The 57671-nt window shown below is 38.9% G+C and carries 40 protein-coding genes; 23 read left to right on the forward strand and 17 right to left on the reverse strand.

Annotated elements, in window-relative coordinates:
- Nucleotides 1-296 precede the first annotated feature (296 nt).
- Nucleotides 297-1049 (forward strand): hypothetical protein, encoded by a 753-nt coding sequence (locus ORQ98_RS19520; RefSeq protein WP_274690497.1) that lies wholly within the window; start codon nucleotides 297-299, stop codon nucleotides 1047-1049.
- Nucleotides 1050-1098: 49 nt separating this feature from the next.
- Here the strand turns inward: ORQ98_RS19520 and ORQ98_RS19525 are convergent, their stop codons facing one another.
- From ORQ98_RS19525 to ORQ98_RS19550, 6 genes are all read right to left on the reverse strand, one after another.
- On the reverse strand, nucleotides 1099-2049 hold the full coding sequence (locus ORQ98_RS19525) for a COG2958 family protein (protein WP_274690498.1): 951 nt from the start codon (nucleotides 2047-2049) through the stop codon (nucleotides 1099-1101).
- A 504-nt stretch (nucleotides 2050-2553) separates the two neighbouring features.
- On the reverse strand, nucleotides 2554-3186 hold the full coding sequence (locus tag ORQ98_RS19530; RefSeq protein ID WP_274690499.1) for a sarcosine oxidase subunit gamma: 633 nt from the start codon (nucleotides 3184-3186) through the stop codon (nucleotides 2554-2556).
- On the reverse strand, nucleotides 3179-6199 hold the full coding sequence (locus tag ORQ98_RS19535; protein WP_274690500.1) for a sarcosine oxidase subunit alpha: 3021 nt from the start codon (nucleotides 6197-6199) through the stop codon (nucleotides 3179-3181). Before ORQ98_RS19535 ends, ORQ98_RS19530 begins: the two co-directional genes overlap by 8 nt.
- The gene (locus tag ORQ98_RS19540) at nucleotides 6199-6492 is read right to left on the reverse strand and encodes a sarcosine oxidase subunit delta (protein ID WP_274690501.1); all 294 of its coding nucleotides are present in this window, start codon (nucleotides 6490-6492) and stop codon (nucleotides 6199-6201) included. Before ORQ98_RS19540 ends, ORQ98_RS19535 begins: the two co-directional genes overlap by 1 nt.
- Nucleotides 6493-6507: 15 nt before the next feature.
- Nucleotides 6508-7758 (reverse strand): sarcosine oxidase subunit beta family protein, encoded by a 1251-nt coding sequence (locus ORQ98_RS19545; protein ID WP_274690502.1) that lies wholly within the window; start codon nucleotides 7756-7758, stop codon nucleotides 6508-6510.
- A gap of 69 nt (nucleotides 7759-7827) precedes the next feature.
- Nucleotides 7828-8916 (reverse strand): FAD-binding oxidoreductase, encoded by a 1089-nt coding sequence (locus ORQ98_RS19550; protein WP_274690503.1) that lies wholly within the window; start codon nucleotides 8914-8916, stop codon nucleotides 7828-7830.
- A gap of 390 nt (nucleotides 8917-9306) precedes the next feature.
- Here ORQ98_RS19550 and ORQ98_RS19555 point away from each other — a divergent pair, with 390 nt between their 5' ends.
- From ORQ98_RS19555 to ORQ98_RS19575, 5 genes are all read left to right on the forward strand, one after another.
- Entirely contained in the window at nucleotides 9307-10575 is a 1269-nt protein-coding gene (locus ORQ98_RS19555) for an aromatic ring-hydroxylating oxygenase subunit alpha (RefSeq protein WP_274690504.1), read from the forward strand.
- A gap of 879 nt (nucleotides 10576-11454) precedes the next feature.
- Nucleotides 11455-13566: an amino acid adenylation domain-containing protein gene (locus ORQ98_RS19560; protein ID WP_274690505.1), complete on the forward strand. Its 2112-nt coding sequence runs from the start codon at nucleotides 11455-11457 to the stop codon at nucleotides 13564-13566.
- Nucleotides 13566-15083 carry a ferredoxin reductase domain-containing protein gene (locus ORQ98_RS19565; RefSeq protein ID WP_274690506.1) on the forward strand — a complete coding sequence of 506 codons (1518 nt, stop codon included), beginning with the start codon at nucleotides 13566-13568 and terminating at the stop codon, nucleotides 15081-15083. Before ORQ98_RS19560 ends, ORQ98_RS19565 begins: the two co-directional genes overlap by 1 nt.
- A 54-nt stretch (nucleotides 15084-15137) precedes the next feature.
- Nucleotides 15138-15902: an enoyl-CoA hydratase gene (locus tag ORQ98_RS19570; RefSeq protein ID WP_274690507.1), complete on the forward strand. Its 765-nt coding sequence runs from the start codon at nucleotides 15138-15140 to the stop codon at nucleotides 15900-15902.
- Nucleotides 15903-15966: 64 nt separating this feature from the next.
- Nucleotides 15967-16755 (forward strand): substrate-binding periplasmic protein, encoded by a 789-nt coding sequence (locus tag ORQ98_RS19575; protein WP_274690508.1) that lies wholly within the window; start codon nucleotides 15967-15969, stop codon nucleotides 16753-16755.
- A gap of 8 nt (nucleotides 16756-16763) precedes the next feature.
- On the opposite strand, the gene ORQ98_RS19580 is transcribed toward ORQ98_RS19575, so the two are convergent.
- Nucleotides 16764-17537 (reverse strand): N-acetylmuramoyl-L-alanine amidase, encoded by a 774-nt coding sequence (locus tag ORQ98_RS19580; RefSeq protein WP_274690509.1) that lies wholly within the window; start codon nucleotides 17535-17537, stop codon nucleotides 16764-16766.
- Between the two features lie 493 nt (nucleotides 17538-18030).
- Here ORQ98_RS19580 and ORQ98_RS19585 point away from each other — a divergent pair, with 493 nt between their 5' ends.
- Nucleotides 18031-18630: a hypothetical protein gene (locus ORQ98_RS19585; protein WP_274690510.1), complete on the forward strand. Its 600-nt coding sequence runs from the start codon at nucleotides 18031-18033 to the stop codon at nucleotides 18628-18630.
- A 112-nt stretch (nucleotides 18631-18742) separates the two neighbouring features.
- Here the strand turns inward: ORQ98_RS19585 and egtD are convergent, their stop codons facing one another.
- The 3 genes from egtD to ORQ98_RS19600 form a co-directional block, all read right to left on the reverse strand.
- Nucleotides 18743-19693 carry an L-histidine N(alpha)-methyltransferase gene (gene egtD, locus ORQ98_RS19590; RefSeq protein ID WP_274690511.1) on the reverse strand — a complete coding sequence of 317 codons (951 nt, stop codon included), beginning with the start codon at nucleotides 19691-19693 and terminating at the stop codon, nucleotides 18743-18745.
- 13 nt (nucleotides 19694-19706) lie between these two features.
- A complete protein-coding gene (egtB, locus tag ORQ98_RS19595) occupies nucleotides 19707-20987 on the reverse strand; it encodes an ergothioneine biosynthesis protein EgtB (protein WP_274690512.1) in 1281 nt (426 codons plus the stop codon).
- A 138-nt stretch (nucleotides 20988-21125) separates the two neighbouring features.
- Nucleotides 21126-22100 carry a zinc ABC transporter substrate-binding protein gene (locus tag ORQ98_RS19600; protein ID WP_274690513.1) on the reverse strand — a complete coding sequence of 325 codons (975 nt, stop codon included), beginning with the start codon at nucleotides 22098-22100 and terminating at the stop codon, nucleotides 21126-21128.
- A 171-nt stretch (nucleotides 22101-22271) separates the two neighbouring features.
- Between ORQ98_RS19600 and ORQ98_RS19605 the strand changes: the two genes are divergently transcribed.
- The 4 genes from ORQ98_RS19605 (at nucleotide 22272) to ORQ98_RS19620 (ending at nucleotide 25765) form a co-directional block, all read left to right on the forward strand.
- A complete protein-coding gene (locus ORQ98_RS19605) occupies nucleotides 22272-22781 on the forward strand; it encodes a Fur family transcriptional regulator (protein ID WP_274690514.1) in 510 nt (169 codons plus the stop codon).
- A 7-nt stretch (nucleotides 22782-22788) separates the two neighbouring features.
- Nucleotides 22789-23538 (forward strand): zinc ABC transporter ATP-binding protein ZnuC, encoded by a 750-nt coding sequence (gene znuC, locus ORQ98_RS19610; RefSeq protein ID WP_274690515.1) that lies wholly within the window; start codon nucleotides 22789-22791, stop codon nucleotides 23536-23538.
- A 45-nt stretch (nucleotides 23539-23583) separates the two neighbouring features.
- Nucleotides 23584-24417, forward strand: coding sequence for a zinc ABC transporter permease subunit ZnuB (znuB, locus tag ORQ98_RS19615; RefSeq protein ID WP_274690516.1), 834 nt, complete (start codon nucleotides 23584-23586; stop codon nucleotides 24415-24417).
- Nucleotides 24418-24823: 406 nt separating this feature from the next.
- Nucleotides 24824-25765 carry a hypothetical protein gene (locus ORQ98_RS19620; protein WP_274690517.1) on the forward strand — a complete coding sequence of 314 codons (942 nt, stop codon included), beginning with the start codon at nucleotides 24824-24826 and terminating at the stop codon, nucleotides 25763-25765.
- Nucleotides 25766-25825: 60 nt separating this feature from the next.
- On the opposite strand, the gene ORQ98_RS19625 is transcribed toward ORQ98_RS19620, so the two are convergent.
- From ORQ98_RS19625 to ORQ98_RS19640, 4 genes are all read right to left on the reverse strand, one after another.
- The gene (locus ORQ98_RS19625; protein WP_274690518.1) at nucleotides 25826-26914 is read right to left on the reverse strand and encodes an SO_0444 family Cu/Zn efflux transporter; all 1089 of its coding nucleotides are present in this window, start codon (nucleotides 26912-26914) and stop codon (nucleotides 25826-25828) included.
- A gap of 182 nt (nucleotides 26915-27096) precedes the next feature.
- A complete protein-coding gene (locus ORQ98_RS19630; protein ID WP_274690519.1) occupies nucleotides 27097-27621 on the reverse strand; it encodes a hypothetical protein in 525 nt (174 codons plus the stop codon).
- A 351-nt stretch (nucleotides 27622-27972) separates the two neighbouring features.
- The gene (locus ORQ98_RS19635) at nucleotides 27973-33963 is read right to left on the reverse strand and encodes a hemagglutinin repeat-containing protein (protein WP_274690520.1); all 5991 of its coding nucleotides are present in this window, start codon (nucleotides 33961-33963) and stop codon (nucleotides 27973-27975) included.
- 588 nt (nucleotides 33964-34551) lie between these two features.
- Nucleotides 34552-36171: a ShlB/FhaC/HecB family hemolysin secretion/activation protein gene (locus tag ORQ98_RS19640; RefSeq protein WP_274690521.1), complete on the reverse strand. Its 1620-nt coding sequence runs from the start codon at nucleotides 36169-36171 to the stop codon at nucleotides 34552-34554.
- 256 nt (nucleotides 36172-36427) lie between these two features.
- Between ORQ98_RS19640 and ORQ98_RS19645 the strand changes: the two genes are divergently transcribed.
- The 10 genes from ORQ98_RS19645 (at nucleotide 36428) to ORQ98_RS19690 (ending at nucleotide 51362) form a co-directional block, all read left to right on the forward strand.
- The gene (locus ORQ98_RS19645) at nucleotides 36428-40108 is read left to right on the forward strand and encodes a DUF2339 domain-containing protein (RefSeq protein WP_274690522.1); all 3681 of its coding nucleotides are present in this window, start codon (nucleotides 36428-36430) and stop codon (nucleotides 40106-40108) included.
- Between the two features lie 225 nt (nucleotides 40109-40333).
- The gene (locus tag ORQ98_RS19650; RefSeq protein ID WP_274690523.1) at nucleotides 40334-42580 is read left to right on the forward strand and encodes a purple acid phosphatase family protein; all 2247 of its coding nucleotides are present in this window, start codon (nucleotides 40334-40336) and stop codon (nucleotides 42578-42580) included.
- Between the two features lie 151 nt (nucleotides 42581-42731).
- Entirely contained in the window at nucleotides 42732-43937 is a 1206-nt protein-coding gene (locus tag ORQ98_RS19655; protein ID WP_274690524.1) for a HupE/UreJ family protein, read from the forward strand.
- A 200-nt stretch (nucleotides 43938-44137) separates the two neighbouring features.
- A complete protein-coding gene (locus ORQ98_RS19660) occupies nucleotides 44138-44662 on the forward strand; it encodes a GspH/FimT family pseudopilin (protein WP_274690525.1) in 525 nt (174 codons plus the stop codon).
- Between the two features lie 31 nt (nucleotides 44663-44693).
- On the forward strand, nucleotides 44694-45290 hold the full coding sequence (gene pilV, locus ORQ98_RS19665; RefSeq protein WP_274690526.1) for a type IV pilus modification protein PilV: 597 nt from the start codon (nucleotides 44694-44696) through the stop codon (nucleotides 45288-45290).
- Complete coding sequence (locus ORQ98_RS19670) at nucleotides 45287-46099, forward strand: PilW family protein (RefSeq protein ID WP_274690527.1); 813 nt, start codon at nucleotides 45287-45289, stop codon at nucleotides 46097-46099. Before pilV ends, ORQ98_RS19670 begins: the two co-directional genes overlap by 4 nt.
- A 23-nt stretch (nucleotides 46100-46122) precedes the next feature.
- Nucleotides 46123-46578, forward strand: coding sequence for a pilus assembly PilX family protein (locus ORQ98_RS19675; RefSeq protein ID WP_274690528.1), 456 nt, complete (start codon nucleotides 46123-46125; stop codon nucleotides 46576-46578).
- 59 nt (nucleotides 46579-46637) lie between these two features.
- Entirely contained in the window at nucleotides 46638-49706 is a 3069-nt protein-coding gene (locus tag ORQ98_RS19680) for a pilus assembly protein (RefSeq protein WP_274690529.1), read from the forward strand.
- Nucleotides 49707-49756: 50 nt separating this feature from the next.
- Nucleotides 49757-50182, forward strand: a complete 426-nt coding sequence (locus tag ORQ98_RS19685; protein ID WP_274690530.1) for a type IV pilin protein — start codon at nucleotides 49757-49759, stop codon at nucleotides 50180-50182.
- 241 nt (nucleotides 50183-50423) lie between these two features.
- Complete coding sequence (locus ORQ98_RS19690) at nucleotides 50424-51362, forward strand: pyridoxal-phosphate dependent enzyme (RefSeq protein WP_274690531.1); 939 nt, start codon at nucleotides 50424-50426, stop codon at nucleotides 51360-51362.
- A 215-nt stretch (nucleotides 51363-51577) separates the two neighbouring features.
- Here the strand turns inward: ORQ98_RS19690 and ORQ98_RS19695 are convergent, their stop codons facing one another.
- On the reverse strand, nucleotides 51578-52126 hold the full coding sequence (locus ORQ98_RS19695) for a gamma carbonic anhydrase family protein (RefSeq protein WP_274690532.1): 549 nt from the start codon (nucleotides 52124-52126) through the stop codon (nucleotides 51578-51580).
- 165 nt (nucleotides 52127-52291) lie between these two features.
- Here ORQ98_RS19695 and prlC point away from each other — a divergent pair, with 165 nt between their 5' ends.
- Nucleotides 52292-54322, forward strand: coding sequence for an oligopeptidase A (gene prlC / locus ORQ98_RS19700; protein ID WP_274690533.1), 2031 nt, complete (start codon nucleotides 52292-52294; stop codon nucleotides 54320-54322).
- Nucleotides 54323-54326: 4 nt separating this feature from the next.
- A complete protein-coding gene (locus tag ORQ98_RS19705) occupies nucleotides 54327-54593 on the forward strand; it encodes a YheV family putative zinc ribbon protein (RefSeq protein ID WP_274690534.1) in 267 nt (88 codons plus the stop codon).
- A gap of 148 nt (nucleotides 54594-54741) precedes the next feature.
- On the opposite strand, the gene ORQ98_RS19710 is transcribed toward ORQ98_RS19705, so the two are convergent.
- Nucleotides 54742-55383, reverse strand: coding sequence for a hypothetical protein (locus ORQ98_RS19710; protein WP_274690535.1), 642 nt, complete (start codon nucleotides 55381-55383; stop codon nucleotides 54742-54744).
- A gap of 773 nt (nucleotides 55384-56156) precedes the next feature.
- A complete protein-coding gene (locus ORQ98_RS19715; RefSeq protein ID WP_274690536.1) occupies nucleotides 56157-57470 on the reverse strand; it encodes an MATE family efflux transporter in 1314 nt (437 codons plus the stop codon).
- Nucleotides 57471-57671: the final 201 nt, after the last annotated feature.

Here is a 57671-nt window from a genome sequence, read left to right on the forward strand (position 1 = left end):
ATATTGTTGAGTCTTGTTGTGAGGCATGGAATGTATTTGTGAATAAGAAAAATAACATTAAAAGCTTGTGCTCCAGGTGCTGGGCTGTTTTAACAAGCTAATAAACAGGATTGGTATAAAGCACCATTTGTTTGGATAGGCGTTGTCAACAAGGTTACCTAACTCATTGAATGTAGATAAGTTTTATAGCAAGTTTCTTTCAGGTGGTTGCAAATTAAACAGTGTTGACATAATATGTCTCCGCCAGGGTCATGAATGGCCCTGTTGAAGCTGGATGATATGAAGGAGGTACGCCTGTGCGAACGAAAAGCTCAACTCATAAGTTGATAAACTGGTCTTTTTATATTTGTAGTATTTTATTGATAGCTGCTTTTTGGTTTCGAAATGATTTTGCGCCTCGTTCTGAATTTCAGTTTGTTAGTGATATTGATGAACCCCCAATACAACAGCGAACAAGCAAAGATTCATTTAATATTTATAAGAATGATGTGATGTATAAAGTGGAGCCTAAGTATGAATATGAATTAACTGGGCTAGTAGTTTCTTATAACCATCATGATGGTAAGTTTGGTTCCCATAAACGCTGGAGTGACCATATAAATGTTGCAGACTTATGTATGGTATGGGGTGATAATGCTAAAAAACTAGACTTAAATAAGTTTGAATTTTGGAATGGTGAATTTACTTGCAATATTCAAACAAATGATTATGTGCAATATAAGCTATTTAAAAATAATGAGTTATCCAATAATCATTTAATAGCTGACAATGAAATGATTCGTGATGCTATTAAAGATGTAAAAATTGGTGATCAAATAAAAGTTAAAGGCTGGTTGTCTGAATATTCTAATCATCTAGGTGGTTCGCGTGGTACTAGTACTACCCGTGATGATACTGGTAATGGCGCTTGCGAAACTATTTATGTTAGTGATTTTCAAATTATTAGTAGCATGAAAACGGGTTGGCGTACTTTATTGGATATTTCATTAATAGGTACAATTTTAAGTGCATTAGCTTGGTGTGTGGGCGTATTCCGAGGTGCATTTTAATCTTAAGCTCCTGGTTGCTCCTGATAGAATAACAGGAGCTTTTATTATTTTAAATTTTATTCCAATCTCTCGATCTTAAAATTCCTGTTTGATAATACATCGAAACCTGCTCGATAAAATCGCGAAAATCTTCATTTTCATCAACAATACGGTTAGCAGATTGCCAGTCAACTTCGGGTCTGGCTCTGGCGGGTAAAAGTATTTCACTTTCAAAAGGATTTTCTGTGACGAGCAAAATCACCCCAATACCATGCAAAGCTGATAACATTCTTAGCTCTTGTTCAACTAAAGTATCTGCAATACTGGTGGTGACCAGGTAACCTTCATTGGCCCAGCTGGAATTAGATACAGCCTGGAAAAATGACTTACGCACAGTAGCTCGGGTTAATTCGCGCTTTACCTCGAACGCCCAAAGCCGAACACTCTGGCTGCCACCTTGCCGAACACAGGTTTGCACCAGCTCATTCCAGCCTTTTGCTACTGGCTCCATAGCCACTATATCTGGATGTAACCAGTGATTGCCACCACTGCCACGGCTGTTTCGAGAGCGCTTTTCATCAATCCGTAAGCAATACAGGTGATGTTCACTTTTTAAATACTGAACCAGTAGTGGATACAGCTCTACTTCCGCCAATATTTGTTGTTGGGTGATAACCTCAATGGCGGCATCTTCGTCATCCAAATCTGAATCATGCCACTCAGGCTCTTCTTCCTCTTCGTTGGCGTTCACTTCAAACCAATATACTCTAGGCCTGGGCTTATCCTGCCAATGGATTTTATTATCTTGACGTAAAATACTGGCTTTTTGGGCGCCAATTTCAGCCACAATCTGCTGCAAAAAGGCTTTGTCGTCACTAAAACGAGGATTAGAGCGTTTATCTAAATAGTCTTCTGGATAGCGCGCAATAATAGCCTCAGCAATCTGCCGGGCAGTGAATTTTTCACCTGGATTTTCTTTTAAAAACTCAGCTACTTTCTGCGACTGGGAAACCCTACTCATATTACATATCAACAGTTGTATACTCTTCGCGAATGATCTTTAGGCTTTGTTACCATCGCTCGTCACCCTAGTCACTTAGCTTATCTAAGCTCCTAGGGCTTCCTCACTTGGTGGCCTCGCCTAAATAATCCTTCACTGTGAGTATATTTTTACACCTAAAAATGATTTGCGTAGATATATTCTTAATTAGAAAGGTTATTTTTCACCAGATAAGGGAAATCTGCAAGCGGTCAAATGGAGAGAATATTTTAGAGGCTGTCGCAATGGGGAAATTTAGCTTGGTGCTTTTGGCTCCCTGTTGATCAAAGGAGGATTAGAGCTATGGCACCATCTAGCTTCCCCCTTTGAAAAAGGGGGATTGAGGGGGATTTTTACAAGTAAATAAAGTGGAGAAGCTCAAAACTATGGTCACTTTAAATCCCCCCTAGCCCCCCTTTATCAAAGGGGGGAAACAGCTTTCGCGACAACTTGAAGGGGAGGAAGAAGTTTTTGAAACAGCCTCGATCAACCACCTATCGATAAGCCATACTCTTCACTAGCATCTACCAGCCACCGCCATAGATAGTCAGCGAAGCTACGTCTTACCACTAGTTCAAAGTAGTTATCTTCTATCCTGCGGATTAATGCAGTAGATTTGGCTAAAGTGGTTTGCACGCCTTTACCGACAGGGAAATTCCGTAAATGTACGTCATATCCCGTAGATTTCTGCAATACCTGCTCAGCATTTGTTCCAGACAAGTGAAGAATGGTTTGGCCGCCACTAACGTCGACAACTAAATAGTGGCCATGCAGGTGTTCATGCAGCTCTTTTTCTATTTGAGCCTCAGAACCACCATCTACCAAAATTAACCACTCATCAGGCCCTAACCATTGCACGACAGCTGTTTTGCTTTGGCTGCTTTGATGAGGCTGGGTGGGTAATGCTACGCCAAGGGCTTTTTCCACCCCCTTGGAAAATAGCTCATTATTAGGGTCACCTCGTAAAATAAGGTGACCTTGTAATGCCAGTTCTTTTAACTGCACCCCGCCTTGAAGCTGATTGGCAGGCTTAGCAGGTAAACCCAAATGGTGGAGCGGTGACTCTGCTCGTACGGCCAATTGCTGGTCATTAAATACGTCATCAGCGACTCTAGACATTTTGGCGCTCTCCTTTGGGATCTAAAAATATAGGTGAACAGATTTCAGCTTCAATAGTGCGACCATCTGCTAATGGTGCAAAAACAGTCTCACCCATTTTCTGGTGGCCACCTTTTACCACTGCTAATGCCATCGAATAGCCCAGGCAAGCACTTTGATAGCTACTGGTTACATGGCCAACCATAGCCATTGGCTTGGGCTGATCAGGATTGAGTACTAGTTGGGCACCTTCAGGCAAAACGGCATTAGGATCTTTTGGCTTGAGGCCCACAAACTGTTTGCGATCAACTCGAATGCAGTCACTACGGTCCATCGAGCGTTTGCCTAAGAAACTGAACGGCTTGTTTTTGCCAACAGCCCAGTCCATCCCTAAGTCATAAGGAGTGACGGAACCATCAGTATCCTGGCCAACAACAATAAACCCTTTTTCTGCCCGTAAGACGTGCATGGTTTCAGTGCCGTAAGGGGTAATGCCAAACTCGGCACCAGCAGCCATCACTTGTTCCCACACATAATGGCCATAGTTGGCTTGCACATTGATCTCGAAAGACAGTTCACCAGTAAAACTGATCCGGAACACTCGAGCTTTTACACCAGCAACGGTTGCTTCTTTCCAGCTCATAAATGGGAAGGCTTCGTTGGAAAGGTCTATGTCGTTACAGATTTTCTCCAGCACTTTACGGCTGTTAGGGCCAGACATGGAAATAGTCGCCCAGTGATCAGTCACAGAGTTGAAGTAAACTTCCAGCTCAGGCCATTCAGTTTGATGCCAGTTTTCCAGCCATTCCAGCACCCCTGCGGCACCACCAGAAGTAGTGGTTAATAAGAAGTGGTTTTCACCCAAGCAGGAGTTAACCCCATCATCGAATACCATCCCGTCTTCTTTCAGCATTAAGCCGTAACGACAACGACCGACAGCCAGCTTGCTCCAAGCATTGGTGTAAATGCGGTTGAGGAATTCGCGAGCATCAGGCCCTTGAATGTCGATTTTGCCCAGAGTTGATGCGTCTAAAACACCTACACTATTTCGCGTAGCCAGGCACTCACGGGCAACAGCCTCATGCATGGTTTCCCCTGGTTTTGGGTAATACCATGGGCGCTTCCATTGGCCAACATCCTCAAATAGTGCGCCATTTGCCTCATGCCAGCTATGCATGGCGGTGTAGCGCTTAGGATCAAACAGCTCACCCACTTCACGGCCAGTTAAAGCGCCAAAAGTAGTGGGGGTGTATGAAGGGCGGAATATAGTAGTACCCGTTTCAGCCAGCGTTTTGCCTAAAGCCTTCGCTAAAACTGCCATCCCGTTGATGTTACCCAACTTGCCCTGGTCAGTTCCAAAACCCATGGCGGTATAACGTTTGACATGCTCTACTGACTCGAAGCCTTCTCGGGCTGCCAGTTCGATAGCTGCAGCAGTGACATCCGTTTGATAATCAACAAACTGCTTAGGCGCTCGGCTGGGTGGTTGATGGTGTGGAATGTGAAATAAAAGTTGGCCTTGTTCGATGCTAGGCTCATTGGTTTTAGGCAGCTCGATTGCTTGATCACCTTTACCAAAACCGGACTCAATCGCTGCTTGCAGACCAGTATCAGCCCCTTCTTGTAAGGCTTTCTCCAGTGAATAAGTACCTTGTATGCCACCTACACACCATTGCGCCTGATGGGTTTCGCCTGGTACAAAGCCACCTATATCATCACGCCAAACTGGTCGACTGCCAGTGTGACAGCTTAGGTGGACTATTGGGCTCCAGCCACCAGAGCTAGCAACCGTATCGCACTCATATTGCTCAGCACTGCCAGTCAGTTGCTGGCCATCAGCACTTAATGATGCTACTTCAACGGCTTTAACTCGCTTGCTGCCTTTAACATTGATTACGCCATGCCCGGTAAGAACACGGATACCTTTGCTGATAGCCTGCTTGACTAACTCACCTTGAGGATTGGCACGGGTGTCAACAATCAGTACGACTTCGCGACCAGTGGCTTGCCAATCAAGCGCTGTTTGGTAGGCATAATCATTGGTTGTCATTAGCACCAGCTTGTTGCCAGGTACTACGCCATAACGATTAATGTAGGTAGTCACTGCAGAAGCTAGCATGCAGCCAGGGCGATCATTATTACCGAATACCAGAGGGCGCTCTTGAGCACCTGCTGCGAGGATAACTTGGCTAGCACGAACATTGTGTAGCCGTTGTCGAACACCAGGCTGATTCTCGCCGACGTGATCAGTACAGCGCTCCACAAGTGCTACCAAGTTGTGATCATAATAACCAAGTGCAGTGGTGCGATTTAGTAAGGTAACATTGGCCAAGGAGCCTAGCTCACCAATAACCTTGCTGACCCATTGGCTGGCAGGTTGTCCATCAAGAGTCTCTGTGTTGTTGAGTAAATAACCGCCCCACTCAGACTGCTCGTCTGCCAAAATAACTCTTGCTCCAGCCCTTGCAGCAGCAAGAGCAGCAGCTAAACCAGCAGGTCCACCCCCAACAACTAACACATCACAATGGTGGTGCATTTTGTCGTAGCGGTCTGGATCTGTTTCCTGTGGGACTCGGCCTAGACCAGCTGCTTTACGAATATATTTTTCGTAGGTTAGCCACTGGCTTTCAGGGTACATAAAGGTTTTGTAGTAGAAGCCGGGAGGCATCATTTTTCCGCCCAGCTTGCCTACCAGCCCCATCACATCATTTTCAGCAGAAGGCCAGCCAGCAACGCTTTCGCAAACCAGCCCATCATAAAGCTCAGTTTGGGTTGCTCTTAAATTAGGAATGCTAGTAGCTTCCGTGCTGCCGACTTGCAAGATGGCATTTGGCTCTTCAGAGCCTACGCCGACAATGCCTCGTGGTCGGCTGTATTTAAAACTGCGGCCGACAATATCTACACCATTGGCTAATAGAGCTGATGCAATGGTGTCCCCTTCAAAGCCTTGATATTGCTGGCCATTGTAGGTAAAGCGAATGGAGTGGTTGCGGTTAACTCTGCCACCCTGATTTAAGCGATTAACTTGGCTCACTACTGCTCTCCCTCCGCTGTTACCTGAGGTTTATCCCCCATTTTGTAGCTTTCTAAAATTTGATAGGTCACGGTATTTCGCGTCACATTAAAAAATCGTCGACAACCTGCAGTGTGATACCAGCGCTCATGATGCAGGCCCCGTGTGTTTTTACGGAAGAATAAATAGTCTCCCCACTCTTCATCAGAAAGCGATTCAGGACTTTCTGGCCGGACAATATGTGCTTCCCCTGCATAATGAAACTCATCTTCTTCACGGGTTTCCTGGCAATAAGGACAGTGTATTTGCAACATCTTCAGTTCCCTCCGCTAGTGAGCTACGCCGGCAGCGCCGTGTTCATCAATTAAGTGGCCAGTGTAGAAGCGGTCGATATTGAATGGTGCCGCTAAAGTGTGTGGATTATCGTTGGCGATGGTATGGGCAAATACATGACCAGAGCCTGGTGTTGCCTTAAAGCCACCAGTTCCCCAGCCACAGTTGAAATACAAGCCAGGAATATGAGTTTTACTGATAATGGGGCAAGCATCAGGACAGGTATCTACAATCCCACCCCAGTGGCGGTTCATCCGTACTCGACTGAAAATTGGGAACATTTCAACAATGGCAGCAACCGTATGCTGGATAGTGGCAAAAGAACCGCGCTGACCATAGCCGTTATAGCTATCGATACCAGCACCAATAACCAGATCGCCTTTATCTGACTGGCTGACATAGCCGTGTACGTGGTTAGACATAACCACAGTATCAAGAATTGGCTTGAGTGGTTCTGAAACCAAAGCTTGTAGCGGGTGGGATTCTAACGGTAAGCGCATGCCTACCATTGAAGCTAACACCCCAGAGTTGCCTGCTACTACGCAGCCGACTTTTTTCGCACCAATAAAACCATTTTTGGTTTCAACCCCACAAACAGCGCCATTTTGTCGGCGGATACCTGTGACTTCCGTTTGCTGAATTAAATCAACACCTAAAGCATCAGCCGCTCTTGCAAAGCCCCATGCCACAGCATCGTGACGGGCAACACCGCCGCGAGGTTGCCATGATGCGCCTAATACTGGATAACGAGCATTGGAGGAACAGTTAAGAATAGGAACCAGCTCTTGTACTTGTTGGGTATTTAAGACTTCAGAATCAATGCCATTGAGACGGTTGGCATTTACCCGACGCTCGATATCCCGCATATCTTGCAAGGTATGGCCAAGGTTTAAAACCCCCCGTTGGCTGAACATCAGGTTATAGTTCAGGTCTTGTGATAAGCCTTCCCAGAGCTTTAAGGCGTGTTCATAAAGCAGTGCTGCTTCGTCCCATAAATAATTAGAGCGAACAATGGTGGTGTTACGTGCAGTATTGCCTCCTCCCAAGTAGCCTTTTTCAATAACAGCTACATTGGTAATGCCACACTCTTTGGCAAGATAATAAGCGGTTGCTAAACCATGGCCACCACCACCAATAATAACCACATCATAATTAGACTTGGGGGTGGGATTGCGCCATACCCGTTGCCAGTTTTCGTGGTAGCTTAAGGCATGCTTGAGCAGGCCAAAACCTGAGTACTTTTCCATATCTTTACTTACCTACTCGCTTAATTCACACAGTCTTGATAGAAAACAGGTGTTGTGTATAAAAATGGTTTAGAAATCGACAACAACATTGCCTTGAGGGACACTACAGCAGCTTAAAATGTAGCCTTCTGCAATATCTTCATCGGTAATACCACCGCTGTGATTCATAGTGACATCGCCAGACTTTTTCAGGACTTTACAAGTACCACAAAGCCCCATACCACATGCTCTGGGCATGTGTAAGCCAACCTTACCGGCAGCTTGGTGAATGGTTTCACCTGGTAAAATCTCGGCAGTTTTGCTGGATGCAGCAAATTCAACTGTAATGAGTTCTGACTCATCTATTGTTGCTTCTATATAGGTAGCTGCATCTTCTGGGTTTTCTTCTGGGGTAGTGATAAAGCTTTCTTCATGGTACCGACTCATGTCGAAACCAATTTCTTGCAACATCTGCTGAACAGCAGCCATATAGGGGCCAGGGCCACAACAGAAAATTTCACGCTCTAGCAGGTCTGGGGTGGTTGCATCAAGAATATTGTTATGTAAAAAGCCACGATAGCCGTACCAGCTTTGGCCAGGTTCAATCTTTTCGCAAATAACGACCAATTTAAAATTGGGCATTACTGCATCTAGTCTGTTCAGCTCTTCTAAAAATAAAATATCGGCGGGTGTTCTGGCGCTGTGAATAAAAACCACATCCACATTGGCCATGGTATCAGCCCACCAGCGTGCCATGGACATTACTGGCGTAATGCCAACGCCACCAGACAGTAGCAGTACTTTTTCGGCAGGGTAGTCGATGCTGGTAAAAATACCGGCTGGGCCCTGAATATCAAGGGTGTCTCCTACACTCAAGTTGTCGTGTAGCCAGTTTGACACAAGTCCATCAGGTACCTGCTTAACAGCAATGGCAAAGCAATAAGGGCGCGAAGGTGAAGTCACAATGGTGTAGCAACGTTGTACAGGCTTACCATTGATAGTTAGATTTAACGTTACAAATTGCCCAGGCTTGAAGTGAAATAGCATTGGGTTATCAGCCTGAAACCAAAATGACATCACGTCATGAGTTTCTGGAATCACAGCCACACAACGCACATTTAATGTGCTACCTGGCTGCCATACATCTGATGTTGCTGGATTGGCGAAGGTTTGAGTCATGTCACTGCTCTCTTCCGTTTGGCTATTATTTTTTGTTTAGCCACCGCGTGTATTGGCAGGTAAGCGTGGCTATTTATGATTTAACTGGATTTTGGGTCAGGGGATGGATAGGAGATTATCTAAAAACGACCTACAGATAGTTTTTGCAGCCGGTAGTTAGCCCTTGCCCTAATAACGTCGGAAACCTGCTTCTGCTGAGTCGCTTTTAACTATGTGGGTAGAGGGGTTATTAATCAGAATGCCTGCAATATAAAAAGTGTACCTCTATTGCTTTAAGTAATCCTAATATGGCAAAAAACACAGAGAAACAGTTAGAGGTATTCAAGTATTACGGACGATCTAGCCTACAAATGTTGCCGTGTATATAACAATTAATGATGAGGTATCACTATGGGTAACTTGATTGATATCAAGCAACTTTCTAGCTCTGGCATTAGCCGCCAGGATGTTGCCAAAATGTTGCAAGATCGTAACCCAACTTATTCCTTACCCCAACCCTTTTACAATGACCCTCAGCTTTTCCAAATTGATATGGAGGAAATTTACTGTAAAGAATGGTTATTTGTGGGTTTAACTTGCGAACTACCAGTGAAAGGCAATTTTATTACAATTGATATTGGCAATAACCCAATAATAGTGGTAAGAAATCAGCATAACGAAATACAGGCATTTCATAATGTTTGTAGGCATCGGGGCTCTAAAGTCTGTTTGCAACCGAAAGGTAAGGTAGCGAAGCTAGTTTGCCCTTATCATCAGTGGACTTATGAATTAGATGGGCAGCTTATTTTTGCTGGAACAGAAATGGGGGATGACTTCTGTAAGAGCAACTTTTCATTAAAACCTGTTCATGTCAAAACAGCTGGTGGTTATATTTTTATTTCGCTAGCAGAAACCCCACCTGAGATTGCCCCCTTCTTAAAAGACTTAGCTGACTATTTAGAGCCTTATGATTTAGATAACGCAAAAGTAGCGGTTGAGTCTAATATCGTTGAAAAAGCGAATTGGAAACTTGTTATTGAAAATAACCGTGAGTGCTATCACTGTAATGGTTCACACCCAGAACTGTTAAACTCTTTATTAGAGTGGGATGACACCACAGACCCTCGTGCCTCAGATAGCTTTAAAGCTCATGTGGCTCGCAAAGAAGCTGATTGGGAAGCAGAAAAAATTCCTTACAAGCATGTTTCACATGGGTTAAGAAACCGAATTGTGAGAATGCCACTAATGGAAGGAACTGTTTCCATGACTATGGATGGCAAACAGGGTTGTAAAAAACTGATGGGGCGTATTAAAAACCCAGACTTAGGCTCAATGCGAATTTTGCATTTGCCAAACTCATGGAACCATGCCATGGGTGATCACTTGATTGCATTTATCGTAACACCACTTAGCCCTCAGGAAACTCTGGTAACCACCAAATGGCTGGTTCACAAAGATGCTGTGGAAGGGGTTGACTACAATGTAGAAAACCTAAGGAAGGTTTGGGATGCTACTAACGCTCAAGATAGAAAGCTAGCGGAGGATAACCAGCTAGGCATTAACTCTATGGCTTATGAGCCTGGTCCTTACTCAAAAACTTATGAATTTGGCGTGATTAATTTTGTCGACTGGTATAGTGAGTCTATGCTAAATCATTTAGGGACACAGAACGCAGAATAAAGCATGTAAATTAATCACGTTTTAGTAAGCTAGTAAAACCCTGGTAGTATTTGTTGCTGGGGTTTTTGCGCTCTTCTTAATACCACCACTAGTTGTCACTTTAGGTGCATTAGTCATACAGTAATACCTCAATTTAGTGACAAGTTGTCTTCTTATTTTCAATTTAATACTGCCTTTTTAGCACTAGGTCTCAAGCTAAGTCTGACTCTCATTAAAGCGTTATTGCCTTTGAATTTCTTTATAAAAGAAACAGTTCTATCAAATTTATAGAGCAAGTCACACGGTCTTTTTTCTTTCGAATGAAGGTCTCATTTTTAACTATCTAATGAAACAAGATTGTTTGATAGATGTTCTATTTAATGTATCTTTCTGAACGTTAGGTTAGTTAAAAAAGGTAATCATAGTTCTTAGTGATTTAAGATATGATTTGTAATAAAAGTGAAATAGCATATTTGTAATTTCACTTTTATAAGTTAAGGAGGTAAGTCAAGCATATTTACTGTTAGATTAATAAAAGCAATTAACCTTTTAAAAGAATTTGGTTGTCGTATTTATTGGTTATGTATTTATTATGCTATGGAAAGTCTTTGCTATAAAGATAGTCTTTATGGTGGTTCTATAAATAAAATAAAAATGTCGGTTATTAATTGGGTTATTTAATAAAGATAATGATGGGTGAGTATGAGTTGGCACCCTGGTTATTTATCCTATTTAAATAGATAAAGAGTTATATAAAACACGTAGTGTTTGCTCAATATAAATTTGTATTTGCTGCGCAAAAATAGCAAAAAATAATCTAGCTAAAAAAGCAAAAAATTATATTGCTCAGTATTTTCTGTGTGGTGATGCTGTCTATTCTCAATAATCAGGTGTATTGTTATGAATGTCGAACAAGTTGTGAAAGTTGGTCTAAGAACTAAAGAAAAAGGGAAGGTGGAAACTGGTTACTCATTAAAAGAACAGTTGAAGTATAGTGACCCACACACATTAATTTCTATGTGGTTGGAAAATAATGGAAAAGATATAGATTTTGTTGGTAATTCAATAAGTAATAGTGTGATATCAAATGAGTTGTATAAAAAAATCATTCACCAAATTTGTGAGGATTCATCTGAAATCATTGCTAGTCTGGAAAATAAAGTTGGTGCAATGGAGACAAAATTATGTGATGTAAACCTTAAATTAAAAGGTGCTGAAAAGGAGTTAATGAGAAGTAAAAATACTCTTGATGCTGTAAGTAGCATAGTTAAACAGTCTGAAGAAAAAAATGAGAATATTCAAAAGACTATTATCAAACTATCCAAAGTACTAAACTGTAACAACCCATCTCTCACTAAAATAAACCATGACGAACAAACAACAGATCTCATTAATTCGGAGTTAAAACAACATTTTGTTGCCCAATCAATAAGCCAGTTGTCGCCTGCTGATCAGATACTATTTGAACAGTTTGGTCAGGGGCCTTTAGAACAGGTCCATTATAATGCTATTCACCAAGCATTTGAGGTGCATGCTGTTTCACAGCCATATGCTATTGCTGCTAAACATTTAGATGAATCGATTACTTATCAAACGCTTAACCGTCAAGCGAATCGGCTCGCGGAGCTCCTCAAAGGCTTGGGGGTTAAAAGAGGCGATAATGTCGCACTTTTTTTGCAGCGCTCCATACCTATGCTGGTAGGTATTTTGGCTACGTTAAAACTGGGAGCGGCTTATGTACCGCAACATGTCGGGGTGGCACCAGAATCACAGTTAAAACATGTTATTAATACAGCTGATACAAAAGTAATTTTAACCTTAGAAAAGTTTAAAAATATTATACCTGTACCAGAAGGCCATACCTGTATTGCTATCGATGAAATAATGCAACACTCGCTAAGTGAAGAAACAGATAAAAATCCTGTATCGTATGTAAATAACAAGGATGTTTGCTTTATTTTGTTTACTTCTGGTACGACAGGCAAACCCAATGGTGTACAGGTTACGCATGGTAATGTTTGTAATATTATTTTAACTGAGCCAGGTGGGCTTGGTATTCAGCGGGGAATGAAAGTAGCACAAATTTTAAATATTGCATTTGACATGGCTGCCTGGGAAATCTTTGGTTGTTTAACCCATGGAGCAACTTTGATTATTAGAAGCAAAGATATTCAACAGGCAGTACAGCAAGCTGATGTCGTAATAGCGACACCATCAGTACTTGGTTCGCTTGATGCTGACAGTTGTCGTAATGTTAAAATTGCCGCTGTTGCTGGTGAGCCTTGCCCTAAACCACTTGCGGATAAATGGGCTTCATTTTGTAAATTCCATAATTCCTGTGGTCCTACAGAAACTACTATTGTTAATACAGTTCAGCATTATCACAGTGAGTCAGAACAATTAACCATTGGTAAGCCTACACCGAATAATACAGTTTATATTCTTGATAAAGATATGAAGCCTTGTGCTATCGGTGAAGTAGGAGAGATGTGGGCTGGAGGCGAATGTGTTACCGCGGGTTACCTTAATAACCCACAGTTAAATAAAGAACGATATGCTCCCGACCCTTTTCTTGGTAATGGCAGAATGATGTTTCGTACCAGAGATTTAGGTCGCTGGACTAAAAATGGTGAGTTGGAGCATTTTGGCAGGGTAGATGATCAAGTAAAAATTAGAGGTTTTCGAGTAGAGCTTGATTCTGTTTCTGCAGTATTGGAAAAAGTACCTGATTGTAAACATGCAGTTGCACTCAAACTTGATAACCGTAATTTAGTAGCGTTTGTTAGCCCATATACTGTTGATGTGGAAGCAGCTAAACAGGCTGTGGCTGAATCTCTACCGTATTATTGCACTCCTGCATTTATAATTGCTATGGATGAGCTGCCTAGAACCAGTCGGGGGAAAGTAGATAAAAGAGAATTGCTTAAAATTGCTCAGCAACATCACAAACAAGACGTGGAATTACAATCAACAGAAGAGCTTCATCCTGTAACGAGTAGGGAGACATCGTAATGGGTAATGTTGCAAGCTTAAAACTACCGGTTGCTGAACAGTCTAAACAACCAGCTAAAATTAAGAAAACATCAAAGACAACGGTTAAACGACAAACAACAAAAAAACAAAAATTAAGTAAAGTTGCAGTAAAGTCCACTTTTACAAGAGGAAACTCAGCTAATCAGCCTGTAGATGCATCGAAGATTAAGTTACCCAGTGTAAAACTGCCTAAAAAAACAGGTCCATTACGGCAGCTGGGGAAACATGAGCAATTAATGCACTACAACCGTCTTGTTTATTTAGTGACACTTGTTAATTTAGGGGCGTTTTTTTTAGGGATAACTCAATATAACTGGTGGGGAAGTGAAGGAATTGCACTTGGAGCAATAGCCAATATTGTTGTTATTAATATGACAATTGCCATTGTTATGCGACAACAGTATGTTATTAATTTCTTATTTTGGCTTGCTACTCGAGCCCCCACAAGTTGGCCGTTATCAGTACGCTGGACCTTAGGAAAAGTTTACCATTTTGGTGGTTTTCATAGTGGTTGCGCGGTAGCGGCCACAATCTGGTTTGCAGTGTTTGCTGGTTCCATCACCTATCAGTATGCTAATGGGCTACCCGGTATATCTCTGGGTACGATGGTAATTACTTATGCATTATTAGCAGTACTACTATTAATAGTTGTTATGGCTTTACCTTCAAATCGTGCCCGTTTTCATAATAATTTCGAGTTAATCCATCGTTTTGGTGGATGGGCTGCATTACTAATGTTTTGGATGCAGACGGTCGTTTTTATTAACGATCAAAAAGGAGATAGCACTTTATCCAATGCTTTATTTTCTAGCCTTAGTTTTTGGTTGTTGGTCATAGTAAGTGTCAGCATAATTATACCCTGGCTTAGGCTAAGAAAAGTACCAGTTGAGATAGAAACCCCCTCATCACATGTTGCACTAGCAAAATTTAATTATGGTGTGACACCTTTTCCTGGTTCTTCGATGACCGTTAGCTTAAATCCTCTAGCAGAGTGGCATGCATTTGCTAATGTGCCAAAACCAGGCGAGGAAGGGTATCGGTTAACGATTTCACGTGCAGGTGATTGGACCGGTGCATTTATTGATAATCCTCCAAGTCATGTATGGGTAAAAGGTATTCCTACGGCTGGTGTCGCCAATATTGAAAAACTGTTTAAACGTGTTGTATATGTGGCAACAGGCAGTGGTATTGGTCCGTGTTTACCTCACTTATTAGCGCAAGAAGTGCCAGCTCACTTAGTCTGGTCAACAAGAAGCCCTCGCGAGACTTATGGTAATGCGTTGGTGGATGAAATATTGGCTGCAGAACCAAATGCAACGATTTGGGATACTACTGAAAGCGGTAAACCGGATATGGTCAAACTGGCTTATTTGGCATATCGCTACTTTAATGCTGAGGCAGTTATTATTATATCTAACCAAAAGCTTACCTATCAGGTTGTTCATGGTTTAGAGATTCGAGGTATTCCTTCCTACGGCGCGATTTGGGACTCATAAATTACAATTTTAATTTCTGGCTAAATTTACAAATTTTTAATTAATGAGGTATTTATGAGCATTTTAGTTGAGCGTAAAGGTCGGGTTGTTATTGTTAAACTAAATCGCCCTAAATCACTGAATGCATTAAATTCAGACATCATGGAAGAAATGGTGACTACTTTAAAACCCTTAGATCAAGATCCAGATGTAGGATGTTTTATCATAACCGGCTCAGAAAAAGCATTCGCAGCAGGAGCTGATATTAAGGAAATGGCCAACCAAACTTATATGGACATGTTTTATCAAGATTATTTCGCTGGCTGGGATAGTTTTGCTGCGCTACGAACACCGAAGATTGCTGCAGTATCAGGTTATGCATTAGGTGGTGGGTGTGAATTGGCCATGATGTGTGACATGATTTTTGCGGCAGAGTCGGCTAAGTTTGGCCAGCCAGAAATTAAGTTAGGAGTGATACCTGGCATAGGAGGATCTCAACGACTTACTAAACTGGTTGGTAAAGCCAAAGCTATGGATATGATTTTAACAGGCCGTATGATGGCGGCAGAAGAAGCAGAGCGTGCTGGGCTGGTAGCACGGACTATTCCTGACGATAAGCTGCTGAGTGAAACAATTACTGCTGCAGAAACCATAGCCGCTTATGGTAAGCCTGCGGTTATGGTGGCTAGAGAAGCTGTTGAGCGGGCTTTAGAATCTAGTTTGAGAGAAGGAATTTTATTTGAGAGACGAACATTTCATGCGTTATTTGCTACCGAAGATCAAAAAGAAGGAATGAAAGCATTTATTGAAAAGCGAAAGCCCTTTTTCAAAAGCAAATAAGTGGTAGTTTCCGCCTTATCATATAAGCTTACCTTAAATTGAGCGTTTCTTTCTGGGGCTTGTTATGAAAAAGCGGCATCAAGTTTTTCTTGTTTTATTCCTTATGCTCGCAACAGCGGTAAATGTTTTCGCCTGTTCAAAGCAAGTTAATGTGGCCTGGAATAAATGGGAGCCATTTTTCATGATGGCAGGTAAAGGACAACCTGATGGGTTAGATGCCATTATTATGGATCTACTGCTTAAAGCGGCAGGTTGTCCTTACAGTTTGCAGGAAATTCCTGGTAGAAGAGCATTGCAGCTGCTTAAAGAAGGAAAAATTGATATGGTTACAGCCGCTTCAATCACTGAAGAGCGGCAAAAATACGGTTATTTTTCTGAGCCTTATCGACGTGAAGTAATGTTGCTTATTTTTCGTAAAGGAGAAGCTGCAAAATATCCAGCCGAAAGTTTGTTTGAATTATTTACTAAATATAACGTTAAAGTTGGTGCCAGTAATGGTGCTTATTATGGTCCAGAGTTTCAAAAGTTACTTGAAGATAAGCGGTTCAAACCAAAAATCCATTTAACCACCAGCCCAGAGCAACGGATGAAGCTACTTGAAGCTGGTCGACTAACGGCTGTTGTTGATGATCAAGTAGCGGCAACTTTTTTAACTCGTCAAATGAAATTGGTTGGCAAATTTGAGTTTCATCCTTTGGTAGTGCACGATAATAGCATCCATTTATTATTCAGTAAGCGCTCTGTACCTAAAGAAGATGTCGAATTAATTAATATAGCTTTGTTTCGTTTACAAAAATCGTTTGCCTACCAGCATTTAATTCGAAATTATACGGATATTGCTTCTGATAATTAGCATAATAATTAAAACTGGGAAGGTTTACAGTATTTATCAACTAGTGCATAAATAGCGGCAACTGTTTTTACATCTAGACACCCTGAATAGGACTCAGGATTAAAGTGCATTTGAAATGCTTTCACCACCTGCTGTGTCTGTTTATCCTCTATACCTGTTAACTGTATCGAGTAACCATAGGTTTTAAGTTGCTGTTGGATTGCCAAGATAGGAGGTAGGGCTTCACTAAACTGACACTGATAACGTTCAAGTGTTGCTGTGTCATACCATGCGCCAATTCCTTCTGAATATAAGTGTTGCCAGGGAAACTTAGGCCCAGGGTCAGCTTTTCTAGCAGGGGCAATGTCCGAGTGACCAATTACTCGTGTAGGTGTAATGTCGGGATGGCGTTGTATTATGTCCTTGCATAATAAAACTAATTGTTCAATTTGATCTGCTGGGTAGTCAGGAAAGAGTAACTTTTCTGCTTCAGTAGAGCTTGGCTCTGGTTGATAGACAATCTCAATACCAATTGATTGATCGTTGATATTACTTCTATCTTCCCAGGCGCTTACTCCAGCGTGCCATGCTCTTTGTGATTCATCAACCAACTTAAATACTTGAAGCTTTGTTGCAGGATAGCTTTGGTCAGTTAAATTAGGGATCAAATAGTGAGCGCTTACTTTTGAGGTTAGCGCGGCAATAGAACTGGCAAAGTTAATCGCTGTGTAGTGAAGTACCAAAAATCGAATCCGGCTATTATAGCTTGATGAGCGATAGGTTGAATCGTCGATAACTAGCAATATGGCATGCCCTCTGCTTTAGCCCTGGTGTAAAGTCTTGTCTTGAGTATACAGGCTAGGTAGTGGCTGAGACCAGCGGTTAAGCCAGGAAGAACTGCCCGTTTGCTGATAACCCTTTGAAAAGTTTTAGTATTTGATGGAACACAGCATGCCAGACATACTCTTTTGTCTTCTAAAAATGAGCAAGGACTTAGCTCTTACTCCAACTCTTTTAGTTTGATTGTAAATTTTATTAAAATGACTGTTCAAATAACTAGAACGCGATAGAATTATTTATTTGAAAAATAGTGATCTAGAAACTGTATGAATGTAAAACAAATGATTGATTTAACGGGTTTTTTGGTTAACGATTGTTCGTTAATAATATGATCTAAATCACATTTTATTAATGAGTAGTTAACAATTCAGAAATAATGATGTTTCTAAAAACTATTGATTTGGTGTTTAATTTGTAACACAAGTTTCTTTTAATGGCAGGAAGCAGGGTGAATATATGGTTAGCTATACGGATGTCGATAACAAAGACTTAGTATGGGACTTAAATCATATCCTTAATCGCAAGAAAGCAATTGACTTTTTCAAGCTGATTGCTGACTGTTTTTGTGTGTACAGCCCAACAGTTGCAAAGCTGTATTCTAACTATGAGGTAATTACTCCAAACAACTACAACAGTGGTTTGGTAATTCTGCCTAATTTTTATTGTTTTCATGATATTTTCAATCATATTGATGAAAGTGCTGTTCTGCCAACTAACATTATGCTAGTTGCCAATACAGTGAATAAAACAAAAAAGTTATATATGGTGTTGCCAATCAAGCAACAGCAAAAGATATACCCTTTAAACCAAGGACTGGAAGTGCTTAATGAGTTTCTTAAGAAAAAAGGCCACCAGTTTTTGCCTGTTTTAGTCAATGGTGATTTGAGGGAGTTTCGTGCTCAAAATCCTTGCTTACATTTAAATTTATTAAGGTTGGATAAGCTTCATCACTTATCTGAGTTTCAAAAGCAAGATATAGCTGATACCATTCATAGCCGTGTTGACTCACTTTATAACTTGGCGAACCACGTGCAACAACATATGCAGACTGCATAACATAATAGTTGCCCGGCTATATTGAGCTAAATATTAAACTATTTATAAATGCCGCATACTTTTTATGCGACATTTTTTTATAAAAAATTTATTAACAGTTACTGTCGAGCCTTCACTCTACATAAAAAATAGCAAACCATTCATTATCATCTACCCAGCGCTGAGTGCAAGCCAACCCAGCACTATGAGCTAAACTGATAAAGTCCGCTGTTGTATATTTGTATGAGTTTTCTGTATGAATAGATTCATTTTTTGCTAGCCGTATTTTTTGATTATTGATGGTAATAATTTGATCTACCATACTGATTAAATGCATCTCGACACGCTTTTTTTCCTGATTAAAAAAAGCTTCATGGGAAAAAAGCTCAGGATTAAAATTAGCATTTATCAATCTATTTAAATGCAGCAAGACATTTTTATTAAATTCAGCAGTGATACCTTGGCTATCATTATAAGCCCTATTCAAAACTTCAATGGGCTTTATTAAGTCTATACCAATGATTAAACCACTATTATTACCTAATTGTTGCTTTAGCCGCTTTAGAAAGCGTATAGCTTCTTCAGGTTCAAAGTTGCCTAAACTGGAACCGGGAAAAAAGCCTACTTTATGGTTGTACTCTGTGCTTGGTAAGGTCAGCTGCCGGCTATAGTCTAAACAGGCGGCATGTATCTCTAACCAAGGGTAGTCGTCAGCAAGCTTTTGGGCTGAATTTAATAGATGAGCTTTGGATATATCCAGTGGCATATAAGCCTTTGGTTGAACTGCTTCTAGCAGCACTCGGATTTTTTCGCTACTTCCGCTACCATATTCAACTAATAGAGTATGATCCCCTACTGCATGGGCAATGGCTTCGGCATTATCTTTTAAAATACTGAGTTCGGTTCTAGTTACATAGTATTCAGGTGATTGAGTAATTTCATCAAATAATTGAGACCCTGTTTTATCATAGAAATATTTGGGTTTAATCGTTTTTGGGTGAGTCATTAAATCCTGTAAAATTTCTTCAGTAGTATTATGATCATTTACCAAACGATCATAAAAAAAAACTGTATTAGTAGACATGAGAGTTAATCCTTTAACTTGCTAGTCTAATGCCAGTCATTTGCCAGCGATCTTTAGGGTAGAAAAAATTGCGATAAGTTGGGCGAATATGATCATGGGGGGTTAGACAAGATCCACCTCGTAATACCATTTGGTTGCACATAAATTTGCCATTATACTCACCAACTTCATCTATAAATGGTTTAAATTTAGGATATGGCAAGTATGCCGATAAGGTCCACTGCCAGCAATGATTAAATAAGTGGTTTATTTCGTAACCGTTTATTTGAGGTAATGGATGGTAAGGGGAATGAGGGGAACCATCTATCAAGTGGCTGTATCGTTTTGCTACAAACTCCCATTCTTGTTCAGTTGGTATGCGATATCCAGCCCAGCGAGCATAGGCATCAGCTTCATAATAACTAATATGACAAACGGGGCTTTCCATGCTGAGTGGCATGCTGCCATATAAGGTATATTCATACCACTCGTGATTTTTTTGAAACCAATATAGTGGTTTATTTATACCGCTACGGCAAATAGACTCCCACCCATCAGCCAGCCAAAGCCCTGGCTTTTGATAACCTTTGTCTTCAATAAATGCAAGATATTCATGATTTAATACCAGCCGATTGGATAAAGAAAAGGGTGGTAATGATATTTCGTGATGGGGCTTTTCATTATCAAAGCTAAAACCTTTATCCTCATAACCGATGGTAGTTTTTCCTCCAGGAAACTCGATAAATCTTAGAGCTGGACTGGTAATGTTATGATTAATTTTGGGTGCTTTAGTTTGATAGCGAGGTAACAAAGGGTTTTGAAAGAAATTGTATTTTAAATCAGTTAATATTAGCTCTTGATGCTGCTGCTCATGATGGATACCAAGAGCCAGCCTGAACAGTAACCACTCTCGCTGGTGGTCAGACAGTTTGCTGTTATGTTTAAGTAAATTTTTTATTTTTTCATCGACGTTTTCTCGATATGAGTAAACTGTATCTACTGTTGGTCTGGAAAGTAAATGGCGATTACGTCTAATGAAGGGTTTTCCTACACCGTTATAGTAGGAATTAAATAAATGATGAAAGGCCGGGTGAAAGGGTTTGAAGTTGTCTTCTAACTTGGCGAGAATGAATGTTTCAAAGAACCATGTGGTATGAGCTAAATGCCACTTGACTGGACTCGTTTCAGCAATTGCCTGTAAGTTATAGTCATCTTGTTCCAGTGGCTCGCACAATACCCAGGTGTGGGCGCGACAAGTTTGGTATTTTTCTAAGTAGTTCTCCAGCTTTTCGGCAACTGCCGACTTGTTTGTCACAAGCTTATCCTTTGTTTGATAATAAAAAATTTATCCAAACTTAAAGGCTAGCAATTGTTTGTTGGTTTAGTGTGACAGTTTATTGAAAGGATTTAAGGAAGACGCTCATCACTGCTTACTGTCTCTGGTCTGGTCACTTTAACCCGTTGTTGATAAACAATAATGAAGACTATCTGCAAGGGTTTGTAGGTAGTTTATATAGCCGTCCTGACTTACTGTCTGCTCAATAGCAAGTGGGTCTAAAACGGCTTTCTTGATAGGAAGCCCTTGAGTTAACTTGGTTAATATTCTTGGCGAGAACTGAGGCTCAAGAAACAAGCAGGCTTCACCTGCGGAAGATAATTTCTTTCTTAACTGAATGATATGGCGAGTACTAGACAACTGATCAGGTGTTGCTGTGACATTATCGATAATATTGAGTTGGTAATGCTCAGCTAGTAACCCATAAGCGTCATGAAATACAAAAAAGCCTTTATGATTAACAGTTGAAAGCAGTTGTTGGTTACTAAGGTCAGCTTTTCTTAGTCGATCTGCAAACTGGGAAAGGTTGGCTTGCCAGTGACTACGATAGTTAGGATATAGATCAGATAGTGTGTTAGCTATTGTTTGGGCTGCTCGTAGTGCCTGTTTAGGATCTAGCCAGATATGTAATTTACTAGCATAGCTATGGTGATGATGATCGTGGTGTTGCTGATGGTTAACTGGAGCAAAACCTGCCATTGATGTCTCTAGGTTCATCAAAGAGACTGTTGGCTGGTTAAGGGAGCGCTTAGCCAGGGGCTTTTGTAAAAACACTTCCATTTGAGGCCCGATCCAAAATACCACATCTGCTTGGCGAATTTTGGTAAGATCTGATGGCTTAAGTGAGTAATGATGTGGTGAGGCTGAGACGGGTACTAGTACATCTGGTGTTGCAATATTGCCAGTAATTGCTTTCGCAATAAGTTGGATAGGCTTTACTGATACCAGAATGTTGATAGGTGGCTGGACTTTGTTAGTAACGGCGCTTTGTGCGACTGTTTGCCATGCTAAACACAAGCTAGGAAGACAGATAATGGTTATCCATCGGGTCAAACCTAATACTAATTGCTTAACTTGTTGAATGTTGAACAAAATCCTAGCTCCATAACAGCAGCTCACAAGCATTCAACTAAAACGCTTGTATTTGCCATAATCACCACTGACAAAAGGTGTTGCTTAAAGAAAAGTATTTAACAAGACTTTTATTTAGCATCTATATGAAATGTTATACTATAACGCTTATTAGACAATAACTTAGTCACTATGTCTAGATTTGATAAACAAACTTTACTGCTTACTCCCCATGACCACGGTCAGTGCATTGAAGATGCACTTGAACGGGCGGATGAGCTCTGTAGAAAAAGTGGTGTTAAGCTAACGGAGCTACGCCGCCAAGTACTGGAATTGGTTTGGCACAGTCATAAGCCTCTAGGAGCATATGATATTTTAGCTTTGCTCTCTGATCAGTCAGGGAAAAAGGCTGCCCCGCCTACGGTATATCGAGCGCTCGATTTTCTTCAAGAACAAGGTCTAGTACATCGCATTAGTTCACTCAATGCATTTATTGGCTGTCCAATGCCAGAGCATCAGCATCGGAGCTACTTTCTCATTTGCCGCAATTGTGCAATCGCAATGGAAATTAATAGTAGTACACTGGCTAAAGAGCTCAATCTGTTTGCCCAGCAAGCTGGGTTTACAGTAGAAAATGAAACTGTTGAGGTGGTAGGGCTATGCCCTAACTGTCAGGCAGAGCAATCGAATGTACCTGATTAATTAACCTATGGCTAAGTTACTTGTTTCTTTAACTAATATTGATGTTAGCTTTCAACAACGACAAATATTACAAGGTGTTAACTTAACTCTGCATCAAGGAGAAATCGTAACCTTGATTGGCCCTAATGGTGCGGGTAAAACTACCTTGGTTAAATTGGTATTAGGACTGGTTGAACCTATCAGTGGCGAACGATTTCAGCAACATAACTTACGCATTGGTTATATGCCACAGCGACTGCATATTGAGCCTACCTTTCCTCTAACAGTAGAACGATTTTTAGCATTAGCAGGTCGTTACTCAGCTCAAGAAATTGCAGCAGTGCTAGAGCGAGTAGGTGTATTACGACTGCTGAAGAGCCCAGTTCAAAAAGTGTCAGGTGGTGAAATGCAGCGTATTCTACTGGCACGTGGGCTACTGCGGAAACCTCAATTGATGGTGCTTGATGAACCAGTTCAGGGGGTCGATATCAATGGCCAGAAAGAGCTTTATCAGCTTATTAAGTCGATTCGCAATGAAACAGGATGTGGAGTTTTGATGGTTTCCCATGATTTGCATTTAGTGATGGCTGCGACTGATCGGGTGGTTTGCTTAAATCGCCATATATGTTGTTCAGGCTCTCCTTCACAAATAAGCAACCACCCTGAATATTTGGCACTGTTTGGCGAGCCAGAAAAAGACTTGGCTGTGTATACCCATCATCATGATCACAAACATGGAGTTGATGGCAAGGTCATCAACAATCCAAAGACTTTATAAACATCAAGTTCACTAGCATAAATAAATTAAATAACATTAAGTTATATGGTTGATTTTTTTTGGTTATTAAGTGATGCATTGCTGGCTGGAATAGGCGTAGCAATTGTGGCTGGGCCATTAGGCTCGTTTATTGTGTGGCGGCGAATGGCGTATTTTGGTGATACGTTGGCTCACTCTGCTCTCTTAGGTGTGGCATTAGGCTTTTTGTTGCAGGTAAATCTTACTCTAGCAGTGATCATAGTGTGTTTGCTACTAGCTATATTATTAGTCTCGTTACAGCAGAAGCAGATGATTGCTTCAGATACCTTATTAGGTATTTTGGCACATACCTCTTTGTCTTTAGGTCTAGTTACAATAAGTCTGATGGATAGTACAGAGATTAGTGACAATTTAATGGGCTATTTGTTTGGAGAGCTGCTGGCAGCGACTAAAACAGATATTATCTGGATTATGGCTGGTGGAGCACTTGTTTTGGTGGTGCTTTATTTTCTTTGGAAACCTTTTCTTGCAATAACCGTAGATGAAGACTTGGCAAAGGTAGAAGGTTTGCCTGTTACATGGTTGCGGCTAGCGCTGATGTTATTAATCGCGTTAGTTATTGCTGTGGCGATGAAAATAGTCGGGATGTTATTGATAACATCGTTAATGATTATCCCTGCAGCAACAGCCCAACGTTTTGCTAAAACACCTGAGTGGATGGCCGTTGGAGCAAGCTTAATTGGAAGCTTAGCTGTACTAAGTGGGTTGCTATTTTCTTATCACTGGGACACACAAACGAGTCCTACAATCGTAGTGTGTGCAGGTGCATTATTTTTGTTAAGTATGGTTATGCCAACTTTGTCACAGTTATTTAAGAAAAACCTAAAAAGAGCAGACTAACTGTTAACTTAAAGGTTTGTTACACAATTAAAGCCAGTCATAGATTTAAAGGCTTGCTTAGATAAGGTATTATGTAATCCAGTTTAACTTTATGTTGATTGGCTATTTATTTAACAAAGACATTGAAGATAGGTAACTAAATTAACTGGCTAGATGCTGGATTATTTGGCTAATAGCTTGGTTAACACTTCATATAGTTTAATTAGATAACTCGACATTTAGTTACTGTCATTGGTTATATCCTAGCAGTGCATTTTATAAGTGAAGTGCTTCAATAGGGTTAAGAGCGTTAATCTACGGTTAGTTAGCTCTGCGTATACACACTAAAATAAGATAAACTTTGAGCGTTGCTCAAACCAAGTAAAAGAAAGATAATTTTGTGTACCAGTTAAGTTTTCCCGGGGCTATGAAAAAGTTTGCTTTAAAGGCAGTAAGTCAGCAAATTCTTATTGGCATTACTGCCTTAGTGATGGGCTGTCAGGTAACTACGCCTGTACAAAAGCAGTCGCCAATAGGCTCTCAAACTACGCAAGCTAAGGCAGTAAGTAAATCAGTAGCTGTTCAAACAAAGCTTTCAGCTATACAAGCTGAGCCAGACTATCGGGTGGCTAAAGTCCAGCAAAAAACTGATCAACTGGCTAATAAAATTAAACGTTTGATAGAAACTGGCAACCTGACTAAGCCTGTATCAAATAGTGCATTAACGACTCTCCATCAATTGGAAAGGGAAAAGCCTGATCATCCGGAGCTAAGTAGCTTAAAACAAACCCTTGCCAGTCGCTTGATGAGAGTGGCTTATCATGAATATAGCCAGAACAATCAAGCCAAAGCTTTATACTATGCAAATGTGGCTCAACAAGTGCTTCCTGATATTGCGGGTGGAGAAGAGTTAGTTACTCAAATTCGGCAGCAAGTGAAAGCACAAGTGGCTGCGGCAGTTAGAAACAATAAGACAACTGGCCGAGTAACAATTATTCAGCCTGCAGTTGAAGGAGATGACTCTCTAATAGCGAAGACGTTGTTTGAGTCACTTAGTGATGAGCAGCGTAAGGTATTAGCTGAGTTACCCCAAGATATTAACTCAGTTCTACTCAATATAATTATTTTAAACCAGAATGAAGTTCAAGACCGTTTATTCGATGTGCGTTATGTGCTGGATAGTATTGTCGATCAGATGGTTAAAGAGAATGCCCGAGCAGTGGTCACTACTCGTTCGATGAAGGATTCAAGGTGGCTAGCAGCATTATTAAAAACTCGAATTCGTCAGGTTAATCCCTATTTTGAGCTACATTTGCTGAAACGGGTGAATAAAGAGCTAAAACCTCATATTGCACTTTATGCTCAATAGGGTGCCCTCACAAATAGTAGCCTTCCATTAGGACTTCATTGGAAGGCTAACAATGTAAACCTACGCTTTGGTTATATTCATTAAAGACGGCAGATACTGCCTTCTTATTTTCTGCCAATATACTCTGGCCATTAAACCAACCAATAACAATGCCATGAAGGTTTCCCAGCCTATCCCTGTTGCATGATGATTCTGGTTGCCAGCTAATGCTATTGACCAGCCAAAATAGTTTATAGTCGCATCTAGGGCCAAACCACTGAAAATAGCTGTGCTAATAACGCCAACTAAGCATGCAATGAGTGAACGCTTGCCAAGTTCTCGGCCGATCACGCCTAAGGTAGCAATATTAGTGGCAGGGCCTGCAAGCATAAATACCAGAGCAGCTCCTGGTGAAATACCCGCTAACATTAAACCTGCTGCTAGTGGAGTGGAAGCTGTTGCGCAAATGTACATGGGAATGCCAATTAGCACCATAACTGCCATGGCAACTACCCCATTACCCCATTCTAAGAAAAAAGTTTGTGGCACATAACTGGTTATCAAAGCAGCTCCTAGTAAGCCAATGAGTAGCCAGCCTGCGGTATCAGCCAATAAGTCAGTTGTAGCAAACTTTAAAGCAGCTATTAATTTTTGATACAGTGAGTTTGATTTTTTAACCTGATTATTGTTGTCATTTTTACAGCTGGGTTTATTTTTTTGTGTACAGCAACTACTACAGCTTGAGCTACTAGAGAGATCTTCATCTGATTTATTTTCAAATAAAGTAACAAGAATGCCTGAAGTTATTGCACTAAAAATAGCTGCAATAGGTCTTGCAATTGCCATAATGGGGCCCATCATGGCATAAGACAAGCTAACGGAGTCGACGCCTGTTTCTGGGGTTGCTACCATAAATGCAGTGGTGGCACCTTTTGATGCGCCTGCTCGACGAACACCTATTGCTGCTGGAATAACTCCACAAGAGCATAGAGGTAATGGCGCACCAATGAGAGCTGCTTTAAAAACACTACTGAAGCGACCATGTTTAAGGTGCTTTTCCACCCATGCGGGAGGAACAAATACTTTAATCAGGCCAGCCATAAAAAAGCCTAATAATAACCAAGGGGCTGACTCAGTAAGTAATATCCAAAACTGGGTAGCGACTGTCACTGTTGGTCCTCCGATATTACCAAAGTGTTGTAAGTATTTTAGTGAGAGTTGTTGATAGTCACTCTGGTATAGCTAAATCACACAAGCAGTATAAACCTTGGAGTTAGCTCTAGGGTCAAGGGGCTATCAAATAAATTTTTGAAGTCGACTTTATCAGTCTGGTGAAGCAGGCAGCCTTGAATTTAATTGATTTTTAGCTGAGCAATTGCTTTATTGGCTGGTGCACAGGCTTGTATTGACAGACATGAAGTATATATTTGGAGAATATGATCTCCTACAAAGCCAATATAGTGAGACTCGAAAAACACTTTTTGTTTGGCGCCCCTTACTTTTACATTAAAAGTAGAAAAAGGCACATTATCGAGCTTGATAGAGGTTGGTCCTGATAAGGGAGTTTTATGTTCAATTTTGATAGTTTCCTGCTGAAAGGATAAAGGATCTTTTGCTTTTATTGGTAGGTTAGCTTTGGCTAATAAACCAATGACAAACATGACATCTGTGTTAGGTTGCTCGATCTCAACAAAGGTAGATTCCTCTAAGGCTACCCACACTTTTTTGGCATTTGTGCTGGTTAACTCTTCCTTAACCGGGGGAATATCTACTTTCCAGTCTTTAGGTATTTCCAATTGTACAGTTGTTTGACTTGCTGCAAACACATGAGCCGCAAGTATTAAACCTAACCCACAAACAGTTTGCTTTAGTTTCATCAGAATAACTACCAATTCTGTACTCACTGATTACAGTGTAGATGAAACCCCTTGAATGTGAGGTGGTTTCTTTAGTTGGGCAAGGGGATAGATTATAAATATAGCAAAAAGTTTGACTAATCGATTTTTTAATATGTCTTGGTTCTATGTCCTTCATTAATTATTTTTTATAAATGTTTCCCTGGCATTTGCCTCCATTCGGCTAATAGCTGTTTTAACTTGATTCAGTCAGCTTGACTTGGCTTTATTATCGTTGCTAAGCATCAGTCATCAACTATTTATAGGCTTATGGGGCTTTGTTAGTAAATTGCCGCCCCTAAAAGCCAATTACACTGGTTATGTTGCTATTAGTTACTTTTTAGAAATCAGCGCAGACTCGACCGTTTGTTGGTGCTTCTCTGTTGCATAAGTGACAGGTGACGGTACTTCAGTTGCTGTTTTTAGAGCATCTCCAACTGTTTTGCCTGTAGAAATATCAGCAGAGGCTTGCTTTACTTGGTCAACTATAGGCTGTAAGCCTAATGAGATATTACCTGTCGCTTCAGTTTTATTAACTGAACCAGAAACGCTAGTTGTCTGGATAGTGCCATCAACATCAACTGAGTCGGCTGCAACTGTGGTTCCTGTTAACGTGGCATCACCACCAACAGTTAACTGCTTAGCCGTTATTTCTGCAGCTTGTTTAACTGCATGAGAGTTGCTGGTTTTAACATCGGTTTTGGCATTAAACTGATAAGTTAACAAATCTTTTACCTGCCTAATTATGTTTAAGATAGGTAGATTTTTCTCAGCCACATCAGCAAAAGTAATGGTTCCTGCAGGTCTTTTTACTTCTACAGAAGTATCAACTTCAGTGCTGATATCTTTGTCTTTTATACTCGTCGCTGTTAAGTCACCACCCACTTTTATATCAGTATTACCAGTAACAGTAGCATTAGTTAACGCTAAGTCATTATTTATAGATATTTTGCCATCACCAATTTGCAGTTGGCTGCCTTGGTGATTTACTCGATCGATATCTTTGTATTCAACACCCGTTTTACTTTCTAAGCCTAAGGCCAAGTCTGCTTGCACTTTAAATTGCTGGTGTGTTGAAGTTGCTGCATCTAGTTGTATATTTTCAGCTGATATTTGCCCTTGGGTTGCACTTAAATTTGTACCGACCAAGCGAACATTATTATCAATTTGTATATCAATGTTATTAACCTGAACATTGCCACCCTTGCGTGTGACTATATCTCTATTGTCATAGCCACCACCAATGCCATTCTTGTAGTTTCTTCCCTCTGCTTTGGCTTTTTCAACTTTATCTAAACCGCTGATTCTGTCATCGATTAAGGTTGCTTCTAAAGGGTTGATGGATAATTTAGCATTCCAGCCACTTCCTTTTACTGTTGAAGTAGTCGCTTCATGAGTAAGATTTTTCGCTTGAATTTTTAAAAAGTTTGCTTTTACATCGGTGCCTACGAAGTTGACATCGCCATTATTGGAGGTCACCTCAATTGCACCACCATTAATCGAACCAGCCTGTTGCTCAGTTGTTGTATAGTTAGCACGGCTAAACTCTAAGTTTAATCCACTGGTTCGTTCATTGGTTAGTTTGTGTTTAGTAAATGGCTTGGTTTTCCTTTTTACTATAAAGTTATCTAATGCTTTATGATCGCTGTTAATAGAAACAACATCTTTTTTCTGTTCTATACCTAAGCCTGCATTGTTGATGCTTTCATTAATAAAGCTAGTGTTAGTGACTGCCTGAAAATCAACACCACCTTTACCAGCCAGAGTGAATTGTGCATCATTACCCGTAGCAAGATTAGCCCCTTGGATAACAGTGTTATCTTTACCAGAGACAATCTTGATGCCCTGTTGAGAGCTTATATTGCTAACAACTGCAGTTTGACTGCCTGATTCAGTGTCATTCCACTGTACATCAGCACCAATATTTGCAAAGCTCTTAGCTCGTTTAAGCTTATTAAAGGCACCATTCTTCAAGCTTTTTGATTTGTCTTTTTTGTTTGTATCTTTTGCAGCCACTTCATTTTTATCTTTTTGGTCAGAGTCACTCTTATCAGTGGCGCTAGTATCATTTTTACCTCTTAAGTTAGCTTCATCATTATCAGCTTTAATACCTAATTCAGCTGCAACCTTGTGATGAGATACATTACTGCTTTCTGAATCATAAACAGCCAATAATTCAGTACTACCTTTTTCAGCAATAAAGTCTGTTTTACCTTCTGCATTAACTTGAGTAGCTTCTAGGGTAATATCACCATTTTTTGCAGTGAAACGAATATCACCACCTGCTGTTATCGTACCAACTTTGTGAGTGGTTGATGATTTTGTTGCTATTTTGTCTTCATAATGGCCGGCAATGCCAAATCCCTTAGATGACTTTACTCTTGTATCATCAATATTTTGTTTAGTTTTATAGGCAACTTCTGCGCCTTTCTTATAAACACTGCTTGAAGTTACTTTATCTTTCAGTTGACCAAGTTTTGAAGGTTTATCCGACGTCGAAGAAAATAAATTTGTTGCTTTATTTTTGGCTTTACCAAATAGATTATCTGATAGTTGGTCTGTCCATACATCTCCTTTTTTATTTTTGCCAATCTTAAAGCTTAACTCACCACCTACCTTAAATGTGCGATCTGATGAAGTTGAGGTGTTTTTTGCTGCTGCAAAAGTAAAATTATTTTCTGAAACACCTAAAACATCACTGCCAGTAGATATATCGACTCCTTCTATATAACCTTCATCAACATTAAATAATACGTTGCCACCTTTGGCATTAATACTTCCCACAACAGCAGTCATATCTTTACTGGAACCGTTATTCCAATGGTATTCGCCTTTAGTAGTGACACGAAGATCTTTAGTAGTTTGCGTTGCAAGACGTGCACTACCAGAACCACCCTCAGCAAATGATGAAGAAATAGCTGAATTGTATGCGGCTATGTGGTTGTATTGATCTGCGTTGATGACTACATCACCTGAAGTTGTCTTAAGATTTGAGCCCTCTAAAACTAAGTTCTTACCTGTTAAAATAACTTGTTTTCCACTAATAGTGCCAGTAACCGCCGCTTTATTGGTTGTTTGGCTGTTACTTTTGTCATATCCACCAGCAAGGTTAAAACCAAAATCAGGGTCAATGTGTTGTGTTTCAATAGAGGTAGGAATAACGCCATTTCGAATATCTTTAACTTGATCATCATAAACTGTTTTTAGGCTAGGGTTGATGGTAACCCCTATACTGCCAAAGCCAGTCTCTGAGGTTTTAGTAACCGTATTTGTATTTTGAACAGCATTTTGTTTAATATTTTTAGCGGATAGCTCTATGCTTCCACCAGCATTCAGGTTGCTGGCCTCATCAACAATATTATTCCCTACATTAAGTTGAATATTACCACCTGCACTAAAGGTATTCACTACGGCATTAGAGGAAGACTGAGTAGACTTTTCATTATTGTAATTCACTTTAAAGTCATTACCGACACGTTCTACCCCCGCATAGTAGGTAATACCTGCTGTAGTTTCCGTAGTTTCTTTACTATTAGTTTCAGTATTGTATGCTGCCTGGTTATCAATTTCTTTTGCTGTTACAGCAATATTATTGGTTGCAGTTAAATCAGCACCATTAGTTTTAAAGGTTTCTTGGGTTTCAATATTAATATTGTTTCCTGCAGCTAAGCCACCTTTAACAGCTGTTGACGCATCATGGTTTTCAACAGTATTAGTGACCTTTATACCAATTGTACCACTAGCCTCGCCTGCTTCATCATTAACATTTCCTTCAGTAAAAAATGCTGTGCTGTTTTTATCTGTATTAGATGAGTTATTATTGAAAGCAGTTTCAATAATAATATCGCCTATTGCTTTAATATTTAGGTCTTTAGCTGCTTTTACCAGGCTACCCACTATTTGAGTATCTTTGGCACTTGATAGTTGAATGTTGGTATTAGATAAAACCTCTGACCCAACCGCTTCTGTTTTTCTTGAATCAGAGTCTGTATTAGAAGTTGCTATACAAATAAAACGGTTTTTGTATTCTGATAGCTCAGCTTCTCTAATATTGGTTGCACTATCAATAGTAATGGACTCTTTTTCAGTTAATGCATATGCACCTTTCTCACCGGAAACAGTACTGCCTTGAATACGGATATTGTTTTCAGCATTAATGAATAGCCCACCACCAGCCTTAACGGTAGAACGTTCATTTAGCATATCATCACGATTTGTGCTACCTGAAGATCCCCAGAAGGCTCCACCTACCGTATCGCCACTATATGAATTTTGGCTACTGGTTTGACTGTATTGGCGGGTAGTAATATTTACATCATCATTTGCATCAAGAATTATGTTTCCTTCCGCAGATAATTCAGTCGCAGCAAGGGTTATTGATTTATCCGATTGAATGGCCAAGTTTTTCCCTGCAGAAACTGTTGTTCGACTAACCGTTTGTTTAGTATTTTGATTATTTGAAGTTTGGCTTGTGAAGCCATCAGAATTACTTGACTTATTCTTATTTGATGAAGTAATAACACGACCAATGAGCTCTACTCCTCCTTGCGTATTAGCATGAAAGTTATTTTTTGCACTGATCTTTGCGCCTTCGGCAGTTAAATTATTTCCAGCTAAAATATTAATATTGCCATCAGAGACTACATGGGCTGCGGAAAGCTTAACTGAATCATTTACATTAAGATCAATATTGTTGCCTGCTATAATACTGGTTCTATTTAGGTCTCTACTTACTTGGTTTCTATCTTGCTTTCTACTGGTTAATGACCAGCCTTCGTTCTTTGTTCTTAAAGAGTATGAACTTGAGTGGCTATTTAAGCTATCAGTGAAAATAATGCTTCCTTTTGTCTGTGATTTAATGCTGTTTTCTGCATTAAGCCTAGCACCATTAGTCTCTAAATTGCCCCCTGAGCTAAGGACTAAATTTTCACCTGCACTAATAATAACACCTTGTTTGTTTGCGATTTTAGTATTATTGCTCGTACTTTTTTCATATAGCCTATACCACTCATAAAAGTCTATATTGGTCTCAACCGTGTTTTCTACAGAGTTTAGCTTGATATCACTATCAGCAGTTAGATTAATGCTTTTGTTTGCGGTTAGCTTAGATCCATCTAACCTTGCTTTACCACCAGCATTAATACTGATATCACCTGTTGCAGTTAGCTGAGTAGTGTGACTACGCTTGATAGTTTGGGTATTTGTCGTTATTGTTTCACCAATATCAGTCCCAGCGAAATCTTCATGTAATTGATAATCTCTTTTAGTGTTAGTGTCGATTGTAGATAATCTGTTAAGGTTAATCTGTTTATCAGCAGCTATATTTATATTTTTTGATTCTACAGCTGCTGCAGTCAGATTGATATTATTCTTTGCTTTTAAGTCAATATTTTCTTTGCTCTTCAGTTTAGCTCTTTGTATGGAGCTATTATTATTTATCTTTTTTGAAGCAATGTTTATATTGCCAGCTGATGCTATAGAGATTGACTCGTCAGCTTTAATATTTGCACCACTTAAGTTAACACCCGCACCTTTAGCAGTATTCACTATTCGAATACGACCAGCTTGCATGGCACCTAATAACTGTGCATCGAAACTACTAACTGCTTGGGTTAAAGGTTTTATCGCTTTAATAGTTCCCGATTGCTGGTCATAATCTACCTGGTTTAATCCAGCAATTATATTAAGTTCTTTACCTGCTTTAACTTGGCCATTAACGGTTACTTTCGGTGCAATCAAGTTTAAAACTGTATCTTTTGCTGAAACATTACCTGTTACATGTAAGCTAGCATTTTGATTATTAACATTAAATGACTTTATTTCACCATCATTAATATTTGGCTTACCAACAGCTAAAGTGGCATTGGGTGTATTAATAAAACCACAACCATCACAGCTAATACCGTTAGGGTTAGCAATGATTAATTTAGCCGAATTACCTAATACTTCTTGTAAGCCCAGAATCGTAGAGGGGTTTTTACTAACGACTTCATTTAAGATAACAGAGGCAGCTTGGCCATTTAAATTACTATTTGCCTTTAACGATTTATTTAGTATTTGTGAGTGTGCCTTAGATGTTGCATTATTTAAAACGGCCCCTTTTCGGCTCACATTATATTTGTTGAACGTATTATGGGATAAACCTTTACTATTAGGTTTTGCTATATTGACGATATCGACCCCATTTTGCTGGGTAACAGTAGTATTGCTATTGGTAGGATTAATTCCTCCTGCAAAGACAGCATGAGTAGTTGTTGCTAGAGCTGCAACTATTGCTAACTTTAATTTACCTTTGCTGCTTAATCCTGGTAATACTCTACCCATGTTGATTTCTCCGTACACAAAATAAATATTTCCTAGGGAAGCAAACAGCCGAAAAGTATTTGCTTCAAAAAATTTTCAAGTTTTCTGTGGCTGATCTTGAGCTGGAAGTGGGTTTATTTTTGGTCTCAAGTCATACAGATGTTTAATTTGGTGGGAAGTATACTGATTATTTAATAAACGCGATAAACGAAAAATACTATATGTTTTATTAATAAAAGTAATGGCCAAAAAGTTGTCACATATAGACCTAGAATCGCTGGAAATCTATCGGATTGATAGCATATAAAAGTAAAAAATTAATTTTATATAAACAAAAGTTAGGTTGTTTTATTAGCTTAAGTGAGTTGGCGTTATGCGAGCAATGTTGATCAAGCTCTTTAAAATCAATGTGTTAAAGATACAACTCAGCTTTTAGCTGTTGTGAGGAAGCTAGATTATGAAATAATGCAGATATTATAAAACTGAGCAAGTTGCTCAGTAGTGTGAAAGATTTATAGCTTTAGCGATATCGCTGATCAAATTGGCTTGAATAAGTTTACATTATAAAGTAATAAATTTTTGGAATTTAAAAATGGCAACTTTAATTATTCACCAATTAATGGAAAATCTAATCAATGCGTGCCAGCCTTCTTGATCAAAATTGTCTGGCTTTTTTAAAGAACGTGCTAGCTGGATATCGAACTGAGAGGTTTGTTCCCAATTCAAGGTGATTCCTGTGGTGATACCAGCAAGTTCTCTAGCAGGGATGTCACCACTTTTGGCTACTCGACCAGTATCTAAACCAAGATAAGGGCGCCATTGAAGTTCTTCTAGAATCAAGCTATTCCGGGGGGCATAAAGAGTGTTTTGCCAGTAAATTCCTTTGCTGGCGCTAGCACTTTGATCTCTAAAACCTCTAACGCTATAAGGGTTACCTATTTGTAATTGCTCTGTTCCTGGCAGCAGGTCACGGCTGAATTGCCCTGAAAGCAGGCTAGTAAATTGCCAGTTATTTGAAAAGGCTTTAATTACATTGATACTATAGCGCCATTTTTTAAATTGAGTGTCAGGAGGGTCTGTGTTATCACCACCAATAATGCCAAGCCCCTGGCTATAACCTAGCTCGGAGATCCACAAGGCTCCAAGCCCAATACGAAACCAGTTAATAGAAAAGTCGGCAATTGTCAGGTCATGACTACTAATAGTAAGAAGTAGAGTATCTACAAAATTCCTTATTTTTTTATGAGTTAATTGTCCAGCTAAACTGACTTTATTCTTTTGATCACGAAAAGCCACATAGTCTACTCTACCGCCTTGTTCCCTGGTGAAGCCGCTTGCATCTAACGCTACAGCTAAGTCTTCGATGGGTGTCAGGTACTCAAACTCACTGGCAAATAAAGAGAAAGTCCAATACCCATAGGGAACAGACCAACTTATAGACTTGCTTTCATTATCCTGGTGGGCAAACCACAGTTGATGGCGCCAACTTAAAAATAAATTATCATTTAATCCAAATAAGTTGTCATAGCTAAAATTAATACTACCAGAGTCCCTACCTTCACTATAGTTATCGCCGTTTATGTATAAATGCCATGGCTTTTCATCTGTATTATTGACCACTAACTGGCTAGTACCAAAGGTGTTGCCTGGTGCTAAATCAACAGTGACATCGTTAGAAGCTAGTCGATTGATTTGGTCAAGCCCTTGTTCTAAGTCTCTGATATTAAAAGTATCTTTATATAGTCTTGGAATAGCAGTCTTGATATTAATGGGACTACCTTTTGCGTGAGTGACCAGGGAAATTTTTCCTTCTACAATAGGAATCACTAAGTTGGTGTCATCATCAATAACAGGCTTTAAAGGTCGACTAGTAATGTAGCCACCTTCAATATAGAAACGAGTGATATCTAGAAGTAATTGATTTATTTTCTTTGCTGTTAGACAAGAGCTTTCATAATGGCTAGTTAGTCTATGTTGTTCTTCGCTTGAAATAAGATCTGCGTTTTGTAAATTCACTTTATCTACATTAATACATTGTGTATCGTCGAACTGCTTTTTTTCTGGCTCATATTTAAGTTCTTGGCCTGGAGTGAACTGTTGTTTTCTCTTTATTTCTTCAGCCTTCTTTCGTTGTTCCTCGTCTAAAAGAGGGTTTCTTACACTAGTCGTAGGTGTAGGTAGGTCAACAGCTAATACGCTTTGATATAAAAAACAGTTGATGGATATCAAGTATATTGATAGCTTATATCTTTTTGTTTTTATAAGTGAATACATTACTTTTTTTTCTTATTAAATACTGTATTGCTTGTGTTGAAAAAGGTGAATAGTGCTTCATTGAAGATAATGAGTAATTCAAATTGTAGTAAAGAAAAATTAATATGACACTTATAAGATAAACTCAAACAAAGATTGGCGCGGTGGTTGCTGCACTATTGAGTTATACTTTTTTCCTACTGATATGGAAATCACATGATGACTGTAAACTATGGATAAATCAGCCTATCAAGCTGAAATAAACCTGTTGAAAAAAGAACTTGCTGAGTTGCATGAACAGCTTAGCAACAGAGCAAGCCAGTTAGCAGCCAAGCTTGACTCCATTAGCCTACAACTTGAACAAGAGCAGTCTGATAGCTTGTTAGCTAAACGCCATGATGCTGCTCAAAGCCATTATACTGATGGAGTTATTGAACAGGACAGTCATTATCAAGTTGAACTGGAGCTGGAAGGTGTACAATTAGAAGAACCAGCTCAGGCTGGACTAGATTCATCCCAAGTTTTATCTACATCAACTCAAGCTTCATCTACACGAACTACGGAAGAGCAGTATCAACATGTAGAGCCCCAACAAAGTGTTGCTGAAGAACAGGCAGCTGAGATATTTCAAGAAACATCTATTGGCTCAGAATCAACCAGTGAGACACCCTCATCTACTGAAGAAAGACCAAATAAGTTGGTCGATGCTTTTAACTGGCTGGTTTCAGTTGTAGTTTATATAGGCCCCTTGGCGCGATTAATTGAGCAAATTACTCTTATTTATAAGCATTACCAAGAACAAGGAAAAGCCCCTGTATTTTTAATGACAGCTGCAGGTATTACCACACTGGTGATAGGTTTTGGCTATTTACTACAGTATTCATTTACTGAGTTTTTACCCTTTTACGCAAAATTTGTAGTCTGTTATCTAGCAGGTATTGCAGTATCATCCATTGGCTGCTGGCTTTGTATCAAAAAACCTGCATTTAGTGAATATGGTTCAAGCTTGATTGGCTTGGGAATTATTGTTGGCTATCTAGTTACTTATTTTCTTGGTCCATATTTTGAGGTTGTTAATGAATTAACCAGTTTTTTTATATTTGGTGCTATTACATTAGTATCCTATGGGCTGGCCATTATTTTTGAAACAAAAGTAGTTGCTACTGTTACCTTATTAGGAGGATCACTTTCACCGATTGTAACAGGTGAAAACATAGTTGTTGATCAAACTTTTGTTCTTTATCTCTTTTTGCTAGCTGTAGCTAACTTGCATATTGCTTGCCGGATTAGCTGGCAGATACTGGCTAATATTACATTGTTTACAACATTAGGCTTGCTGGAGTATGGTGGATATTTTTGGAACAACTTTAATCTGGCAAGCGTCTTCTTTCTGTTTGGGTTTTTCTATTTATTTGGCTATCACTGGAGTATAGAAAATAAGCAATTTAAGGCATCGTTAGCACCATTCGACCTTATTGCTATAAACAGCATTTTATTTTACTTCATTTATGCTTGTTTTAGTTTGCCTGCCAGCAATCTAGTCGCTGGTATTATATTGTTGATAAATACTGCTATAATAGTATTTTTGTTTCAATGCTTTAGCTTGAGAACTACTGCACTTGGTCCTGTTGTATCATTAGCTGCTTCACTGCAATTAGCTTGCGCGTTATTTGCTTTAATACCACTAAACTGGTTTGGTATTTTATTGGGTATTGAAGGCTTGGCTTTAGTTTACTTTGGCCATAACTATCAAGCTTACTACCTGAGGGTTGAAGGTTATTTTCTTTATGCGATTGCACTAATAAAGCTAGTTGCAGATGTTATTTTTACAGACTGGTTAAGTGAAAGCTTCTTGCTTATAGATGTGTTACTACCGTTGCTGGGACTTATTGGCTTGCTTTGGGGATGCTTTAAACTTAATCAGCACTATATCGATGAACAAAAAGCATTTGAAAACATTATTACAAACTATGCTAATGAAGGTGTCAGCCTAGCAGGCATTTGTACCTGGTTAATTGTGTGTTTTATTAGTAATTTAAGTTGGTTGGCAATGAGTGCAGTACCTATTTTGGTTTGGTTGATGTGGCGTAACCGATACTATCAATTAAAGCTAACGGAGTGGCTTGTTTATACAGTTCCTGTAATTAGTTTGATTACTGCAATTAATTTACTAAGCAGGTTTGGCGTAGATAATCAAATAACTTATTATTGGCTGGCGCAGCCAGTGATAAGTTGGCTCAACTGGTTGTGTGTTATCGTTACCTTCAGTTTAGTTAATCAGCTTAGTTTTGTTGGCTACTTTAAACTTAATTCAACAAAGTGGGTTCACCTTTATCAGGGGGTAGCTTATGCAGTAATACCTGTGTTTGTGGCTTTAGACATTATTAGTTTATGCCTCAGTCATATTTTTACTGGCCAGTATCCAGTAATTGGTAGTCAATTATGGTATAACTTTGCAATCAATTTGATAATTATTAGCGCTTTTTTATATGTGTTGATTAATTACCTGAAGCCAGAAAATACAAGTCTTTATGAGCAATATCGACTTATTTTATCTGAACCATTAGCGATTGGTTTATCAATATTCTTATTATTGAGTGTATCTGCACAGTATAAACTGGCTTGGTTGAATCTGGCAATAATTCCCTGGGCAGCATTACTTTTTGTGTCTCTTAAGCTAAAATTAAAGATAAGTGAGATTTTTGCTTGGTTGCATCCATTGTGTTTTATAATTGCTATTGTTAATGGAGGAATAAAAGTAGGCTCATTCCATTTTTCTGATCAAACATGGTTGACCAAGATAGCATGGTTTGAGTTACTCTTTACTGGTTGGGCATTACCTATATTTTATAAGTATGCTTCTACAGTAGAAGGTAGCCGTTTAACGAAAGCAGCTGGTATAGTAAGATTAATTGTTTATTTAGTTGTCCCATTTATTCCACTTCCACATATTTATCGCCATTACCCACAGTTTATTGTCAGTGCCTTTTGGTTATCTCTAGCTATTTGCTGGGGATTAAACCAGTTATTAAAACTTAAGCAGTTGGTTGTGGAGTTTTATGTTATCTTTTATATTGCAACTATAATTACTGTATTCAATACCCTTATAGCTGCAGTGACTGCATTTAGTATAACTACTTTGGTCAATATTATTATTGCTTTACTCAGTGTAATTTTATTATTTTTAATAGAGCGTCCTTTTAAAATTCAGCGGTTAAAACAGTCAAAGTACCAGCTATCATTTGGGTTTGGTTATTATTTATTTTGCTTTTGTTTGACGGGACTGATTTATGGATTTACAAGCAGCTATGGCTTTATAAATAGCATGGCAGTGAGTTTACTGCCTACATTATTAATTATGGCTTATTGCCTGCTTCGCCAACCAGTATTTGCATTTATACATGCTGTTTTTAGGTTAAATTATATTCTTATATTATTTCTGCTCGTATTAATACCTAACCTTCTCACTACAAAGGTAGCCAGTATTGTTAATGTTGTTATTTTGGTGATTTATGGCTGCCTTGGTCTTTATATAACTCATAAGCGTTGCTATCAAAATAAGATATTCTGGAGGAACTATCAAACCTTTAATATTCAAGTATGGGTAGGTCATGGCATTTTACTACTTAGCTACTTGGCAATAATTAAGCTGCTATTTGGTAATGTTTTGGCTGTGGCTACAACAATAGTCTTACTACTACATGCACTTATAATTTTATTCATGACACTGCAGGAGTATTACAGAAATATTTTAAGATTATCACTCTTGTTATTTGCTGCATGTACGGCGAAATTAGTCTTTTACGATATGCAGGATTATTCATTATTCCATAAAATGCTGGTTATGATAGCAGTTGGTACTATTTTACTGGTTGGTGCTTATCAGTTTCAGCGAATGAAAGAAAGAGTATAAAGATTACTCAAGAATACGCTAGGGTGCGATTTTTTAATTTTTTATTTTTATTGGCAATACTCGCAATAGTTTTCTCTGTCAGATGACTCCTCTTCTCACCAAACTGACGTATAACTGTCATTTAATCAGCTTCTAGCTGTAATGCTGCTCTGCTAAATATAGCAATTGCATGAAAATAAAAACTATAAAGCATTCAACTACATCTGATTATTAAAAGAGAAATATATGAAAAAATTACCATACAGAGTGATATCTGCAGGAATGATGACTCTGTTGTTATTGCTTTTATCAAAAGCATCCATTGCAGAAATCAAACCTTATTTACAAAGCCCTAAAGAAAGCTCTATTTGGATTTCTTGGAAAACGGCAAAAGGGACTGAGTCATTAGTTGAATATGGCTTGAGTTCATCTGATTTAAACCAGAAAGCGACTGGTAACAATCAGCTACTTGCTATTGGCTATCGATATCATGGGGTTCAACTTACTGGTTTGCAACCAGATACATTGTATCATTATCGAGTTAAAACAGGTGAAGAGTATTCAGCTGTACATCGTTTTAGAACACAGCCGAAGATTGGTGAAAGATCCGGTCATTATCGTATTTTAGTAATGGGAGATCACCAAATTCGTAATCAAAATCGCTATGAGCAGTTAGTGAAAGCAGCTAAAAGTAAGTTAGAAAAAAAATACTCTACTCCTCTTGAAGAAAGTATTAATTTAGTACTTAATGTTGGTGATCAGGTTGATGTGGGTACATTAGACCATTACGAAAATTTACATTTTGCCCAGTCGGCAGCCATTTCTCCTAATGTGCCCATTATGACGACAGTAGGTAATCATGAATATTACTCTGATGGCAATTTGAAGAACTATCGTGCACACTTTTTCTATGATGGCTTGAGCTATCAAGGTATTTCTGGTGCAACAAATGAAAGTTATTATGCCTATCAACAAGGTCGTTTATTGATCATTCACCTTAATAGTATGAAAACTGATTCCACACAGAAAAACTGGTTGACTCAAGTGTTGAGTAAAGCAGATGTGGATAACAGTGTTGATTGGATAATTAGTGTTATTCATCATCCTTATCAGGCAGAACAGTACATCGGTGATATATCAAAAACCTTAAGATATGAGTGGATGGAAATTTTGTCCAGTACTCAAAAACATGTGTTGAATATTAGTGGACATCACCATTTGTATGCTCGTGGTCAAACCCGTGAATGGCCCATTTATCATGTGATTTCTGGTGGTACTGCCTGGGATCAATATTGGGGGCAATCTACGGAATTGGATTATGATGATGTACAAAAAACCATTGCTAATTGGGCTTGGCAATTAATTGATATCAATTTGGCTACTAAGGAAATGACAGTAGAAACTTACGCTGAGGGCCATCCATTATTATATAAAACAAGAGGACTTCACTATAATAGTCGCCTGATTGATACCTTTTATCGTAAGCTAGATTTAGTAAAACCCAACCGTCCAATCATTGTGAATAGTATTATCGATTCCATTAAGTTGCCGTATACTTTTAGAAGCTCAGCATTTAGCAGTATTGAAGTAGAATCAATCAATAGCACTCAGTTTCAAATTGCTACTGACACTGAATTCAAACAGCTTAAAATTGATAAAATACGGGATTTTGAAAATATTTATGGTGATACTGGCGCACCTGACTATGAGCCCGTAGATATTCATGCAGGGTTGGATATTTTAAACTGGACAATCCTGGAGCGGGATTTGCCTAATGGCCGTTATTTTATCAGGGTAAGACATAGAGATAAGAATGTGCAGTGGTCAGAGTGGTCTGCCGCTAAACGTTTTACTGTTACAAATAGTACTGATGGTGAGACGGTTATTAGCATAAATAAAACCAAATATCGTATAGGTGAGGCTGTAACGGTTACTTATAACAATGGGTATAGTACTACAAAAGACTGGATAGGTATTTATAAAAAGAACCAAACACCAGGATCAGTTTCATCCACACAATGGGCATATACAAATAAAGCATCTGGGCAATTAACATTTAATGGTTTGGTTGATGGTGAGTATTATGTAGGATTTTTTTCTAACGATGGTTATAAGGAGCTTGCCGATCGAGTTCATTTTTATATTGGGCCGGTAGTAGAGCTTAAACTGGAACAAAATACCTTGAATGAGGACGACTCGGTTGTGGTGCGCTGGTCTGGATCGAATGGCAACAACAAGGATTGGATAGGGGTATATCAGGTGGGGGAAGTGCCTGGCGAACAGGTTTCGAACCACTGGCGTTATACGCCAGCAACATCAGGGGCAGTAAATTTTAAAGGATTAAGCCAAGGCAAATATTTTGTCAGTTTTTTTAGTAATGATGGCTACTTAGAGTTGTCTGAGCGAGTAGAGTTTTCAATGGAGGAAGATCATTCGGAAACAGTAAACCCTGAAATGCCAGAGATATACCCAATGCGAAGGGTTTTTAGGTGAGGCCATCAAGTGACGAAGTCCCATGAGCCTATATTCATAGGTGATTGGGGTGAGGAGCGATGATAACAAAACCTAAAAATGATTCGCGACGGGTATAAATATACAACAGCTCAGTTTACCCTAACTCAATTTACTCTTAGTAGAAACAAGAATGATTAGAAATATAATAATTTTTAGTTTGCTTTGGGCTGTTTCCTTGATAGCTTCAGCTCATTTAAGTGGATTTACCGATACCTCTATTCAAATTGCTAAACCTGGGGTAAAAATTATTTATACCTTGCCGAGTGATAATCTCTTGGAGCTTGATTCTAGTAATAATAAAACAGTTGCTCCGCCATCAAGCTATATGCCCTCTATAACCAATGGTTGGGGAGTTTTTGCTAATAAGCGTTCCTGCTTTCTGCTCAGTAGCATAGCAAAGGCATTACCAAAAATTACTGCTTACCAGTACACATTGAATTATGAGTGTCCACAGGGAATTGATGAGTTGTCAATTCGTTACAATCTATTTACTGAACAATGGCGTGGCCATCAGAACTATGCTCGAATTTTTATGGCGGATAGCCGTATGAGAATGCGGTTTACATTTGATAAAAAAATATTGGTTCTTCCAGTAAAACAGTTACTGAATAAATGGGGCAAGTCGTTAACAACAGCATTTTTTAACACTGACCCTCACCGTCAGTTACAAGTAGAGAGTTGGGGAGATCCTTTCAGTATAAAGGAAGCATCTGCTCAACAGATAACTGAAGCTGTTGAAGAAGTTATACCTGGACAAAACTATAGCAGTATTGATCCCTCTTTTATTTGGTTAGGTATGACACATATCTGGCAAGGATATGATCATGTATTATTTATTATCTGCTTATTACTGATCCCTTGTGCATTTAAACAGCTATTACTATGGGTAACTTCATTTACCTTGGCACACTCGATTACCTTGGCACTGTCAGTGTTAGGTGTACTTTCCATTCCTCCCACGATTACAGAGCCATTGATTGCACTAACAGTTGTAATACTGGGTATAGAAAATCTTTACTATTTATACCGACAACCGAAAGACGATGTAACATTTAAACAACGTTATCGCAATCGCTGGTGGATTATATTTTGCTTTGGCTTGATACACGGCGTAGGTTTTAGTTATTTGTTACAAGAGTTAAGTGGTGATGAAGATATATGGGGAAGATTGTTAATGTTTAATCTTGGTGTAGAACTGGGGCAAATAGCTATAATTGTTTTATTATTAATTCCTATATATGCAATGTTTAAATGGAAGTATGGTTTGAAGATAGGTGGTATCTCATCATTATTAACTAGTTTGATGGGAGCTATATGGTTAATACAACGAATTTAACCTAGCCAGAATTTTTAATACCTAATGAAATATTTTGGCAAAATCTTAAATTACAGGCTCCTTAAATTTGGTATATAGATGTTGCATTCAATTCTATCAAATAACTGAACTCACTTCACATAATGGAATAGTCAGTAATTTCCTTTCAAGTAATTAAGGCTAACCTTAATTATAGGCATGACAATACATGGAATTGTGCTATGAAAAAGGAAATTTCTGGCTTTACTCTAGTAGAGCTACTCATCACGCTTACCGTGCTTTCTATTACGGTTAATTTTGTCGTTCCAAGCTTTGATAACCTTATTCGTTCTTATAAGCTAAGAGCTGAAACAAATAATCTAATTTCAAGTCTTTATCTTGCTAAAAGTGAAGCATTAAAACGTAATCAAACTATTACTATTGGTGTTGCAGGAACTAAACAGAATCGTTGGGAAGATGGTTGGCAAATTTACACAGATGTAGAAAAAAATGGTAATACTGATTTTAATCCAAGTGAAGATAAGTTAATTAAAAAAATAATAGATGTAAAACAAGGTATTTATATTGCCTCAAATTCACAGCTGAGTAATTATATTAGCTTTAGACATAATGGCATGTTAGCTGGAGCACAGCGTCAGATTTCTTTCTATGTCTGTAGTATCAATGAGAATGATAAAAACAGAGAGGTGATGGTTAGTTTAATGGGGCGTCCTTCAGTAAAAATAATTGGAAAATGTCCGGTGTAGACTTTATAAAGAATAATAGGATGGCTCAATTATGAAAAGCTTATACCATCAAAAACGATATCAACAAGGTGCTACATTTATAGAAATATTAATATCTATTTTTGTACTGGCTATAGGCTTGCTAGGACAGGTGATGCTACAGTCTAAGGCAATGAATAGCACATTTGATTCATCTCAACGATCACAAGCAATGTGGCTAGCTCAAGAAGTAGTTGAGCGGATTAGAGTCAACTCTATAGGGCTTGAGAAAGGATATTATATTGAAGCAATTAACCAATACAATAATGGCTGTAAAAAACAAACTAAGCCCAGCAAAATGTGTAGTGATTACAGTGATAATTCAGGAAAAAGTTCAGGTTCAAGTTGTAGTTCAGAAGAGCTAGCTTATTTTGATGCCTGGGAATTAATGTGTGGTTATGATAATAACACTAGGTCCAATTTAAGTGATACACTGGCAAATTTAACAGCAGAAATTACCTGCGACAATGGAACAAAAACAGCAAATTGTCCAAGTGGACTCTACAATGTAGAAGTTAGCTGGAATACCCTATTTAATAAAAAAATATCTTCTAAAAATAAGAACTATAAAAACCTAACTGGAAAAGTAATGATAGTGGTTAACTTATGAATAACAAAATAAGCGTTTTATATAAGCCATTAAAAAATAAGCAGCAAGGACTCTCACTTATTGAACTAATGATTGCAGTATTGCTTGGTTTAATCTTAATGGCTGCAGTTTTACAAATTTTTCAGTCAATTAGTTTAACTTTTAAACATAATGATCAGCTGGCGCGCATTCAAGAAAATGGCCGATTTTCATTAGCACTGCTGTCCCGAGATATTCATATGGCTGGTTACCGTAATCCAGATAAAGGTGAGCTGTTAAATTATTTCTATGCAAAAGAAACGAATGGATGTAAAGCAACAGACAAATTTTGTACAAATGATGGTGGGCCTAATCAAAATGATCGCATAGCTGTTCAGTTGGAAGCAATAAATGAAACTGATTGTACAGGGTATAAGGTAGCCAGTGATAAAGTTGTAGTAAATGTATATTACTTGGAAGCACTAGATAATATTTCAACACTGCATTGCCGAGGTTTTGATCCAGATACTAAGACATGGTTGTCTGATCCTGCTCCACTTATTGCTGGAATAGATGCATTTCAAATACTTTATGGAATTGCAGGAGATGATGGCTATGTCGCTCAATATATTAATGCTAATAGAGTGAACGACTGGTTGAAGGTTAGAGCGGTAAAAATTGGTATGTTAGTGAACTCTGGCGAAGACAATGGCTTTGCAGGAGTAAAAGAACGAAGTTACTCTATATTAGATAGTGGAAAACTCGTATTTAAAGATAATAAAGCACGGTATATATACAGCACAACTTTTACTATTAATAACGCCAGTTTGGATATGATTGGAAGTATTTAACTAGCAATAAAGGACTATCAGCAATGAAAAACTCTATTAAATCACAACAAGGAGCTACCTTAGTTATATCACTTATTATGTTGTTATTATTTATGGTGATTAGTATCAGTGCTGTAAAATCAGCAAATGTTGAAGAGCGTATGGCTAGCAACTCTCAGTATGATATAGCCATATACCATGCTGCTTATAGTGTACTCCAGCAGCATGTAACAAACTTAAAGAAAAATAATAAGCCTTTTGTTGAGGCATTATCAGCTAGTAATCAAAAGCAAAAGCTCGTAGATAAACTAACTATAGAAAAGGTGGAGCGTGATAGTGAGTTAGAATATTTATCAATGGGGGCGCCACCACCTCAATTTAGTTTAAGTAAAGACTATGCGGGTTATCGCTATAAGCTACAAACTAAAGCTAAGATAAAAAATATAGGTGCACTATCTACTCAAACAGTAGGGTTAATGCTAGCAGCACCTAAATCATAGTATCCTATTCGCTAAGAAATCAAACTAAAGGATAAAATAACTCAGGCCAGGAGAGGCTAATGAAATCGACTAACTTTAAACTACATTACCTAGCTCTTAGTGTAAGCTTAGTGACTACTAGTCTATCTGTGGCTGATGATACAGAGATTTTTTTTAAGAAAAATAATGATAATAAAATTAGGTCTAATGTTTTGTTACTGTTAGATACATCAGGAAGTATGGATGATCCTACAATAGTGCCTCCATACGCTGAATATAAGAAAAAATTTAAAATTAACAATGGAACTAATCCTCATCGGCCAAAATATAACTCGAAAAAAAGAGACTACACGTTAACTCGTTTGGAAGTAGTTCAGGATGTAGCAGCTAACTTAGTTGAGGTTACTAGTGGAATTGATATTAGTTTAGCGAGATTTGATGCAAAAGGTGGTTACTCAGAAAAAGGTAGTGAAGGTGGGTTTGTTAATTTAGCAGCAGAAGAAGTTAGTAAAGCAAGATCAGATTTTCAGACAAAAGTTAATAAGTATGAACCAGCAGGCTGGACACCTTTAACTGAGTCAATGCATGAAATGTTGCAGTACTTTTTAGGCGGCTCATTAGTCTATGGTAATAATAGTATACCCGACAAAAGTACACCCAATTCAAAAAGTGGTAATCAATATATATCTCCTATTAAACATCAATGCCAGTATAATAATTTAATTGTGTTCACTGATGGTAAACCAACGAAAGATACATCTTCTAATTCTAAGATTAGAAACCTTATTTCCAATAGAAGCTTACCCAATGGTTTATATAAAAATTGTGGTTATAACAGCAATGAGCTTCCTAAAGGAAATGATGCGAGTGGGAGGTGTATGGATGAACTTGCCTGGTATATGAAAAACACCGATATGGCAGACCATATCGATGGTAAGCAAACGGTTTCTACATACACTATCGGGGGGTTTGGCTTAGGTGGGGATGCTGTAAAGTTATTAAAAAGCACTGCTCATCATGGTGGTGGGAAATACTACTCTGCTGATGATGTAGAGGGATTACAAAAAGCATTAGAAGATATTATCAGTCGTGTTTTAGATATTAGTACCTCTTTTGTTACCCCTGCAGTCACCATTGATTCTTTTAATCGCTTACAAAACAGCGATGAGATTTATTACACTTTATTCAAGCCAGATAAAGGCCCTCGCTGGAGTGGAAATTTAAAGCGATTTAAATTGAATGATAACAATGATGTAGTTGATGTAAATGGAAATAAAGCACTTAATAATGGTGGATTTAGTAAAGATAGCCAAAGCTATTGGAGCACTGAAAAAGACGGTGCTGATGTACTTAAAGGAGGTATGATTAGTCAACTAGGGTTAAATCGCAATATATACACCTATACGGACTCAATTCCACCGAAAAATGTGTTACTAACTACGTCTGCTAATGAATTTCATGAAAATAATAATAGTTTGACACTTGAACTAATGGGTGAAACGGATGCTGATGGTAGAAAAAATAGCATTCAATGGGGAAGAGGGGTTGATATTTACGACTTAGATCAGGATGGTAAAAATGATGATATTAACCAACGGATAGGCGACCCGTTGCATACCACGCCGAGAGTAATCAATTATTATAGTAATGCTAATAGTCAAACAAAAGATACTACAGTATTTTTTACCACCAATGAAGGTTTTTTACATGCTATAGATGCAGCAACAGGCAAAGAAGAGTTCAGTTTTATACCACAGGAGTTATTACCTAATGTTACGGCTTATCGTCGTAATGAAACCAAAGACAACCAGAAAAAACTATATGGCTTAGATGGCCCCATAGAGGTTTGGCATTTTGATAAAAATAATGATAAAGATTTGCTGATAAGTAATAATGGTTCGGCTGATACTGATGAGCATTTATATTTGTATTTAACTATGCGCCGGGGTGGTAATAATATTTATGCACTAAACGTCACTAATCGCCAGTCACCTATTCTTGAGTGGGTTATTAAAGGGGACTTAGACAAAGATGGCAAAGCTGATGAAACTGGAGACTTTAGAGAGTTAGGACAAACTTGGTCTAAACCAACTATCGCGAAAATAAAATGGAAAGGAAAAGATGAACTAAAGACTGTATTATTTTTTACCGCAGGCTATGATCCAAGTCAAGATGGAAAAACGACTATGGCTCCTGACCAAATTGGCCGAGCCATTTATATGGTTGATCCTGAAACGGGTGAAAAGCTCTGGGAAGCATCAGCACAAGCTAGTGCTAATGAAAAATTAACAGAGATGAAATACAGTTTCCCTGCTAATTTATCGCTGGTTGATATTAATTCTGATGGAGCCGTTGATTATTTTTACGCAGTAGATATCAGTGGCCAGGTATGGCGGTTTGATATTAATCAAAAAAATAGTGGTAGTAATAACTTTGCTAAAGGGCATCTATTAGCTAAGCTTGGTGAGCCTACAGGCACTAGTATACGTCGTTTTTACTCTGCAGTTGACCCTTCATTAGTACAAAAACGTGGATCAAATAATAGTTATATTGCGTTATCAGTTGGCTCTGGCTTTAGAGCTCATCCGCTTGATAAAACCAATGCGGATCGTTTTTACATGGTTAAGGACTATCGACCATTTGGACCCATTATTAGTGGCAGCTTGGTTACTGTAACCGAAAGTGACTTGTATGATGCTACTGAAAACCTTATCCAAGACGGAATAGATGATAATGCTAAACAACAAGCTCGGGCTGAACTAAATGCTGCAAAAGGATGGTTTATCAGACTAGAGCATGAAGGTGAAAAAGTATTAGGTGAATCGACTACTTATGCGGGAGTTCTATTATTTACGACTCATCAGCCTACTACAGCACAACAAAGCAACGACCCTTGCAAACCTTCTGCTGGCACAGGTTTACTTTATGCGGTTAATTTGCAAGATGCGACAGCAGTAGTGCCTTCAGGTAATAGCAACAAGCCAGGCAAGAAAAGACGTCACTTTATATTAAAAAATGGTGGTATACCTGGTACACCTGGTGTTATTCAAAGAGAAGGTGATCCAGTTGTTGCAGTAGGTACTGAAATTAATACAGATGCTTTAGAAGAGCGAGATACTTTGTATAAAACTTTCTGGCGGGAAGAATAATTGTATAACAACAGTTGGTGATACCTGATATGGAATAACAGGGCATGAATATGGACATCCAGCTTAGTAATAGCTCAGGCTATACATTGATAGAGGTGTTAATAGTAGTGGTTATTTTGTCATTACTGGCAACTGTTGCCGTACCAAGCTACCAAGAGCATATGCAAAGAACCAGGCGTGCTGATGGCAAAGCAATGCTATTTGAAGTCATGCAAGCTCAGGAGAGGTATTTTACAGAGAATATAAAATATACAACTAAACTGAAGGACTTGGATTACAGGGCTGATACAGTAGCAAGCCATGAACAGTTTTATTTAGTTTCGGCAATGACATGTGATGTTACTCCGCCAATGTCTAATGATATTAATGAGTGTGTAAAGCTAGAGGCAAGACCAGTAGGAGCACAAACTAAAGATGGAAGTCTGTTCATTGATAGTTATGGCAATCAACTTCCAGCTGATAAATGGAGCCGTTAAGCAAAAGTCATACATCAAAGGATGGGGTAACGTACAAATTATATACCCAAAGCGAAGGGTCGTAGGGTATAAGTCAATAGTGGCACAATCACTGTTAGTTTAGGGTAACTGTGTTTATTATTTGCTCTTATGAATGGTGAAGTTTTTTATTTGCTGAAAATCACCTTTAAGGTAAATTTAGAGCTAGGTACTATAAACACTCCATTTCGTGCTATATTCGTTTCAAGCACAAGGAGTTTTTATGACTGAACAGCATTTCTCCCCTCTCCATTGGCAAACCCCTGTTATTCATCATCAGCGTTTGAGCCAGCAGGCGCAAAAACAAATTTTGCTGAAAATGGAGTGTTGGCAACCAACAGCATCTTTTAAAATTAGGGGTATTGGCTTAACTTGTCAGCATTATGCGTCACAAGGTGTTAAACACTTTGTTTGTGCTTCAGGTGGGAATGCTGGTTATGCTGTTGCTTATGCTGCTCGTCAATTGAATATTCCTGCAACAATTGTCGTACCTGAAACGACACCTGAACATGCACGCGAGTTAATTGAAGAACAACAGGTAGAGCTTGTTGTGGTTGGCAAAGTGTGGGATGAAGCCAATCAACACGCTTTGCAACTGGCTGAAGAGCCTGATACTGTCTTGATCCATCCTTTTGATGACCCTTTGATATGGCAAGGCCACGCCTCAATGGTTACTGAGTTAAAACAGCAGATTGAAAAGCCTGATGCCATTATGCTTTCGGTTGGTGGTGGTGGGCTGCTTAGTGGTGTAATTAAAGGCTTGATGATAGAAGGCTGGGAGGATGTACCAGTTATAGCGGTTGAAACAGAAGGGGCTGCTTCATTTAATGCAGCCATGAAAGCAGGTGAACCCATTACGATAGATAAAATTAGTACGATTGCTACTAGCTTAGGTGCTAGGCAGGTGGCAAAGCAAGCAGTGAGTGCTGCTAATGAACATACCGTCCACTCTATTACAGTGTCCGACCAGCAGGCAGTAGCAGCCTGCTTGGCATTTGCCAATCATCAACAAGTAATAGTTGAGCCTGCTTGTGGTGCCACATTATCTCCTATTTATTGTGTTGATGAAGTCCTGGAACCCTATGACAAGGTAGTGGCAATTGTTTGTGGGGGAATGACAATGGATTTTAGTACGTTATGCGACTGGCACTATCATTTTTAATGTTTTCTCCCAGAGCAGGGTGTTGCAAAAGGGTGTAGAAATTAAATTTAATGTCCAACATGGAGTACAGGATATTCTTCCGCCGTTCTTGAAGTGCCATCCCTGGCCCATCAAGAGCTGAAGCGACTTCCTTGTCGCAGCTACAGAACACCCTGTCACACCATATCCGCTAGCTTTTTGCAACAACCGGAGCTATGAAGTAAACGAGAGTTTATTTAACTCTGCGCTTGTTCCACCAAATATTGATTTTTCAGTTTCACATAGTTCTCTGCACTGTACTTAAAATAAGACAGCTCTTGTTCAGTAAGGGCTCTTACCTGTTTGGCTGGGCTGCCTACATATAAATAGCCACTTTCTAATGTTTTGCCTGGGGGTACCAAGCTGCCAGCGCCGATAACGACTTGTGACTCAACCACTGCGCCATCCATGACTGTTGCTTTCATGCCTACTAATACTTCACTACCAATGGTGCAGCCATGTAGCATTGCCAGGTGTCCAACAGTAACGTCATCACCAATAATTAATGGGTAGCCGTCTGGGTTATAACTGCTTGCATGAGTGATGTGTAAGATTGAGCCATCCTGAATACTGGTTCTGGCACCAATTGAAATAGAGTGCATGTCACCACGAACGACTGCTTGAGGCCATATAGAGCAATCTTCTCCAATGGTGACTTTCCCTATAATGGTGGCAGTTGGGTCGATCCATACTCTATCAGCTATTTCGGGACGATGACCTTGGAATTCGCGTATTGTAGTAGACATATCTTTTTATCCTTCAAGGAGTCGTGAAAGTCTCAGCATTCACGCCTCCCACCACTGCTTATTGAATAATGAGCCAATCAAACCCATTGTATCTTTTAATTAACCGCAACTAGTAAATGATTGTAATCTTTAAATAGTAGCTATCTTAGACTGATAAGGAACACCATGACTAATCCTCTGTTAAAAAGCCATGAACTGCCTCCCTTTAGTATCATTAAACCTGAGAATGTGGAGCCTGCCATTGATCAATTAATAGCTGAAAATAAGCAAGCTATTGATGAACTTGTTAAACAGGATTCTGCAGTCAGTTGGGAATCTGTGAATACTCCCCTGGAAGATATTAGCGACCGCTTGAATAAAGCCTGGTCACCTGTAAGCCATATGAATTCGGTAGTTAACAGCCCAGAGTTAAGAGAAGTCTACAATAACTGTCTTCCCAAGTTAGCTGAATACGGCACCTGGATTGGCCAGCACCAAGGGTTGTTTAAAACTTATCAGGCATTGGCTGATTCTGAAGAATTTAAAACTTTAGATGTTGCTCAACAAAAAGTGATCACTAATGCATTAAGAGATTTCCGGTTATCTGGCATTGCTTTAGAAGGGGAAGCTAAGCAACGTTATGGCGAGCTGAAAAAGCAGTTATCTGAAAAAACCAGCAAGTTCTCAGACAATGTGTTAGATGCTACTCATCATTGGGAAAAACACATTACTGATAAAAGTGAACTAGAAGGGTTACCAGAGTCGGCATTAGAAGTTGCAGAAGCAGCAGCCCAAACAAAAGAGCTAACGGGTTATTTGTTAACTTTAGAGTTTCCCAGCTATTTACCAGTGATGACGTATTGTGAAAATAGACAGTTACGGCAGGAAATGTACACTGCTTTTTGCACAAAAGCCTCTGATCAAGGACCAAATGCAGGTAAATGGGATAACAGTTCATTAATAGACGACATTTTAGCCTTGCGTCACGAACTAGCTCAGCTACTAGGTTTTAACAATTATGCAGAGCTATCGCTGGCAACCAAAATGGCAGAGTCTCCAGAAGAAGTGATGGAGTTTTTAAATGAGCTTGCTGCAAAAACCTATCCTGTCGCCAAGCAAGAATTTGCAGAGTTAACGGAGTTTGCCAAGCAACTGGATGACATTGAGCAACTCGAAGCTTGGGATGTGGCTTATTATGCTGAAAAATTAAAGCACTCTCGATATGACATTTCTCAAGAACAGTTGAGGCCCTACTTTCCAGCAGAAAAAGTAGTCTCAGGAATGTTCAAAGTAGTACACCAATTATTTGGTATTGAAATTGTTGAAGTTGATGGCGTAGATATTTGGCACAAAGATGTTAAGTTCTTCAATGTAACTCGCGATAATAAAGTGGTAGGTCAGTTTTTCCTAGATCTTTATTCTAGGAGTAAAAAGCGTGGTGGTGCCTGGATGGATGAGTGCCAAGTAAGGCGCAAAAAAGGCACTCAGGTACAGATTCCTATTGCTTATTTGGTGTGTAATTTTACGCCACCAGTAGGAGAGAAACCAGCGCTATTAACTCATGATGAAGTAACAACACTGTTCCACGAGTTTGGTCATGGGCTACATCATATGCTTACCCAAGTGGACTATATGGATGTTTCTGGTATTAATGGAGTGCCATGGGATGCAGTGGAACTACCCAGTCAATTTTTAGAAAACTGGTGTTGGGAAAAAGATGCATTAATGCTGATTTCTGGTCATTATCAAACAGGTGAGGTATTGCCAGATGAGATGCTTGATAAACTGCTGGCAGCGAAAAACTTTCAGTCAGGTATGATGATGGTACGGCAACTTGAGTTTGCTTTATTTGACTTTAAGTTGCACCTGGAACACCAGACAGGTATGGATGTTCAGAAAGTATTAAATGAAGTAAGACAGCGAGTAGCAGTTGTTCCTGCGCCAGAGTTTAATCGCTTCCAAAATAGCTTTTCACATATATTTGCAGGTGGCTATGCCGCTGGCTATTACAGTTATAAATGGGCGGAAGTATTATCAGCAGATGCTTTTTCAAAGTTTGAGGAGCATGGTATCTTTGATCAAATCACTGGGCAGCAATTTTTGGCCACTATCTTGGAAAAAGGTGGTTCGGAAGATGCCATGAAGTTGTTTGTGGATTTTCGTGGCCACAAACCTAGTATTGAGCCATTATTAAAACATAGTGGGATTACGCAATAGCAAAATGAGTATTAGTAAACGCTTTATCGCTGGGGCTGTATGCCCCCGGTGTGCAATGATGGACCGAATAGTCGTTTTCCAAGAAAATGATCATGAAGTGAGAGAATGTGTTGAATGTGGCTATACAGACAGTATGGCTACAATTGGCTCACCTGTTGAGCTGCCAACCCGAGTAAATCAGGCTGATGCTAGTTCTCAACCAGCCAGCCAGCCGCTTAAGTTTTATCCAAACCCAAAGCTTAAATCGAAACAACCACAGAAAAAAGCTTAATCTTTTTGGCAATTGATATTGCATTAAAAACCCTGCATTAGCAGGGTTTTTAAGTATATGCCTCTATATCAATCAGGATTCACTTTGAGGTGTTAGCAAAGTACCTAAGCAAATGGCATACGAAAAGTTATTAGTATAAAACTACTAATTATACTAAACGCAAATGGCGCTCTCGTAGTTGTAAACAAATACCTAATTGGGTACTAAAGCAAGGCCAGTTTTGCTCAGATAATGAAACTTGCTGTTTATTAATTTGCCTCTGATCAACAATTCGATATAAGTCAAATTGGCTGGCTGTTTCTTGCACCAGGCTCTCCAGTTGGCAACCATGTGCATCACCAAGCATGCCATAGATAATTAAATTGGCTTTGGTAATATCCATTGGCAAAATTGGTATCCCTGTTTGCAGCATAAATGCATCATTTAACTCTTCTAATAACCGATGAGCTAAATAAGCCTGATCCATTAATTGGTATAAATCTCCTAAATGATCAAAATGATATTTAGCTCTTACTTGCTTAGGTGGTTGCCTAAAAAAACCAGTGGCTTGTTTAACAACCGGTTCAATGACTTTAAGCAAGTTCTGCTTAGCTGCTGTATTTAAGATGTGTTCAATAAAGCCTGGTACAGCTTCAATATATTGAATCACAAAGTTAAAGAGGGCTTGATCTCCTTGTGCTTCAGGTAATTTGATGGTTCTATGTAACTGTTTACTTTGCACCGCTAGCTGAGCTACCCACTCGGAACTGACAAGGTTCTGTTCCTTAGCTTCAGTAATGGCTTGTTTCATACCACTCACTATCATAAGCATCACCGACTAGAGCCTAACTCCATTAAGGTCTAAAAATTAAACTGTTTGTAAATAATTAATACGTTGAAGCGGATTGCAAATTGCATAAAAAGCTAAATAAATAATTAGCATAAAAAACAATGGTTTTAACAAAAAAGCTATAAAGGAGCTTTAGAATTAGTATAAAACCTCTTGTGTACTGTATATAAATGCTAAATTTTAATAGCCTTTTGTAATATACTTTAAGCCAAACTTATGGCAGAGATTTTTTTTAGAATTAAATGCTATAAGTAGCACGTATTTAGAAAAAACGTAACAGGGAGCTAATCCCCTGGAATTTTATTTGATTTTTCTTTTTAACTCAGCGAAAACCAAACACCTCTATATTAAGTGAAAATCTGGTTTTCTTATTTTTTAAGAGGCTATTATCACGATCGTCCATAATGCCCTAACCACTCCCCTTGTCGTACTTGGACTCTACTTGTTATTTTGGGTTACCTGAATTTTTAATGAGGCTATGCCACTTCTAAAGTAGCTAAAATATAGTAAGAGATGACGAAAGATAATAATGATATCAGACGATATGCCTAGGATTCATTTACCCTACATTATTACCTACACGAGTATAAAACAAGTGTTAGCCTAATGATAGGCTATATGACCTCAGCGGCAAAATTTTATGAGCCTTACTCACGAGGACTGCTTAGAGTTTCCCAAAAGCACAGTTATGTAAGGTAGAAGGTGTACGATGTGTGATGAGTTATTAGAAGATATCAACAGGCCCTGATCCAAGCTTGTTTCTTGTTCATATAATAAAAGCCTAATGCTGCGAATAAGCTTCGTGCACTTAAAAAAGAAAAGAAAGCAAACCATAACCCTGTATTGTCTAGTTGCCTAGTAAACCACCAAACTGGTAAATAAATAAACAGGCTGCTAGCTAAAACGGTATACATCATTAAGTCTGTTCTTACTGTGCCAATAAATACACCATCTAACCAATAACTCCAAACAGTGACTAAGGGTAGCCAAATAAGCCATGGTAAATAGGTAATAGCTAGTTCTCTAACAGACTCAATATCAGTCAGTGAAAAAATGATCTGTTTGCCAAACAACCAAAATAAAAGCATAAAACAGACACTGCCAACAACAGACCAAATGCCTGTTGACTTAATTGCCAGGCGTAAGTAATCAAGGTTTTTCTCTCCAATAGCTTTACCAACCAGAGCTTCAGCAGCATGGGCAAAGCCATCCAAGCCATTAGAAATAATCAGCAAAAAATTGATCAGCAATGCATTTGCAGCCAGAATTTGTTCGCCTTGCCGTGACCCTTGAGCAGTGAAAAATGCAAAGCAGAGAAGTAGACATAGTGAACGAAAAAATAAGTCCTTATTAATCAGAAGGAGCTGTTTGATGCCCTGTAAATTAATGCTGACGAATAAAGGCTGACCCAGATTGCGCAATACATTATTACAGCAGATTAAACCGATGATGAGTGTCAGATAGTCAGCAGTTACCGTAGCAAACGCAACACCTGCAGTATTTAGTTTAAAAACCATCACTAGTAGAATGTCTAACACAATATTTGTTGAGTGTGCTATTACAGTCAGTAGTAATGGAACCCTGGTGCGTTGTACGCCAATCAACCAGCCTATCATCGTAAAGTTAATTAGTACGGCAGGTGCAGACCATATTCTAATCCCATAGTAAATGTTTAACTCGTCTAATACTTGAGCAGGTGGAGCAAAAAACAGTCTACCTAGCCATAAAATAATTGACTGACAACTAATCACAACAGTACCAATCACTAAAGCAATAATGATTGATTGGCAAAAGTATCTGTGAATCGCGGTGTAATTATTTTCGCCAAAAGCTTGGGCTACAACACCTGTCGTGCCCATTCTAAGGAAGCCAAAGCTCCAGAAAATAAAGCTAAAAATAGCAGAACCGATGGCAACTGCACCTAAATAGTAAGCTTCTGGTAAATGGCCCAATACGGCAGCATCGACTAACCCAAGTAATGGGGTAGTGATATTAGCTAACATCATAGGCCAGGCAATGGCCCATACGCTTACATGAATATTGCTCATATAAAGAATGACTTGTATTATTAATCGATAAACGAAGTTGCTGGATAATATAAGAAGAGTAACATATTTTTAATAAAACTGTTTTTTTATAATAAAATATTATTTGCAATATTTTCTCTCATAACTCATTGATTCAGCTCAATAATTTTTTTCTGAATGACTCTAAGATTAGTTTTCTGCGTTAACGCCAGTTGCCGTAAG

Source organism: Spartinivicinus poritis (assembly GCF_028858535.1).
Lineage (GTDB): Bacteria > Pseudomonadota > Gammaproteobacteria > Pseudomonadales > Zooshikellaceae > Spartinivicinus > Spartinivicinus poritis.

Bases quoted from the DNA above. Each gene is read 5' to 3' on its own strand.
- ORQ98_RS19525 (WP_274690498.1), bottom strand. From the start codon at position 2,049: ATGAGTAGGGTTTCCCAGTCGCAGAAAGTAGCTGAGTTTTTAAAAGAA.
- ORQ98_RS19530 (WP_274690499.1), bottom strand. From the start codon at position 3,186: ATGTCTAGAGTCGCTGATGACGTATTTAATGACCAGCAATTGGCCGTA.
- ORQ98_RS19540 (WP_274690501.1), bottom strand. From the start codon at position 6,492: ATGTTGCAAATACACTGTCCTTATTGCCAGGAAACCCGTGAAGAAGAT.
- ORQ98_RS19545 (WP_274690502.1), bottom strand. From the start codon at position 7,758: ATGGAAAAGTACTCAGGTTTTGGCCTGCTCAAGCATGCCTTAAGCTAC.
- ORQ98_RS19550 (WP_274690503.1), bottom strand. From the start codon at position 8,916: ATGACTCAAACCTTCGCCAATCCAGCAACATCAGATGTATGGCAGCCA.
- ORQ98_RS19555 (WP_274690504.1), top strand. From the start codon at position 9,307: ATGGGTAACTTGATTGATATCAAGCAACTTTCTAGCTCTGGCATTAGC.
- ORQ98_RS19560 (WP_274690505.1), top strand. From the start codon at position 11,455: ATGAATGTCGAACAAGTTGTGAAAGTTGGTCTAAGAACTAAAGAAAAA.
- ORQ98_RS19565 (WP_274690506.1), top strand. From the start codon at position 13,566: ATGGGTAATGTTGCAAGCTTAAAACTACCGGTTGCTGAACAGTCTAAA.
- ORQ98_RS19570 (WP_274690507.1), top strand. From the start codon at position 15,138: ATGAGCATTTTAGTTGAGCGTAAAGGTCGGGTTGTTATTGTTAAACTA.
- ORQ98_RS19575 (WP_274690508.1), top strand. From the start codon at position 15,967: ATGAAAAAGCGGCATCAAGTTTTTCTTGTTTTATTCCTTATGCTCGCA.
- ORQ98_RS19585 (WP_274690510.1), top strand. From the start codon at position 18,031: ATGGTTAGCTATACGGATGTCGATAACAAAGACTTAGTATGGGACTTA.
- egtD (WP_274690511.1), bottom strand. From the start codon at position 19,693: ATGTCTACTAATACAGTTTTTTTTTATGATCGTTTGGTAAATGATCAT.
- ORQ98_RS19605 (WP_274690514.1), top strand. From the start codon at position 22,272: ATGTCTAGATTTGATAAACAAACTTTACTGCTTACTCCCCATGACCAC.
- znuC (WP_274690515.1), top strand. From the start codon at position 22,789: ATGGCTAAGTTACTTGTTTCTTTAACTAATATTGATGTTAGCTTTCAA.
- znuB (WP_274690516.1), top strand. From the start codon at position 23,584: ATGGTTGATTTTTTTTGGTTATTAAGTGATGCATTGCTGGCTGGAATA.
- ORQ98_RS19620 (WP_274690517.1), top strand. From the start codon at position 24,824: ATGAAAAAGTTTGCTTTAAAGGCAGTAAGTCAGCAAATTCTTATTGGC.
- ORQ98_RS19630 (WP_274690519.1), bottom strand. From the start codon at position 27,621: ATGAAACTAAAGCAAACTGTTTGTGGGTTAGGTTTAATACTTGCGGCT.
- ORQ98_RS19635 (WP_274690520.1), bottom strand. From the start codon at position 33,963: ATGGGTAGAGTATTACCAGGATTAAGCAGCAAAGGTAAATTAAAGTTA.
- ORQ98_RS19645 (WP_274690522.1), top strand. From the start codon at position 36,428: ATGGATAAATCAGCCTATCAAGCTGAAATAAACCTGTTGAAAAAAGAA.
- ORQ98_RS19650 (WP_274690523.1), top strand. From the start codon at position 40,334: ATGAAAAAATTACCATACAGAGTGATATCTGCAGGAATGATGACTCTG.
- ORQ98_RS19655 (WP_274690524.1), top strand. From the start codon at position 42,732: ATGATTAGAAATATAATAATTTTTAGTTTGCTTTGGGCTGTTTCCTTG.
- ORQ98_RS19660 (WP_274690525.1), top strand. From the start codon at position 44,138: ATGAAAAAGGAAATTTCTGGCTTTACTCTAGTAGAGCTACTCATCACG.
- pilV (WP_274690526.1), top strand. From the start codon at position 44,694: ATGAAAAGCTTATACCATCAAAAACGATATCAACAAGGTGCTACATTT.
- ORQ98_RS19670 (WP_274690527.1), top strand. From the start codon at position 45,287: ATGAATAACAAAATAAGCGTTTTATATAAGCCATTAAAAAATAAGCAG.
- ORQ98_RS19675 (WP_274690528.1), top strand. From the start codon at position 46,123: ATGAAAAACTCTATTAAATCACAACAAGGAGCTACCTTAGTTATATCA.
- ORQ98_RS19680 (WP_274690529.1), top strand. From the start codon at position 46,638: ATGAAATCGACTAACTTTAAACTACATTACCTAGCTCTTAGTGTAAGC.
- ORQ98_RS19685 (WP_274690530.1), top strand. From the start codon at position 49,757: ATGGACATCCAGCTTAGTAATAGCTCAGGCTATACATTGATAGAGGTG.
- ORQ98_RS19690 (WP_274690531.1), top strand. From the start codon at position 50,424: ATGACTGAACAGCATTTCTCCCCTCTCCATTGGCAAACCCCTGTTATT.
- ORQ98_RS19695 (WP_274690532.1), bottom strand. From the start codon at position 52,126: ATGTCTACTACAATACGCGAATTCCAAGGTCATCGTCCCGAAATAGCT.
- prlC (WP_274690533.1), top strand. From the start codon at position 52,292: ATGACTAATCCTCTGTTAAAAAGCCATGAACTGCCTCCCTTTAGTATC.
- ORQ98_RS19705 (WP_274690534.1), top strand. From the start codon at position 54,327: ATGAGTATTAGTAAACGCTTTATCGCTGGGGCTGTATGCCCCCGGTGT.
- ORQ98_RS19710 (WP_274690535.1), bottom strand. From the start codon at position 55,383: ATGAAACAAGCCATTACTGAAGCTAAGGAACAGAACCTTGTCAGTTCC.
- ORQ98_RS19715 (WP_274690536.1), bottom strand. From the start codon at position 57,470: ATGAGCAATATTCATGTAAGCGTATGGGCCATTGCCTGGCCTATGATG.